The organism is Dictyobacter formicarum (genome assembly GCF_016587435.1).
The window spans coordinates 287312-344982 of sequence record NZ_BNJJ01000006.1 but is presented as its reverse complement, the minus strand read 5'-3'; the positions used below and the strand labels follow the sequence as shown (position 1 = coordinate 344982).

The window sequence follows — 57671 nt, the reverse complement described above, 5'->3', positions numbered from 1 at the left end:
TCTCTCCAATCCTCACTTCTGTTCGCTTTATCTCTACGGATATTGTATACGCATTTTTTGCCTCAATCAATATTGCCTCTGTGGGATGATGCCGCCAGGTGCATTTCTTCATTTTCCGCCTGCTGATCACTCTGTTCTGCTGGCACTGTCGGATACTTTCGCTCGTAGTAAACACTCCAGATGCCGAAAACCAGTATGCTGGCCGAGAGTAAATATAGCACACGATCAATGTGCAACGATGTGTCGGAAAGTACTCCAATAAGCAAGATCACAGGGATCGAGCATGCATTATACAGCACAAGCTGCAAAGCCAGCACGCGGCCTTTGATCCACTCCGGAGTCAGTTCCTGCATCGCGGTCTGGGCTGGAATATTCACGAAGTCAAGCGCGACACCGGCAATAAACATGCAGCCTCCCATGGCAACGAGTAGCCAGGGATCGGTATTCCAGTGCTGGGGCTCCAACCAGCGCGCAAAAACAGTTGAGAGTGGCAGAAGCACAGTGGCTATGGTCAGGCCAATATTCCCAATCAAGATCGTACGCAATTTGCCCAGGCGCCGTGCAATCCTGGGCATAAAGAGGGAGCCAAGTACCAATCCGACGCCAGCCGGTGCAAAAACCAGAGCCATCAAATTAGCGTTTAGATTAAGCAGATCGGTTACAATTGGCGTCGCGATCTGGCCAATTACCAGAATTAAAATACCCACAAACGAGAGTTGCACGACCGCCAGCAGCAGGGAGTTCCTTTTATGAATAAAGTTCCAGCCCTCCTTCATCTCGTTTTGAACGTTGTGCACAATGCTGATGGTCTGGGCGGCCAGGTCGGGAACAGGCTCAGCTTGCGTATTGCCCTTGTGCGAGAAGCTAGATTGTGGGATCGACACGATCAAGGCAGCGCAGATCAAATAGAGAATGGTAATAATAGCGTAGAGCTGGATGAACGCATCGATGGGAACGTTGAACAATTTGAATGTGGGCAGCAAAGCGATAGCAAGCGGGGCCAGCAATACATAGCCAATCGCCTGCGAGAGCATGAAGGTGATATTAAACAGCGAGAGCGCTGGCATTAATTCATCCTCATCCACAAGCATCGGAATGGCCGAACCTTCAGCCGGCGAAAAAAACTGGCCGATGGCCGATACGATGAAGGTTAACAGATAGATGGGAATGAGTACGCTGCTCCGATTGGCCAGGAGCACCAGGGCAAACACCAGCGTGACGATTGCCCGCAAGCAGTTACTGGCCCAGAGCACGCGCCGCTTATCCAGGCGGTCCACAAAGACGCCGGCCGGTGCCCCAAAGAGTACCGCGGGCACGCTAAAACAGATAATCGCCAGGCCGATCATAATGGTGGAATGAGGGACAATGCTGTTGATCAACATAATCAAAGCGTAGTTCGTCGCGTTGAAAATGGTCATGGAGATAAGCTGAGCCAGCCAGAGCCGCAGGAAGTTCCTCTTCTTGAGAAGAGTGAGAAAACCTTTGTTCGATTGGGCTATTGCCATTATGCCATATCCTTGTACATCATACGAAATAATTCCTTTTTATACCTATCGCTGAGTATACAGGGATCTGGCAAGAAGATGCAAGGGGCGTGATGGAGCATTGCGCTGTTTCTTTGCGCGTTATTCTTCATCAAAAGAATCAGTTTCAGCAGGCGCCAGGCGAGGGAGTACCTGTTTGACGCGGCGCTCTACCTCTGAACGCGGCAAGAGGATACGGCGGTTACATTTTTCGCAGCGCAGTCCGATATCTGCTCCCAGACGGACAACTTCCCAATCAAAGCAGCCGCAGGGATGTTTTTTGCGGAGACGTAAGCGATCTCCTATCTCAAATTGCATTGGTTGCATGAATATTTAGCTTTCTGTATGGTATCGATAGAGTTGGTGTTCCTGGATATATGCTTCGACCTCGGCTGGCGTCTGGTACTTTATGGGCCTGTTTTCCACGATACGTTGCCGCAGGTCGGTGGAAGAGATGTCCAGTTGTGGAACCGCCACCGGGCACATTTTTTGCAGCAGGCCGGGTAAGCGGGCCTCCAACTGCTGGTTATATTCCTCGTCCTCTTTATAGCCTGGACGATGTACCACCACCAGGCGCGTCAACTGCTCCAAAATCTCTGTCGGCTTATACCAGGTGGGGAAGTCTTCCAGGCTATCCCAGCCAATCACGAAGAACAGCTCGGTATCTTTTCCCCATTGCTTTTTGAGCAAGCGCAACGTATCCACCAGGTAGGAAGGGCCAGGACGATCGACCTCAACGCGCGAAACGCTGAAGTGAGGATTTGAAGCCACTGCAAGTTCAACCATGGCCACGCGATCCTGCACCGGTGCTGTGATACGGCCGACTTTATGGGGAGGCTCCCCGGCAGGAATAAAAACCATCTCGGTTAGATTAAGAGCATAGCGTACCTCTTCTGCCACAATCAAATGGGCGTGGTGAATCGGATCGAATGTCCCTCCCATTAAACCAATTGATCGCGTACTCACTCGTTGCTGCTCTCCCTTATGCTTATTACCATTTTTTTCTTTCCCGGATTTTACCATATAGGGGACATTTCGGATAGATCTTAGAGTGGCTCTCTGACGCTAATGTCGGCGTTAGCAAAGAGATTATGCAGTTCATAAACGACGTTTGAGATATCGATCACCTGGCCGGTAGCGACCCAGAAGCGTATCTGTAGCGAGACCTTACTATCCTCATAATTGTTGACCATCACGATCGGATCAGGCTTGGGCAGCACTTCCTGATATCCTTTGAGGAGCAGCAAGATTTTACTAGTGGTCTCATCGCGATCAAAGTCCTCCTGTGGCATCGTGAGTACCAGGAGTGAGCGTCTCTCGCCAAAGTGGGTGTTGTTAATGACCGCGTTACTGAAGATGAAGAGGTTGGGGACGCTTACCTCTTCGCCGCTGGTCAGGCGCAGCCGTGTGGCGCGCAACTGAATATCCTCTACTTTACCGACGTACGTGATCATACCTGAGGTAACATTGATCTGGTCCCCGATATAAAACGGTCGCTCTACCAGGATGTAGAAGCCGGCCACCAGGTTTTTCAAGATATCCTGGAACGCCACAGTGATCGTTACGGTGAAGGCACTCAACACCGCCACCGGGATACCAATAGGAACATTCCAGACTGTCAGGATGAAGAAGCCGGTAATAGAGAGGATTACAATATAGAGGATGCGCGCAAAGAAGGTGCGCATATTGATGTCAACCCGGCTGGCGCCCAGGCTGCGTGTCATCATTCCGCGTACAGTTCTGGCTACGCCATTGCCCAGCACCAGGATGAGTATGGTTTCGACCAGGCTCCAGGCGGTTCCGATGGCCAGGTGTGGATTAGGAAAGAAATTCTCGGTCAGGGTGGTGAGAACAAGCGATGCATTAAAAATAGCCAGTGCGCCTGTAACGCCAAGCAGCGTAGGAACGATAATAATCAGGATACCGAGCGTCTGGATGATCCAGTTGTCCAGTACGGTCTTATGCAAGCGGCGCACAAGCAGGCGCCTGAGCAAAAGACCTAAGCCGAAAGCAGCGAGAATAGTCGCAATGCCAATGCCAACCTGAAAGGCAAAACTCATTTGTTGTGCAACGTCAGTTGTTACTGCAAAACTATTTAATACAAGCATCATACACAACACGAAAACCAACCCTCTTAATAACTTCTGGAAAAATATGAGCTCAGCGATCTGTTCCTGGCCGCATTATATCATATCTATTTTCTTGCGGCCCGTCTGGGTGCGTTTAGTACTGAGTGCCAGAACTACCTGTGCTAACCTACCTCACCAGATAGTACTGTATAAGAACCTTCAACACATAGTTCCTCTTGATATGGAACAATTAGTTTTCCCTTAACATCTCTTTCTGTAGTAGATACGTAAATGTTTATGCTAGCTTATCATGCAAAGGAAGTACATATGAGGAATAATTTGAGCGGAAAGCACTCTATTCTTCCAACACTTTTTGTTGTTCTGCTGTTTTTTCCTGGACTGGTGAGTTGTGCGTTTCTCTCATCCCAATCTGTCTCTCCGGCCACTTCGAATGCCGTTATTGACTGGGTAAACTTCATCAAATTCGGCGGGATTACCTATGTCGCTGTTTCCTTAAAACCAGGACGGTCATTAACAACGCACGACCTCGGGCCAGTGTTCACGACCGTGCAATTCAAACTCGAAGGCAATGTGCAAGATCCTGGATATCACAGTAAAAATGGAGACGCAGCCTTCCTTAACTCTGGAACCAAAATATATGCGGTGAAAGGTTACAATCCCACTTTCCGGCTTGCTGCCCAGGAAAGCACAGGCATCACGCTCTACGAGGCCGATACCAATCCCTATGCCAGGAAAGGGAAGGATCTCCTCGACATTGGCGGAAAAGTGCAGTATATAGGAATTGTGAGTAACCAGGACGGTGTAACTGAATTGGGCGCTATCAAAGATCCGAAGCAAGTTGCAACGTTGATTAACCTCGTTTTGCAAGCTTCCGTCAATCAAAACAGTCAGGGAGGCAATCAGCGCTATTTCATTGCTTTTCATCTCGCCGATGGTACAGTGGTGACACGATCATTCTGGCTTGATGCTGGTGAGTTGGCTCGCGGCATTCTACTGCCCGATGCGTTTGGGCTTGCTGTTAAAGCGGCAGTATCTGTTAATCAATAGCCAAAAAAGAGTACTGTACCAAAAATAAGTCTCATATCTATATTTACACGCTATTCAATTTCCCTGCCCATGAGATATACTGTTTATAACTCATCCATAATATGGTGTTAGAGAGGTTTGGTAATGTCATTAAAAGATCCAGGAGCCCGTATTTTATACCTGGTTATGCTCTGTAGCCTTTTAGTGGTGATTGCAGCCTCAATCCTCCACCAGATTGGTCTGCTGTTTTTTCTGATGTTTATTGGCTACGGCATTCTGATGCTTTTATTGGGAGGCCCACTCATCTTTGAAGGCGTCAAAGAACTGCGTGCCGCTCGTAAAAATGGCGAAAAAGTTGCTTGGCAATCAAATAGACATTTTTTAAAAGGATTATCGCTTGTTTTCCCTTTTGCATTTCTATCTATAACTTCTGCATCCCGTCCTTCGGTATTTTTTCAGTGGAGTAATTTGGGCATTATTTTTGATATTATTGGATATGTTGTAGCGATCGTCTTTCTTTTTCCTGCGCTTGTGTTGCTTTTCGTATTCTATATTGGAACTATGCGCTATATACTAAATACTCCTCATCCCTATGCGCAATATATCCAGAATGCCTTCGCTGAGGAGCAGTCCTCTGATGAGTAACTCCGGCTGTGCTCATTTTATTTTATGCCTCAATCATCGAGGCGGGCTCGGCCTGTTCTTGCTGAATTTTGGTTCTGCTGGGCACGAAAAACATGGCTAGCATGGCCAGCAGTGCTATTACGGCGGCGACCAGGAAGCTCTGGTGCATGGCGAGCAGGGAGCTTTGCTGCTGCAATTGTGCGCCGCTGACACCCTGCGCAGCCAGGCTGGTCATATAGTATTGGCTGCGCGCCTGTACGATGCTGGAGAGTATTGCCACGCCCATTGGAGCCGCCACGGCACGCAGCACCGTGATCAAGGTTGACCCATTGGAGACCTCTTGATGCTCTTCTTTATCTATCCGCGACATCGCGGCCACCGGAGTCTGCTGGCCCAGGCCGAAGGAGCAGCCAAGCAAGATCAGGATGCCAATGATAATCCAGATCGGCGTTTGCAGGGCCAGCGTCATCATGAGCGCTGCTGCTCCGATCAGTATGATCAAGCCAGCAATAACCACTGAGCGTGGACCAAGCCTGTCCGAGAGTTTTCCGGCTATGGGCAGGATCGCGATCACTGCCAGCGCCTGTGCCATCTGGATCAGGCCAGCGTTAAGGGCAGTTTCATGGTGTAGGTTTTGTAGATAGATAGGAATGAGGAAGAGCAGGCCAAACATAATGAAGCTGCTGAAGATCAGTGTGAGTACGCTAAATGCAAATGTACGATCACGAAAGCGTCGTAAATTGAGCAGTGGTAGCTGTCCACGCTTCAACGTGCGTAGTTCGATCAAGATAAATATCAAGATGACGACTATGCCAACCAGGAACAGTAAGATATTTTTGAGGCTACCATCGCCGCTGGTAATGGCTGAGATAGCATAGAGCAGAGTCACGCTACCAATAACTGCCGTAAGAAAGCCAGGCAGATCGAAGTGCGTGCGCAGTTGCGAGGGCGTGTGGCGGAGCACTTTTTGCGCCACTGTGATGGCGATAATGCCCAATGGGATATTGATAAAGAAGGCCCATTGCCAGCCATAAGAGCTTACCAGGTAGCCGCCCAGTGCAGGCCCGATGACCGGGGCAAACTGCATCGGAATACCGATCACGCTGGCCGCCACTCCTCGTTCCTGGGGCGCAAAGGCCTGATATTGTAAGGTCATCACCAGTGGCAAGAGAGTTCCGCCGCCGATACCCTGTATCAGGCGAAAGAAAATCAAAGAGGGCAGGTTCCAGGCAAATCCACATAGCATGGAGCCGAGGAGAAAAGCCGTCAGCGTCCATACATAGGCGCGTTTACTGCCAAATTTAGCGGCCAGATACGGCGCGGTCGGGATGACCGCGGCCTGTGTGATCATATAAATTGTCACCACCCACTGCACATCATGGATGTTGGCTCCAAAATCGTGCTGCATTTTCGGAATCGCCACATTGACGATCGTTGCATCCATCAGGCTCATAAGCATTCCGAGAGAGACGGCAATGGCAACCAACCATTTATCTGCGAGATGTATTTTTGAACGAGCAATACCAGACATGCTTTTCCCTTCCCTGACTCTCTCAGGTTGCACTAAACTAAATTACCAGAGGCACTAAACTAAATTACCAGAGATTATATAACTTCATGCTGAAGCACGAGCGATAATAGAAAGTTGATCGGCAGGCATAGGTGTGAGTGCCTGTCCATGGATGGCGGCCAGAATGTTGTCAACCAGCACATCCATTGATTGGTTATTGTCAAAGCGAATAGTGGTCAGTGGTGGCTGACTGAATTGGGCCAGGGGAATGTCATCGCAACCAATGACAGCTACCGTCTCAGGAACTTTGACGCCCAGATCAGTTAAGGCCGCCAGTACAGCAAAGGCTACCTCGTCGTTATAGCAACAAATCCCTGCTGGTCCGGCAACCCTGGTCAATAATTCCTGTATGACGGTTTGCGCAACTGCGCGAGCCAGTGGTATAGCCTGCACAAGTGGCGGTTCCAGACCGTATTTCTCACATTCCAGGCGTACGCCTTCCTGCCGACCCTGCGCCAGCCATTGCACATCTTGCCGTTCAGGAGCAGCAAAAATGATGCGGCGTATACCCCTCTGGACAAGATGAGTTACCTGCGTCTTTCCGACAAGCTGTCGATTGATCTCGCTGGTCATGGTCGCAATCACTGGAACATTGAATTGCTGCAGAAATGTTGCTGCTGTGAGATCGTTCGCATCGACATACGAGATGATCGCAGCTGGCGTCAAATTAAAGGCCGGATGAGCCTTTCCTGTCATACTTTGCTCGCCCACATGCCAGATCAGTGTGAAACCGTGAACAGCTAGCTTTGTCCCTATCTCCTTTAATGTACGTGCCAGATTTGGATCAACCTGTTCAAAAGGGAGCACCGCTAATATCAGGTCGCTATGGCCTTTACTTAGTATGCGCGCCGGACTAAAAGGACTGTATCCCAGTTCTTCAACCGCTTTCAGTACGCGCTCGCGAGTTTCAGGAGGAATACTTTGACGTGGATCGTTATTGAGCACATAGCTGACCGTTGCCCGCGAGACGCCACTTGCCCGTGCCACATCGATACTCGTCACGCGCCGAGGTCCTTTTTCAGTCATTGTTCCTTCCACAACCAGTTCTTTTACCTAAACTATACTTGACTTACACGTGTAAGTCAAGCAACAGCAGATTCTTTTAGGAAGCATTTATGCTTGCCGTTTGTTACCTGCAACGATATATCCTGATAAGCTGTCAGGCCGGTTCAGTACAATAGAGAGCAAGAGTGATACTCTAATTCATGGATAGAGGATAAAGGCGATTGTGCGCGAGAAGGTCGATGAAATTATACTGCACCTAAATTCGATTCAGGACTTATTTATTCTACCCCAGCCAGATCCTTTTGTAGAAACGGTTCGTTTTGTGCCGGCCATTGAAATTGTTAAGAGCAGATGCCAGTTGTCCGGCCTCTGGAGGAAGATGCGTACGCGCGTGATCATCTTTTTACCGGCACAGCATATTGAAGCAGACCTGGAGCGCAAGACCCAGGCAGCCGTGCAGCGCTATTGTGCTTTCCAGATTTGGCGAAATAACAATTCTGTCAGTATGTTGAAGCAGGATGCTTTGCGGGCACTGATTATTGGTATTTTATTTCTGGCCGGTGGCCTGTTTTTGCTCAGTAATGTCAATGCGCTCCCAACCTTTCTCGGCACGTTTTTGAGCGATGGCTTCAATGTAGCCTTCTGGGTGATTTTGTGGCGACCGGTCGATTTTTTTCTGTTTGATTTATCCGCTTTCTGGCGTGAGGGCCGTGTCTACAAGCAAATCATGAGGGCCGAGTTCGTGATTCGGCCTGAGGAGCAGCATGGAGTGCATGCTGATACAGCCTTACCAGGAACGAGCTAGCGGTTATGTGCAGGACCCAGTGCGTAACTGATCACATAACAGCGTTACGGGTTGCTGGCGATAGTGATCGGCCAGTTGCGCCGCGGTGATTTCTGTTGGAGTATCGCGCAAGCCACAACTATGAGCGAGCAAGCCAACGACTTCCGCGGCTGTATAATTGCTTACCTGCAAAGGGACCAGACCTTCACTCTGTATGCGCTTGGAGAGTTTTTGTCCCTGGCTGTTATGGATGAGTGGGACATGGGCGAAGGTGGGAATGGGAAAGCCGAGCAGTTGATAGAGGACGATCTGGCGCGCAGTTGAAGAGAGGAGATCGGCTCCTCGCACGATCTGGTTGAGATGCATGAGGGCATCATCTACTACGACCGCCAGCTGATAGGCAAAGATCCCGTCCGCCCGGCGCAGGATAAAATCACCGACCGCCTGTTGTACCTGTTGTTGCTGTGAACCCAGCAGCAGATCAGTAAAGGTGATCGTTAGCTCATCGGCGACGCGCAGGCGTAGCGCAGGGTGGCGTCCCTGGCGTTCATACTGGCGGCGCTGTTTGTCGCTCAGCTGGCGACAGGTGCCTGGATAGCGCGCACCTCCATCGATTCCTGGAGGCAAGTGAGCGGCTGCCTGTTGAATCTCTGCCCGGCTGCAATAACAGGGGTAGACGAGCCCCGCGGCTTGTAGCTGTTGAAGATAGTTTTGATAAATTTCTAGTCGCTCACTCTGGATATACGGAGCATAGGGACCACCTTCAGGCCCTTCATCCCAGTCCAATCCTAGCCATTGCAGATCCTGGATCATCTGTTTCGTGGCATGTGGTTTCATGCGTGGCTGATCCAGGTCTTCAATACGCAGGATAAACTCTCCCGATACGCTACGGGCGAAGAGCCAGGCCAGTAGGGCGGTACGCAGGTTGCCCATATGCAGCGTACCGGTAGGACTGGGCGCGTAGCGGCCTCGTACAATCTCAGGCATTAGTGAATGTGACATTGCTCCGACCAGGGGCAGGCCGTGTTGGCACAGCCGGTATGGACAGGATGAACATCGAACGTTGCCAGCAGGCGTACCAGTGTGCACAGGGGCAGACCGACCACATTATAGTAGCAACCATCAATACGTTCGGTAGGCTGGAAGCTGGCATTTTGAATACCATATGCCCCGGCCTTATCCATCGGATCGCCAGTAGCAATATAGGCATCGATCTCCTCATCTGTATACGGGCGCATCAGCACCGGTGTACTGCAACTGTCGCCATGCATGCGCAGCCGACCATCAACCATTGCACTAACCACGATACCGGTGACAACGCGATGCCAGCGTCCGCGCAGCGAGCGCAGCAAACTGCGAGCATGGTCTGGATCGCGTGGTTTGCCCAGCTCCTGGTCATCCAGGATCACAGTGGTATCGGCCGTGATCACCAGATGATTGGCCGTTTCTGGTCGGGAAAACATCATCAACGCCTTGTAGGCGGCCGTCCATTCACCCAGCCCATCAACCGGTCCCTGGTAATGCGCCTGGGCGCCATCTTCATCGCCGGGAGCGACACTGACAGTATAAGGGAGTCCAAGGGTAGCCAGGATCTGCCGCCGCCTGGGCGAGGCAGAGGCCAGCAATAAAGGCAACTGAGTCGTCGTCATAACGTTATTCGCTCCAATACGGCTACATTTTCGATGTGGGCGGTTTGTGGGAACATATCTAGCGGCTGAACCGAGCGCAGGCGATAGGTCTGGCTCACATTGCACAGTATATTGAGGTCCCGGGCCAGGGTCGCTGGATCGCATGAGACATACACAATGCGTGCCACCGGATTCTGGATCAATGCATCTAACACAGTTGATTGGCAACCGGCGCGTGGCGGATCAATGACGAAGCCATCGATCTGCGCTGAGAGTCCCGGCAACATATCCTCTACTTTGCCCTTGATAATCTCTACATGTTCGACGTTACGCATATTCCATTGGGCGTCTTTAATGGCGCTGGCAGACTCCTCGATGGCGATGACTCTGCCCACGTGGGGGGCCAGCAGAGCGGCAAATGTCCCTACACCACAATAGGCGTCGACCACCGTCATCTGGCGAAATTTTTCCGCTGGTTGATCGGTCAGCAAACCATCCAATACCATGCGGGCCATCTTCTCGGCCTGGGCTGTATTGGTCTGGAAGAACGAGCTGGGGCGAATGCGAAATGTTTGTCCACCCAATACCTCTTCCATGGTTTCGTCCTGGATCGCAATGCCCTGTTCTGCCAGCTGCTGGCGGACTTCTTCATTCTGGGCTGGCTGGATGAGCATCTGGTTGTTAGCGGTAGCGCAACGAATCAATACCTGTGGGCGCGGATTGATGTGTTGATTGACCACGTTCAGGGCCCGATTGATCTGCTCATGGGCAATGGGACATGCGGCAAGTGGCAGCACACGATGTGAGCCGCGCGCCGTCAAGCCTGCCTGTCCTTCGCGATTTACGGAGAAACGCATATGATTGCGATAGTGCCAGGGATCATTACATGCCACGGTATCCAGTAGCGGAGGATTGGCGAACTGGCCTACCTCATGTAATAACTGGCGCACTACCTCACGCTTCCACTCTAGCTGAGCCGCATAGTGCATATGTTGGAGCTGGCAGCCACCGCAGGTTCCAAAGACCGGACAGGGTGTCTGGATACGCAAGGGAGACGTCTCATGGAGCTCGGTAATCCAGACCCGCGGGGGCCGCTGTTTCCAGTGGCGGCGTTTCCGACCGGCCCTTGGAGTTGGCGGCGCTTCGACAGCGATTGTCACACGTTCGCCGGGAAGACCCGCTGGTACTTGAAGCAGGCGAGTATGTACCTCGCCTGCTTCATTTTGTTCGCTAATTTCGGCTGTCGCATGCCCATCACGTGAGAGCGCGCCCAGCTCGACGGTATAATAGGTAATAATGCGTTCTTCTTGTATCTGTGTCATTTCTTCTTTGCTTTACGACTTTTGGATTTTTTCTGGCCTTGTTGGCCGTGATGCTGTTTGTATTCTGCATTGTAGCGCTGGCGGGCCTCTTGCAAAAACTCATCGTCGCTATCCAGGTTTTCACCTTTGGTGAGATACCTATCAGCACTGCGGAAGTCGCCGCTTTGCATATAAATCAGCGCCATTGTAGCATACATGTCAGCGGTATCGGGATTGTTCTCCAGACCCTCGCGGGCCACCTCAAGCGCCTTCTTCGCATTTCCCTGCATCAGGTAAATGCTAGCCAATTCGGTATATGCCTCGGTTAGCTCTGGTTCTAGCTGAATGCTTTGTTGCAACGCTTCGCGGGCCTCTTTGAAGTGCTCTAATTGATGTTGCAGATAACCAATCCGGTACCAGACCTGAGCATCGTCTGGCGTCAAACGAGAGAGATCCTGGAAGTGCTTCAGGGCCTGCTCGTTGTCTTCGTGCTGCATCGCTATTTCGGCCAGTCCCATCGCGATATCTATTGCATCATCTTGCGTCAGAGGACCCTTCTGGGCCTGGCGCAGATGGGACTCAGCTTCTTCCAGCTTCTCTTCATGTTGAATGAGAATCGTGGCCAGCAGAATATGGTTGGCCGGGGTATCTGACACCTGCAACGCTTCACGAATAGTTGGCTCAACCAATGCATCGAAGCGCTCCTCTTCCTCATGGTTATCATTGTTATGGAACAGGGCTGCCAATGAATGATAGCTATAGGCGAGGTTGCGAAGCGCTTCGCCACGCTCTTCTGGTGCGTGGGTGGCGAGCTGTTGCGCATAATAGGCAGCGCGCTCAATATCTGCGATACCGCCTGCCAGATCGAAGGCCTCTTTTAAGCTCTCCACATTTTCTTGTGGGTTTTTCGCAATGAGCGCATCATAATGATGAAGTAGCTGGACGACCAGGCGAATGAGAGAGCTCATATTGCCAAGCGTATGAGCCAGGAACTCCATATCCTCCTCCTCATCCATGTCCTCGTCTTCGTCTTCAAATTCCTCCTCATCCTCCTCCTCTACTTCCTCTTCCATCTCCTCTACTTCTTCATCAATCTCCTGGCTTTTCTCCTCAATCTCTCTGGTGAGCTCATCGATACCTTGCTGGATTTCCTCCACCGATAGCTCGTTTAATTTAGCAGCCTCGTTGGTCAGATCGTGTATGCGCCACTCCTCATCTTCAAAGACCACGGTATAGCGCATCCAGAACCAGCCTCGACCAGTATCTTTAAAAGAAATGGTAGGTTGTGCACATTCTGGTACAGCGAGCGTGCGTTGTGGGGTAAACCGGATGGACCAGCCCACATCTACCTGGGCGATATCGGGTCCCAGCTCATCCTCAACGGGATGGATAAAAGAAATCTGTAGATCATGGGGATGTACCGTCCTGGCCCAGGATTCGCGTCGCTCCACCCAATCCTTTGCAGAGAGTCCTTCGCGCAAGGGACTTTCTTCTGAGAGGTAGGTAAACACTTCCTCGTAGTTCTGGTTGCCCCATTCCTGCAGGAATTCGGTTACCGTATCCAGGTGTTCAGGCACTCCCATCAAACCCTCCGCCTGTCCAAAGAGAGATTGTAGTTCAGAAAGGATGGCATCTTCGGAGGGCTCATCGCTTTTGGTAAAGCTCTCAATGGTCCCGCTTAACGTCGGGCCAGCTGGTATGGTCCATTCGGCGTAAATGTCTTCATTTTCGAGTTGGATCAGGCGCCGCCGCGCCTCCTTACGTATCTCTTTATTATCACTCAAAGCGTTGATGGCCTGGATGATATCCGCGGCATCAGTGGATTTCATGGTGCCCAGCGTCTTAAGAAGGGAGATCTGGACGTTTTCTGGTTGGCTCGTAATAGGCTCCAGAATCGCTTTTGCTTCAGCCAGATCTTCGCTGGCATTTAATGCTTGCGCAATGTGTTGGAACTGCTGCAATAGTGCTGCTTCTCCCTCTGGCACTATCTTCTGGTTATCCTGGTCAGTCATAATGAATTATTGTCCTTTCCTTACTCTTGATCAGGCATGACGCTACACGCGTTTACGCGTATTGGCAATTTGTTGGCGCACAGCTGGAATGAAGTCTGATTCAGGGTCAATGCGTTCAGCTTCTTCGAGATGCCTTTGTGCCTGGCGCCGGTCGCCTTTTTCTGCCAATACAGAGGCCAGTAATGCATGCAGGTAAGCCGTTTCTGGATATTGACGTAGTGCCCCCTCTAACAACATCTGGGCTTTGTTGGAATCAGAGCGCTGTATATAGATCGCTGTGAGTTCACTATAGATGCGAATATCGGTCGAATCTTCTGCTAAGGCCCTTTGGTAATACGGTTCGGCCTCATCCAGTCGACCAAGCAAGCGATTGGCAAAGCCCAGGCTAAACCAGACGCCAGGATATTGCGGCTGTATTTCAGCTACTCGTTGATAGTGTGGTATTGCTTCTTCAGTCTGTTGTAACCGCATAGCTACATTGCCCAACCCGGCCTCAATCGAGGCTTCTAGATTTGGATCCTTGCTACCTTTAGACAGCAGTTCCAGACTTTTCCTGAATTCTTCCCGGGCATCCTCATTGCGCTTCAGGCTCATTAGCAACTCGCCCAGCAAGGAATGGCTGGTGGCGCTGTCATCTACAACCACCGATTCACGAAGATTTTCTTCTGCTCGTTGCAACAGGTGCTGGTGACGCTCCTTAAGCTCTGGGCGATCAAATTTAAAGGCCAGTTCAGCCAGAGTGGCCCCCAGGCGGCGTAGCGTATCGGCCTTCCTGTTTGGAAAGCGCTGTATTAGTCGTTCTAAATAAACCATCATACGCTCAGGATTGCCAGTGAGGACCGAGCAACCATAAGCGTCCTCATTAGCATTATAATCCAGTGGCAATTGGGCGATCAGCGCATCGTGAAAATGCAGCATCTGGCCCAGACGCCACGACATCTCCTCCATAAAGGCTTCAGGGTCCTTCTCTTGCTGCTTGATCCCCTGCTCGATGACATCCTCATACTCTTTAATGCGCTTTTGCAACTGGTCGACCGCCACACCCTGTAAGGCGACCCCTTCATCTTTGATCTGTTGGATGCGCCACGTGTTATTCTCTTTAGTTAACGTGTAGTTATTCCAGAACCAGTGGCGCCCGGTTTCTTTGTTGACGGCAGTGCCCATGGGCATTTCCTTGATGGTGCCGCTGAGAGGTGTCTCCACCAGTTCAAGGGACCAGCCCACTTCCAGTTGTTTGGTGGTGGTGGCCCGCTGACTGGCGGCAGCGTTTGGGAGCCAGATGGCATTCTGCTGTTGCTCACGTTCATGAACAAAGTTTAGCTCCATACGGGTTGGATGCGCCTCGTCGAACCAGGCGCGATGCTGCTGAATCCATTCATCACGCGTCAGGTTATCGCGTACCGGACTGTTCGTGGCGAGAAGATCATAGGCCAGCCCGTAATCGCCGAATGACCAGGCTCCAATAAAGTTGACCGCCACCTCTTGCGGTTCCATCTCAGGTGTAATCAGGGTTTGACCTGTGTCGGTTCCAGTCTCAGGTGCCTGGAAAATCAGCTTATTTAACAATGGCAGCTGTGCCCGATAATCGGGATGTGGCTGAGTTTGACGCCAGGCATTGATCTCCAGCGCTTCTTCGATCAGCTGCTTCGCCTCACCCAATGAGCAAGGGACCAGTTCCACCTCGGAAGCCAATTTTTGTATGCTCTTGATGTGCTCATCTACATGGCGCTTGGTGCCGGTCTCATAAAAGAAGTCTTTGACGCCATCATTCCAGAAATCCAGCAGAAAGCTTACGATACGAGCTTCGCCGTACTCATATCCCTCTTCCCAGCACAGTGTTACCTGTACCTCACCCTGTTCACGTGATTGTGTGGCAAAGCCTTTCCAGAAGCGAGGTGGATTGGAAACGCTCATTTGAACCGCTGGTGCCTGGACGACCGGGGCAGTCCAATGAGGGGTGACTTTTGACCCTTCCAGGCGCAGTAGTCCGCGGCGTGCCTCTTTGCGCACCTCTTTGTGGGTACTAACCGCATTGATGGCAACCAGGATATCAGCGGCATCAGCCCGATTCGTTTTTGCCAGGGATTTTATCAGAGCAAGCTGCGCAGCTTCCGATAGGGCAAAAATCTCCTTGAGCGCAGCCTCTACCTGGGCTTGATCTTGACTTTCATGTAGTTGTGTGGCGATGGTTGGATAATTTGTATGTATGCTTTCAACCTGGTCAGCCTCTTCAGGCGAAAGCTGAACATCGGCATTCTTTTTTGCGGTCATGGTTGCTCTTTACTCCTCACTACGACTCTCTATCCTGTCGATTGTACCACGAAGCAGGATAAGAGTCGAGAAGGGTGAACACTTAATAAAAGCGTAATCATAGAAGGAAGCTCCTGAGAGAGACCTATCAACATTGATCAAGCCTCTCTCAGGAGCTTCCAGCTAACGAATATCTTCTGTCCCGGCATATGCCAGTTTTATTCGTTTATATGCTCCAGAGCAAGCATATTGTGTTGTCGGCAGACTTCTATTCTCAAATTCTCAAATTCTCAAATTCTACACCTGCGCGGTTGAGTGCAGCTGGCTGGTTTGTTTACGTGCGCGCAGATAGTCAAAGGCGTATTGTGTTGCAGGTTTCATCTGCGCTGAGAACAGGATGAACATCGGAAAGGCAACACAGTAGAAGTACGATGATAGACTGCGCCAGGCCAGGAAAAGTGGTAACACAGCCAGTAGCATCGCCGCCTCGGGACGGCTACGGCAGATGCGCCAGTACCAGGCAATAGTCAAGAGCATGCCACCCAGCTCAAGGGCCGTATAGACCCAGGTAGAGAAGTAGGGCAGTAGATGAGAGGTGCTCAAGCTGATCAGGCCAACTCCCATCGGGAACATAGGATCAGCAATCGGAGCCATCACTCCCGCAAACCAGGACTGATAGTCCCACATGATAAATGGCAGGTTGATCGCCAGGCCAATGCCACCGGCGATCGCCAGGCGGGAACACGCATCTTTCCAACCATAATGTTGGAGCGCCATAATCAGATAGAATGGCACAAAGTACCAGGCAATTTGCTTGGTAGCCAGGGCCAGTCCAAAGAAGATGGCCGATATCCAGCGTTGGTCGCGCTTAAGCCAGGAAACAATCAGGAGCAACGTATAGAAAATGTCCAGATTGCCACCGATCGTAGAGGCCCACATGGGGACATTAGCAATGGCCAATAAGAGCACCCATGGCCGTAGTTCAGCTTTCACTGCCCGCCAGGCTAGAATGACAATTAGCAGGTAGGAGAGCATATAAAGCGGCAATACGTTGTAATTCTGAAATAGTGCGAAGGGCACCAGAGTCAGAAATGAGAGCGCTGGATAGCTTACTTTGGCCTCGAACTCGGGGACACTACCAGATTTCAGCGAGGTATTTAAAATGGATTGCAATTCTGACATGCTTGGATAATCCAGGCGATCCACGAATTGCCCTTGCCGTAAGGGTGTTGTCCAGTTCGCATTGATATCAAAGCGCCGAAAAAGCTCAGGGATATTGGAGTCACTGTAGGGATTGCGTCCCTGTACCAGTAAGATGGCGGCATTCGTATCCAGTGAAGTACCATCGTTTGAGAATTGGGGCGCTGAAAAGCAATCGACGAGACCGCGCCCAAATTGGAACATGCCAGCGATAGTCACCAGGAACGTTAGAATCAGCACTACCCGTTGCCAGGTACGTGCTTGCTTACATCCAGGTTTTCCCTCCTCTGACTGTTTGGGGGCAGGACGCAACGCCATCCACAGAGCCCAGAAACTGCCCAGTAGCAAGAAAAAGGGAATCAACGCACTGACATCTGCTACATGAGGAATTTCATTTGCGGCTTGAAACAGGATAGCGACAGCGATCCAGGTAGCTCGTCGTTGCAGTTCTACGATGGGACGCTGTGTATACGATGTGTCTTCAGAAAAAAAGTGTTGCATCCATCTGTATTGAAAAAGTTGTTTATTATTTTTTAAGTGAGTGGTCTGTTCTACTACAGATCGCTGTACCATATCCTCGCGCTTTGCCCCATGCGTAACACGTGCAAATTTAGAAACATTGGGGTATTTACTCATACAGTGCACGACTAAATGATGAGTTTGGGGCGCTGCACTTTTACCTCCCATCGAAGTACCGAGAAAAAGAGCATAACATCACGTCCAACTATTATCATATTTGTAGACGTGTTCTCTCGGTCCATATCTTAGAACGATGGTAAGCAGAAATCCGTCACAACTTGTAGTAGCCAGTTATAGATCTTGAGAAAATATTGAGCTTTCCTTGATCTTTATACCCGTTTACGTATCAATTTATAGTGATAAACGGTAATACAACTCCCGATGTTGTAGTTCGAATCCCAGATTTTCATAGAGACGGATCGCGGAAGTATTTTGATCCCAGACGTGTAGATCAATGGCATGCAACTTTTGCTCTGTTCGTCCATAAGCAATAATATGCTCGATGACGTTACGGGCGTAACCTTTGCCGCGGTGATCGGGATGAATGATAACTCGCTTCACATAGCCAATAGCTTGCACCGCGTCGTGGGGAGGGATCATTAATTCTGCTTTTCCCACTACCACACCTTCTACTTCCACCAGAAAAATGATGGTGTGCTCATGCGTCGAAGGGTCAACCGAGCCAAAGTACTTTTGCATCTCGCGATGAATGTTGCGCGTAGGAGATGCACTGAAGCTGTCGAGATGATCGATGTGGACGATATCTTCGGGTGTGGCGATGCGGATGACCAACGTCTTTGTTGGTAATTGATCTGTCATATATGTTTTATCCTGGTATCTAGCAGTTTACTGCTTATGAATGCCGTTTTCTTGGCAACCTCAAAATAGCGACAAGTGCTGCAAGGGAACAGCCAAGAATCATGATCGCATAAACGATACTTTCGCCATCTCTGGTTGATGCTGTAAGTGTATCCCGGAGCATAAAAGCGCCCCAGATAAAAAAACCAATAAAAACAGCAAACAATAAAATTGTGCTGGTATACTTTTTGCTCATGGATTTTGATCCCTTGATAAATTCGAGTCAGACAAACAGACGCCGTCTGCTATATGTTTCAAATTATAACATACATGTGTTATTTGTGCCGATAAACAGTACAGTTTGGCTGATGGTGGGCTATCATAGGTTCGGCCCTTGCGGCCGATTTGCCTCGCCACACGATGACGTGCCCTCGTAGGTTCGGCCTTTGCGGCCGATTTCTTGCTCGCCGCTTGCACCCTGCTTATTTGAGCGCTTGCCAGACGAGACGGTGAATGACTGCGCGGAAGCGTCCCCAGTAAATCCAACGTCCCTCTATCTCTTCGCTATACTGTGCACCGAGGTGTTCAAGATGTTCTGCTAATGGTTCTAGTTCCTCTGGTGAGATCTCGCGAAAATCGGCTACCTGTTCATCTTCATCTTCTACACTGAGGGTGCCCCCCAATTCGTCTAGCAAGAAAGCGAAAGTATAGAAAGCCGGGGCCCGGTGCGTATTGTCCAGGTGATAGGTGGCGACGGCCAGAAAGCGCCTGACCTCGACTTGCAGGCCGGTTTCTTCCTGCGTCTCGCGTAGCAGCGCATCAAAGATATATTCGCCGTGGTTGATGCCCCCGGTGGGTAATCGATAGGCCCCCTGGGGATAAAAAGATTTAATCATGGTGAGTAGCCGACCATTTTTGCGTCGGATGACCATGCAGACTTCGCCGTAGCGGTCCCTTTTACTTAAAGGATCGAAGCTCTCATGAATATGTAGTTCAGCAGATTGTACAATGGGTTGACCATAGCGTTGAACAAGCTGTGCCAGTTCGTCTTGAATGGCCTGGGGCAACGTAGGAAACATAGACGATCTCCACTATCTCTTTGGCGGTTATTGCTGGCTGATGAGCCGCTGAGCTATCATTATACCATGCTCTAGCGCCAAGTGTAGCCGTCCACCGACAAAGGCGTCGCCGCTAAAGGCTAGCCGCTGCGGTAGCGTCTGGGCATTCAACTGGTCGCCATCCACTTTTTGGGCCGGTAAGGCATAGCGCCAGCGCTGGATATCGGTGAAGATTGGCGTCGGCAGCTCTTCCTGGATTAATTGAGCCACTAGTTGTCCTACATGTTGGATGCACTCTTCCTCGGAAGTTTCCATATGGGTTGTGCTATAATCTGGTGCCATCTGCGCAATCAACATGCCTGATTGGGGTGGAACTCGTTCGGGCGCTTTCTCGTGTTCCCAGGCCAGCCAGGAAATAGGATGTTTTTTATCTGTATTGACCAGGGCATAATAAGGACGTGTCTGTGGCTGTGGCTGATAACCCAGCATAATTGAGAGCAGAGGATTATAGCTGGCTGGTGTGAGCTGCTGCACGATAGTTTGTTGCAGCGTCGTTTCGAGCTGGCTGGCCTGAATGAGCTTTGTCGCCTGAGGCGCGGGCAGCGTGATAAAGAGGAAATCAAAGCCCGCGTAGTTATAACCTGCGCTGTCATAGAGCCGCCAGCCAGACGTTTCCTGTTGTACGTTGATAATGCGTGTCTCAAACTGGATCGATAGCCCCTGCGCCATCTTTTTAGGTAACGTAGTCAGGCCACCGCGATAATTCAATTTTTGTTCGGCATTCTGCTTTTCGTCCCCTGGCTGGATTTGTCCCTGTCTATCAAACGTCCAGACAGGTTTCTCGATATCGATCAGGTCGGGCGTTCGAAATCGCTCAGTAACCCATTCCAGGCTGGTTGGTGTACCCTCTTTAATATACTGGGCACCATGATCATAAATAAAGCCCGCGCGCTTGCGGGTGGCTGCGCGTCCTCCGACACCACGACTTTTCTCAAACAGCGTTACTGTATATCCAGCATCCTGGAACGAGTGAGCTGCGGCCAGCCCGCTCATTCCAGCACCTAGAATGGCTACTGATGGCATAATAGATCCTTTAGCACTGCTCGCGCTTGACTAGCGTTCGATTGACTCTCTAGCTTTTTCTGGACTGGTTTGTTGTCGCCGCCAGTTGTCCTTCCACATGTCGGAACGTCCCAGCATCTCTTCGGCGCTCTTCATCGCTATATCGGTGACATTGCCACCCATGATATGCGCGATCTCACGTACCCGTTGTTCGGGGCGCAGCTCATTAACAATCGTCATGGTGCGGTTATCGAAGATTTGCTTATTCACATTGTAATGAGTGTCGGCAAACGCTGCAATTTGTGGCAGGTGGGTGACGCAGATGATCTGGTGATTGCTCGTCAACTGCCAGAGTTTTTCTCCTACCACCTGGCCGCTACGTCCACTGATACCGGCGTCAATTTCATCAAAAATCAGGGTTGGTGTCGCATCAGCGTCCGCCAGAATGGTTTTCAGTGCCAGCATTAAGCGCGAGGTCTCACCGCCAGAGGCGATTTTTGTGAGCGGCTTAAATGGCTCACCCGGATTCGGTGCGATCAGGAACTGGACCCGGTCAACGCCACTGATATCGCAGGCATAGTATTGTTCCTCCTGACCATTGAGGGTGATTGGGACGCCCTGTCTATCGGGCATCTGGACAATTTCGACCTGGAAACGGGCGCGGCGCATATTCAGATCATTGAGCTGCTCTTCCATGGCAAGGGAGAGTGATTGGGCGGCCGCTGAACGCTGCTCTGACAGTGTTTGGGCCAGGGCACCGATTTCCTTGCGGAACTGGTCATCCTGTCGTTTCAACTTTAATATCAACTCATCGCGATTATCGATGGTCTCAAGTTCAGCCTGGTCGTCGGCCATGCGCTGCAAGATTTCCTCGATGGTATCACCATATTTGCGTTTCAATTTGGTAATCAAATCCAGGCGTTCTTCAACCTCAGCCAGCCGATTGGGATCATCCTCGATATCTGCCTCATAGCTACTGATGGAAGTCGCCACGTCCTCAAGCTGATAGATGGCCCCTGCCAGCGCTTCCTCGTATTCCTCCATGGACTTATCCAGGCGCACCAGTTCGTTTAACGAGCGCTGGGCCTGGCGAATCTGGTCGAGGGCCGCCTGGAAGCCATCTCCTCCCAGATCTGAACCCTGGATGGAGCCATAAATATGTGAGCATAGTTCACGTAAGCGTTCGGCATTGTTGAGGATCTTGCGCTCCTCTTCCAATTCCTCTACTTCTCCAGCACGCAGGTTGGCCTTCTCGATTTCCTCAATTTCAAAGCGCAGAAATTCTGCCCGCCGTTCCTGCTCGCGGATATTCTGTTGCAGGGCTACAAGCTTCTTGCGCGCATTGCGCCATTCAGTGACTTTTTCGGCCAGTTGTTCACGGATTGGCAACGTCTCGGCATAGCGATCGAGGAAATTAATATGTTGATCTGGTCGCAGCAGGCTGATGTTTTCGCTTTGCCCATGGATATCTACCAGCCAGCTAGCGACTTGCTGCAAAATAGGAAGTGAAAGCGCACGCCCATTGATACGGGCAACAGTACGTCCGGAACGGAAAATATCACGGGTCAGGATCAGTTGACCATCTTCAGGGTAGAGGTCGTACTCGCGCAGGAGCGCGGCCAATGCCACAAGAGCATCAGCACTCTGAGCGGCCCCGTTGGTAGCAGCTCGCTGTTCGGCCTGCTCAATCAAGGTTAGCAGAGGCGAACCATCTGGCTCAGTGACCTCTGCGTCTTCTTCCAATGGAAGCCAATCGGTGGGAAGCTGTGGTAGTGCCTCGACTGAGAATACCCCCTCGACAGTCGCGCGTTCACAACCAGCGCGGACGAACTCGGCACCAATTTTCCCACCAAGTAATGCATTGACTGCATCAATGATGATTGACTTACCCGCGCCTGTCTCGCCAGTGAATACGTTAAAATTACGGTTCAGGCGAATCTGCAGGCGGTCAATAATGGCGAAATCTTTAATCGTTAACTCAATTAGCATGATTTAATCGTTAACTCAATTATCTTGATTGGTTTTGTTAGCAGTCAGGTTATCGTTTCTTAGCTTCGCGTTGATAATTTGGTAAAAGTAAGTTGGCGGTCGGCGCCTGAGAAACCTGGTTGTATACTGGCTCTTGCGGACCGTGATGATCGCGCCATCTTTGATCTCTCGGTTTAGTTGACCATCGGCCGAGAAAACACCATTTTGTGAGCCGGTAAAAATCTGTAGTTTAATGGTTGCTTCTGGCTGGATAATGAGCGATCGATCAGATGCGAGGTGGGCTGCAATCGGCGTCAGGACCATACTTTGCACCTGCGGATGGAGTAGAGGCCCTCCAACCGCCATATTATAAGCTGTGGAGCCTGTGGCGGTTGAAATAATGATGCCGTCTGCATAACTCGTATTATAGTAGTAATCATCTACCCAGACGCAGACCTGTACGACCCGTGGCCAGGTGCCACGAGCGATCACAATATCGTTCAGCGCCAGGAACTCCTCACGCTGACCATCTTGCTCAAGGACTGCTTGAAGCATTGCGCGTTCATCTACCCAGACGGAGCTATCGCCGTTGAGATAGTAGCCAAGATCGGTTGCTATATCGTCTGGTTCCATTTCTGTAAGAAAGCCAACCCGTCCAAAGTTTACACCGACAATCGGTGTGCCCGTACTTGCGCACATACGAGCTGCGTGTACGATCGTACCATCACCCCCCAGGACCAGTATCAGGTCAAAATCTTTGAATGAACGTTGATCATAGGCAGGATCTGACTCAAGACCTTCTTGATGGATATCAATAGCACGGACAGTATGACCTTGCTTCTGCAGGGTCTGTACAAGTTTGGCTGCGAATTTGGACGAAGCTTGCTTACGTCCCTGGTAGAAAATCGCAATCGTCTTCACTAACATCTCTCCAATTGGCAAGCGAGGGCGAACACGATGTGCCGCCCTTACATGTTTAGCCTCAGTAATGGTACGCCATAGGGCGTGTATTGTCAACTATGTTTGTAGTATGAATGTTCTTATTTCTCACTGTTAGCCCGTATTTGTTGGAGCTTTTCCTCCGTGAACCAGAGCACTTCTTCTTTAGAATGAACCTCGCCTTCTGCTTGAGCTTCTGCAATGGCTTCCAGGATCTGGCCTATCAATGGACCTGGTTGCAGCTGGAAGCGCCGTATGAGCTCTTCAGACTGGATCAGTCGTGGTGGTAAGACCTGCTCTCGCTCACGAATATAGCGTGTCAGGAGAGTGCGTACCGTGGCCAGATGGCGTTGCCAATGGATAGTCAAGGGATCGGGCCCTCTCATGGCCAGGTGATCGGCCAGCGAGACCAGGGCTACGTAGATACCATTGGGTCCCATGTCGACGAAATAGCGTCGAATAGCTCTGGGGGTTATGGTTGTATTGCTTAACTGCCCCGGCCGCATATGGTGCGCAACCACTTGCTGAATGAGCCTTTTGTCATGGGTACTAACGCCCAGGCGCTGCGTAATCTGCTGTGCCACTGGCACGCCTGCCTGGGGATGGTGGTAGAATGTAATATTGCCTTCTTTATCCACCGCCCGGGTGATTGGCTTGCCTATATCATGTAATAGCGCCGCTAACTTCAGTGGTGGCGACAGTAATTGGGCAAACGAGAAAACATGCTGCTGCTCGGCTTCTTGTAACAGTTTTTGCAGCTCCAGCAGATCGTTTTGTTCTCCCATATTGAGCTCTGAACGCTGCACCTCTTCCGGCGATTGCTGTAAAAGCGAACCCAGTTTCTCCAGCATTGCTACCGCGGCTAGCGAATGCCCAAAGACGTCCCAGTGGTGCAGGCTGGGCTGGGCCATGCCACGTGCCGGTTCTAACTCTGGTATCAGCGTTGTGAGCAGGTGATGGGTATCTAGAAAGAGCAGGTGTTCATATGTACCTGCAGGTCGCAGCAATGTGTATAGCTCTTCATGAATGCGTTCATGGGCTACCTGAGGCAATAGATAGGCATCGCGCGCTATGTAGCGCGCCGTATCAGGCTCTATGGTCAACTGGTATTGTTGTGAAAAGCGCATCGCGCGCAACAGACGCAGCGGATCCTTCTGAAAGCTCGTCTCAGTGGTTACACGCAGCGTACGCGTAGCGAGATCTTGTAATCCCTGATGGGGATCTATTATCACCTCAGACAGGGCGGCATGTGTCCTGGCTGGTGATGCAGATTGTGAAATGATTGCGAGTACCTCTGCAAAGGGAGCTGCCAGCGCATTGATGGTAAAGTCACGTCTTGAAAGATCTTCCTGAATATCGGCACCTTGAAGCGGTGAAATATCCAGCATCAAATCTTGCTGTCCATGTTTGACAATGACGCGGCTGGCCTTTTCATGCATATGCGCATAGAAGCCGCCCAGACGATCCGCCAGGCGGCGAGCCAGGTCAGGAGTATTACCAGATGTCGCAATATCCCAATCCACACAGGGTTTTTGCAGGAGGAGATTGCGGATTGAGCCTCCTACCAGATAGACCGGCTGATTATATTCTTTAAATAGCTGGCAGCTTTGTTGCAATGCCTGCAAGACCCACATTTCCTGGGTCAGTTCCTGTTTTGTCATACCTGCTCACCGAATACACATCCCTGCTCATGAATAATAGAATATATTATAGGTACAGATAAATAGCTTTCCATCTGCGATCTCTGCCTTATAGTATCACCTCTGTCTACCTATGCATCCAACCTCAGCTTCTCCTATCTCCCCGGTGTCCGAGAAAGCACTGGAAAGACACGCAGCGTAATGTAGAGATAACTTGTCATTCCCTATTGTCCCATGTATAGTAAGGATATGCTCAGTTAGCAGAGATCTGGCTCAAGGTAATCATTAAAGGTAAGTAGACGGGATGGGGTGGTAAATTTAATTAGAACCGATAGATGATTCATCTATAACCATAACCAGGGAAACTACGAGAAAGAGGGTAACAACAAGCGGCTGGTTGGCCCTTGTTCGTTGGGTACGTTCCATGAGTGGAAGTCAAAACTATGGTGTGCTGCGTGTGGTGCGCGTGCTTTTGCCTGCGGATCCTACCAGGCACCCGGATATACATCCCCGGGCTTGTTTCCTGAAGAGCGTCTGGTATATGTGTTGACGTCTCGCGAGACAACTATCGGGAGATCATTGAGCAATGATTTGATTTTGATGGACCCCAGCGTATCCCGTGAACATGCGCGCCTGATTTTTAACGGGGGCAGCTGGTCTATTCACAATGTGACGGAACAAAATATTTTGTATGTCAATGGCCATACGGTTGCCGCAGGGGCGCAGCATCTACTCCAATCCCAGGACTTTCTGGTGTTGGGAAATACCATGCTGCAACTGATTGCGCCTAAAGGTGATCAAGATATGCCTATTCCAATGGGTGATGAAGACGAGGTTGGCGTGCCACTGCTTCCTGCATCTCCTCAGGACGCCGCTGATACTGCGGAGGTCCCTGTCGTACCTCATCCTGATATTTTCTCGCGTCTGCCGCTGTTACCACCCGTGAAAAAGCCACCTGCGACAAATGGAAAAATGCACACGGCGCGTACTCTCTCCCCGGAAACCTCTACCTGGGAAGAGGATCGACAGACTGCCATGGAAATGGATGCGAGTGCCTGGGCCGAGGAAGGCAAGTTGCTAGGAAGCAGCATTACACTCCAATTTGCCTTGCCCAGGACCATAAAAAAAACGTTGCGCTGGACCATTGGTGGTCTTATCTTGCTTGTCCTGTTGCTGAGCGCGCTGACCGCCATTATTTTAAACAATTTATTAGGGATCGTCTCGCTGGTGCAGGAAAGTCCCGTCAATATCTTATCGGTGCTGACCATTCCTATTGTGGCCGCACTAGGCATTAACCTGCTGGTCAATTTCATTGATCGCTATGAGCGCGAGCCATGGTTTTTGCGCCTGGCCGCCTTTCTCTGGGGGGCTATTATCGCTATTCCTCCGACTACCTTTATCGAAGGTAGTATCGATGGTTGGCGTGGCGCGATTCTGGGACCGCAGGCTGGCAAGGCCTTGCATGCGCTGTTCTCAGCCCTCAATGCTGGCATCACCGAAGAAACTGTCAAAGGACTTGGCCTCCTGCTGCTCTTTTTCGTCCTGCGTGACGAATTTGATAATGTCACCGATGGTATTGTCTATGGGGCCCTGATCGGCGCTGGCTTTGCTATGGTTGAAAATATTTTTTATTTCGCCGGCAATCCTAAAGCTTTTCTCTTCTTATTGATCGGGCGCATCGTGCTGGGATGGCTGAGCCACTCAACCTTTACGATCTGCCTGGGCATCGCCCTGGGCTATATGCGTCATACACGTATACGCTGGAAGCATATTGTGATCCCGTTCATCGGCTATTTTATTGCCGTTGGCTTACATACCGCGTTTGACTTCATCAACTTTTTCGCCAACTCGCTGGTGCTGTCCTCGCCGGATAATTCAAATATTGTTATGTTTTCGCTTTTTGCCAGTATCGGCGATTACATATTGCCGTTTATTGCTCAGATGGTGATTATCTATTGCCTGATTAAATCATTAGCCCATGAAGCCGCGATCATTCGCGAGTTCCTGGCCTCTGAAGTAAGCAGTGGTATCGTGACAGTAGATGAATATGCCATGTTGCAGCACTCATTTTTGCGCACCCGCATTGAGCGCAACATCTTATGGCGGCAGGGCTTTAAACAGTGGATGCGCGTGAAAGCTTTATACCAGACGGAAATCGGTCTGGCCTTTCGCAAGTGGCATGTCAGTATGGGTGATAAGCCCAAACTTGGCTATGTTCAACCTGAAGATGCCTATCGACAACGCATTCAGCGCTTGCGCCAGGATATTCTCCTGGCAGAAGCCTCAAGTTATAAAGAATCGAACCGATTATAGTACATAATATATAAACGACCCTCATCATGTGGTAGAGTATACAATGTGATTAACAAATGAGTTCAAGGTGTGACTGCATCGAAGAAGAGCAGCCTTGACACCTCTTCTTAGCGCATGTTAGCATGAGCGCAAGCGCACCTTAATACAGAAAAGGATGGGTGATTATGGAACTGGAGCGGGCCAACCTGCTACAGATCTATCGTTTTATGCGCCTCACCCGTGCTATGGAAGACCGCATTCGTACGTTGTTTTTACAGGGACGTATCGTAGGCGGCGTTTACACGGCACAAGGGCACGAGGCCACAACCGTCGGGGCAGCAATGACGCTTCACGATGGGGACTGCATTGTTCCGCAGCATAGAGATCTAGGTATGCACATTGTGCGGGGAGTTTCTCCTCGCAGTATCATGTGCCAGTGGCTAGCTCGCGGCAACTCCCCCACCTTAGGTCGTGATGGTCAAATGCATATTGGTGATATGCACCAGGGCATCGTCCCCATGATTAGCATGCTCGGAGAATCTCTTCCCGTGGCATGTGGTGTTGCATTGACTATGAAGATGCGAAAACGTTCAACGGTAGTATTAGCCTCTTGTGGAGATGGAGCAACCAATACAGGATCATTTCACGAGGCTCTGAACTTTGCCGCGGTGCAAAAGTTGCCAGTGGTCTTTGTGGTTGAGAATAATGGTTATGCCTATTCGACACCTACCTTCAAACAGTTTGCTATTCAAAATCTTTCCGACCGTGCTCTCGCCTATGGTATGCCCGGTCAAAGCGTCGATGGCAACGATATTTTGGCCGTTATAGAGGCCGTTGGGCAAGCCGTTGCCCATGCCCGTAGCGGTCGGGGTCCGGTACTGGTAGAGTGTAAAACTTTCAGGGTGCGTGGGCACTCAGAGGCGGATAAAGCCGATTACGTCCCCGACGATCTACGTGCCGAGTGGTTAAAGAAAGATCCTATTCAGCGCTTCGAGCACTATTTATTCCAGGAAGAAATCTTAACGGAAGCCGCGCGTAGCGAAATGGATGCGCAGATCAAAGCTGTGGTAGATGATGCGGTGCAATTTGCCGAGCAGAGTCCCGCGCCAGATGAAACAACGGTCGCGCAATATGTATATGCCCCGGATGGACCGATAGCAATGGTTGGTGAGCCAGGTGCGCAGGATATTCAGTATATCAACGCGCACGACAGCCGTACAGGTCAGCCGTTTCACATCGTGCACAAGGCAGAGGAGGCCGCTGGACGACGATGAGTGATAGAAAAGTAACCTACTTAGAGGCCATTAGCCAGGCCATCCGAGAAGAGATGTTGCGTGATGAAGCCGTATTCCTCTTGGGAGAGGATGTGGGTTCATACGGTGGGGCTTTCAAAGTCAGTGCCGGGCTGCTTGCAGAGTTCGGCGCCGACCGCGTGATTGATACCCCTATGTCCGAGGCTGCTATTATTGGATCTGCCGTTGGTTCTGCATTGATGGGCATGCGTCCCATTGCTGAAATGCAGTTCATCGATTTTATTACGTGTGGCTTTGACCAGATTATCAATATGGCTTCGAAAATGTATTGGCGTGTGGGTATGCCGGTTCCGATGGTGGTGCGTGGACCCGCCGGTGGTGGAACAAAAGGCGGTCCTTTCCATTCCTCTAGTCCCGAAGCCTGGTTTTTTCATGCGCCGGGTATCAAAGTTGTTGTCCCCTCAACAACCTATGATGCGAAAGGAATGCTGAAATCCGCCATTCGTGACAATAATCCCGTTCTCTATTTAGAGCATAAATTGCTCTATCGTCTACCCGAACTGCGCGAAGAATTGCCGACCGAGGATTACGTTGTGCCGTTGGGGAAAGCGATTGTGCGCCGCGAAGGTGAGGACATGACGATACTTACCTATGGCGCGATGGTTCATCAGTGTTTGAAAGCCGCTCAAACGCTGGAAGAGGATGATGATCTGGAAGTTGAGGTCCTGGATTTACGTAGCCTGGCACCATTGGACCGTGAAGCGATTATGGCATCGGTGAAGCGCACCAATAAGGTCCTTATTGTTCATGAAGATACCCTCACAGGGGGGATCGGTGCTGAGCTCTCGGCTATCCTGGCGCAGGAACTGTTTGAGTATCTGGATGGTCCCATTACGCGGGTAGCAGCCCCGGATGCTCCTTTCCCGTATGCGCCGGCATTAGAGGCTGCTTACTTGCCCAATGCTGAAAAGATACTTTCGGCTGCCAGAGAACTGGCCGCTTACTAATTAGAGGTCGTATTTATGATCGGCTATTTCATTGAGATACCAAATATTTCTTGTAATAGAGGGGATGAAAGGGTGTACTTATGCCAACACCAGTAAAAATGCCACGCCTGGGTGAATCGGTGGCGGAGGGGACCATTGGCTCCTGGTTAAAACAAGTCGGCGATATGATCGAGCGTGATGAAGCGATCGCCGAGGTGATTACCGATAAAATTAATGCTGAACTGCCCTCACCAGTGGCTGGTCGCCTGGTAAAGATCCTGGTTCAGGTCGATGAGACTGTGCCTGTAGGGACCGATATTGCCGTGATTGAAGAGAGCGCTGATGTGGCTGCTGGCAGCAGCAGTAGTACTGCGGGCCCTGATGCCGCTCCGGTGAAGAGTGTCAGCGAGGCCGCTACTCCACTGCCAGATTCACAACCTGCTGCAGCCCACGGTAATGATGTTCAGGAGAAGGTGCAGCGAGAAGACGAGGAGCGTCAGCGTATTTCTCCGCTGGCTCGCCGCCTGGCTCAGGAACATGGCATCAATCTGAATGATATTGCCGGGACCGGTGCCGGTGGTCGTGTGCGCAAAGAGGATATTCTGGCTTTTGTGGCCCAGAGGCAAAAGGTGGCGACTCCTGCCACTTCCTATACGCCGGCTGCCTCGGCTGTGTCTGCGCCCGTTGCTCAGCAGCCTGTCCGTATGGAGGCGCCTCAGCCCACGGCGGCGGAATTAACCGAGGCTGGCGACGAGGTGATTTCACCCAGCCGTATGCGTCTGGCGATCGCCGAGCATATGGTACGCAGCAAACGGACCTCGCCGCACGCTACTACCGTAGTTGAAGTTGATATGACCAATATTGCCAAATGGCTGGCCAAAAACAAAGAAGAGTTCAAGCGCCGTGAAGGTTATGGTATCAGCTTTGTGCCCTTCGTGATGAAGGCCGTCTGTGAGGGCATTCGCAAGTTCCCGATCATCAACTCTACCTGGACGCCCGATGACAAAATTATTATCAAGCGTCACATCAACCTCGGTATGGCCGTCTCGACCGATACCGGACTGGTCGTTCCGACGATTTATGACGCCGACCAGTACACGCTGGCTGCGCTTGCCAGGCAGGTGAACGCTCTGGCCCAGCGTGCCCGTGCCAACAAACTAACCGTTCAGGATATGCAGAACAGCACCTTTGTAGTGAATAATCCTGGCGTATTTGGTACAATTATATCTATGCCCATTATTAATCAACCACATGCGGCAATTCTTAGTATGGATGCTGTCGTGAAACGGCCAGTGGTAATTGAAGATGACGCAATCGCTGTGCGTTCGATGATGTTTATATCGATGTCATTTGACCATCGCATTCTGGATGGAGCGGGAGCAGGTGGTTTCTTGCAAGCAGTACGCACCAAGCTGCAAAGCTATGGACGCGACATCGATGTATATTAGTACGCCCGGCTGGACGTACCTACAATAGAGTAAATGGCATCTTGCCTGCGGTTTGTTTATGAGCAGACAAGATGCCGACCAGTTGCAGAACTAGAGCAAGGGAAATTTCCATGACGACCATTATCCCAGAGCGCCGCCCTGAATGGCTACGCGTACGAGCTCCCAAGGGAGAAAACTACCAACAACTAAAGCAACTGATGCGTGGTCAGTCGCTGCATACTGTCTGTGAAGAGGCTCGCTGCCCAAATATCGGCGAGTGTTGGGGACATAAAACCGCGACCTTTATGATTCTGGGGCGTGTCTGTACCCGTAGCTGTGGTTTTTGCGCAGTTGAGACGGGGCGTCCATTGGGATTGGACTGGGAAGAGCCAAAGCGTGTAGCTGAGGCGGCGAAGGAGATGGGATTACGCCATGCGGTTGTGACCTCGGTTAATCGCGATGAGTTGAAAGATGGCGGGGCCGCAGTCTTTGCCTCGACGATCCGCTGGATCCGCCGCTTGAATCCCGACTGTAAAGTTGAGGTGTTGACCCCTGATTTTAAGGGTTCGGCCGACGCGCTACGCGTTGTAATGGATGCGAAACCTGATATTTTTAATCACAACGTTGAGACTATTCCCCGGCTATATAAGCGTGTACGTCCCCAGGCTGTCTATTTGCGCTCATTGCAGGTGCTGAAAATGGCGAAAGAAATGTATCCTGGGACGCGCACCAAGTCTGGCTTTATGCTTGGCCTGGGTGAAACCTGGGATGAGATCATTGAAGTTATGTGTGATATGCGTGAATATGATATAGACATTCTCACCATTGGTCAGTATCTGCGCCCATCGTTCCAGCACCTGCCTATTCAGCGTTATGTGCCACTGGAAGAGTTTGCTGAATTGAAGGCCGAAGGCAAAAAGATGGGCTTCCGCCACGTAGAATCAGGACCCTTTGTGCGTAGCTCGTATCATGCTCACGAACAGGCTGATGGTGCAACGAAGGAGTAGCCATGGCATCGAAAGCAAGCATCAACTCCGTTGAGTTGGCGTATGAAGATCATGGCATTGGGATTCCGCTTATCTTCCTGCATGCATTTCCGCTTAACCGGCACATGTGGGACAAACAGATTACTGTCCTGCTGGCCGAACAACGCTATCGCCTGGTTGCACCAGACTGGCGTGGCTTCGGCGAAAGTAGCCTGTATGGTAACCTCTCGACCATGGAAATGTTCGCCGATGATCTGGCTGGCCTGATGGATCACCTGGGGATGCAGCAGGCGGTGCTCTGCGGCCTCTCGATGGGTGGTTATGTTGCTTTCGCTTTCTTGCGTAAATATCCACAACGGGTGGGTGGCTTGATTCTGGCCGACACCCGCCCCGGTGCGGATACAGAGGAGGCGCGCGCCAACCGCGAAAAGCTGGCTCAGCTGGCTGAACAGCAGGGAACAGACGCCGTTGCTGATTTGCAGTTGCCTCGCCTCATTTCAGATTATACACGTGCACATCATCCCGAAGTGGAAACACATGTGCGACAGATGATCACGGCCGCCAATCCACTGGGCATTGCCGCCGCTTCGCGTGGAATGGCCCTGCGTAGCGATGCCACTGATTTACTAAGCACGATCAACTGTCCCACACTGGTGCTGGTTGGCGAGTATGATGCCCTGACACCGCCCTCGGAGGCGCGCGAATATGCCGGTCAGATTGCGGGAGCCCGCTTTGGGGTCATTCCCCATGCGGGTCATCTCTCAAATCTAGAACAACCCGAGGCATTTCAAATGGTGCTGCAAGACTTTCTGCGTAGCGCCTTATAAGTTCTTTAAAACACAATATGAATCAGCTCGAATTGGTGACTCCTTTGTTCTAATAGAGAGGGTAGCATGTTACAGCCATCGCTTCAGCATGAGCAGCGCCTACCTGTGGTACTGGTAGTGGATGATAACCCTGCTATTCGCGACATGGTCTCCTGGGCCCTGGAATTAGATGGTTATGAGCCTGCCGAGGCTGCCGAAGGCCAGGAGGCCCTGGATTGGATGCATAATGCGGCCCGTGAAGGCCGCTATCCCTCCGTGATTTTGTTAGACCTGGCTATGCCCGGTATGGATGGCGCTACGTTCCTGGCTCGCTTACAGGAATATCGAGAGCTCTATTCTTCTTCTTTTCCCCGCCCTTCTGTGGTAGTGATTACCGCTAACATTGATGCTTCCGATGTCGTGAAACTGGGAGTAGAACAGGTCATCATCAAGCCATTTCACGTGCGTGATCTGCTGGATGTGGTGCGCCTGCTCACCTGCTAAACGGCCGTTGTTAGCTGCTTAGCGCCGCTGGGACATGCTGCTCGATGATCATCTGCTGATATTGAGCCTGAAAGCTTTCTCCCTGCATACTCAGTGTCGCGTTATTCGTAACCAGAGGTACCGCTGTGTTGGTGCAGGAATATTGCATGGCCGCGAAGATGCGATTGGCCGCCAATGTCTGCAGTGCCAGCTTTGTCCAGTTTTGTATAAAATCTGGATTATTATTTTTTCCATCGTTGGCAGTAGCATCTGCAGCATAGTTCCATTCAGTGATCATGATGGGTAGGGCGTGCCCACTCACCTGCTGCATCATGGTGCGCGCTCTGGTGATATGGCTAGTCCAGTGTGCAATGTTTGCTATGCAGGTGGCCGGCGCTTGTCCAACGTTACAGGTATATTCGTGCCAGCTAACCTCATCAGGCGTGGGCCGGGCATGCTGTAGAAACGCCTTGAGATAGGACTCATTGTATTGAAAGTTGGCGGGGCCAATAAAATGGGCCTGCGGGGCCAGGCGTTTCAACTGTGGAATAATCTGATTCCAGGAGGCTGTATACTTTTCAGCCGTCACTCCCTGCAGGTCCTCTTCATTGCCGTATTCATAATACACGTTACTACCTTTAAAAACCTGTTGCATATCTTGAACGATGCGTGTATCATCAGCCAGCACAAATGTGTCAACCGCGCCGCGCAGATTGATCAGCGGTACTGCTCTTAGCTCTCTTATTGTTCGTGCCGCTCGCATTTCGATCTCTTCGCTCAGGCTGGACCGAACCGGCATACGAATAATCCCTGGATGCAAGCTCTGCACGCGTATGCGCGCATTCTCTGAACTCAATAAGAGATCATTGCTATCGAACAAGGCCATATTGGTACCAAAGAGCAGCGGAGATATTGTTGTATTTGAATGTGATAATGGTGAAATGCTAATGGCTGTCGGTTGGCTGTTCAAGCGCCTGGCCAGCGGACCATACTGGAAAGTCCAGACGCCAAGCGAAACTACAATAATGACGACAGCGATACTGATGAGACAAAAAGCTATAAAAGTCGTTTTTTTGCGCTCTGGTGCGAGCTGTGGCATAATTCACCCCTCCTCTATCCACATGATGTTGCTCTATATGCAACATCTCCTATTTTGTAAAACTCACTACGCGCTTAAAAGTATCAATGAATATCGGAGTCCCATATTCATCGTCAGTTTTTATATTGGTGCAAAAAGTGCGCACAGCGCACTTTTTGCACCAATATAAAAAAAGAGATTGGGGACGCCTGCGTTCCCCAGGCCCAGGGGTGCTCTGATTCTCAGTCTGTTGGGAGTCTGACACTCTCTCAGCGAAAAATGAGAAGCCAAAAAAAAGAGCAATTTATTAGTTTCTCTTGAGATTTCCTTGAACTCTTTCTGTTACAATTTTCGCAGATGGTACAAATTTATACAGCTATATATATTTCTAGAATAGAAGTATCTATGATTCTAGTCATAACGAATCGCTTACAAACGTATAGAGGAGGCGTTAAACATGGACGTGCACGAACAGCCCACTGAACCGTGGAAGGGGGCTGATCCAGGCCTGAATGAGAACTTGCCAGGGCCACCACCAGCATCCACGGCCTCTGTGCCAGGAATCATGGCGGCCTCGCCTGCACCGAAGCGTCTCTCTCGTCGTGCGCTCTTTTCGGGTCTGGCTGGAGCAGGCGCTGCTGTCGCTATTGGCGGTGTTGCGCTGGCCGAGTGGCAGCAATCGCAACAGAATACAACCGCCAATTCGCAGCCTGCTGGTTCCGCTGGCGCAAATGCGCAGATAGGCCATCTTTTACGCCGCACAGGTTTTGGCGTGACCCTGGCCGACCTGGCTTTATACACTCCCTTGGGATATCAAGGGGCAGTGGAGCGCCTGCTGAATTATCAGCAGATCTCTGACCAGCCTTTGGAGCAGCAGCTGGCAGACGCGCAGTTAGATTTGATGAAGCCACAGAATCAGCAGCGCTGGTGGCTGTTGCGTATGGCTGGTACCCAGCGACCGTTACAGGAGAAGATGACCCTCTTCTGGCATGGGGTCCTGACCAGCAACTATCAGAAGATTGGCGGGCCAAAGGCTTATATGCGCATGATTGTGCAGAACAATTTTTTGCGCGACCATGCTTTTGACACCTTCGACAACCTGCTACTGGGCATTACCAGCGATCCGGCCATGCTTTTCTACCTGGACCTGACCAAAAGTCGCAAGAATGCGCCCAACGAAAATTTTGCACGCGAATTAATGGAATTGTTTACGCTTGGACTGGGTCATTATTCGCAGCAAGATGTGTTTGAAGGGGCAGCTGCGCTGACTGGTTGGCATGTGCGCGGCGCGGCATTGAAGGCACAGTACTATCCGGCTGACCATACAACGCGTGAACTGGTTTTTCTGGGTCAAAAAGGGAACTTCGATTATAAGGATATTATTCGGATTCTGACCAATCACCCGGCCACTCCCTGGTTCCTGTGTCGGAAACTCTTTACCTTTTTTGCTTACGAGAATCCGAGTAACGATGATCTGAAGCCCCTGGTGGATACCTATGTCAAGAGCAATCATAGCATTCAGGCGGTCATGAAGACGCTCCTGCTCTCGCCACAATTTAACTCGCCCAAAGCCTATCGAGCGCGGGTCAAGTCGCCCACCGAGTTTCTGATCGGCTCGTACCGGGCGCTCGAAGCTAAGACCAACGGGGCGGAACTGCCCAACCTGCTGTATTTGTTGGGGCAGACCCTGTTTGGGCCTCCCAATGTAGCGGGCTGGCCGGGCGATAAAGTTAGTTCTCTCTGGCTGAATGGTGGAACCTGGATGTCGCGCCTCAACTATATCAACTTGCTGATCGCCGGTGGTCGCACTCGCACCACTGTCTACAAGCCTCTTGATTTTCAATCTATCGTAGATACCCATCATATCGATACACCTGAGAAGTTTGTTGACCATTTTGCCAGTTTCTTGCTGGATGGCACGCTGGAGAATGAACGCAAGACCCAGCTGGTTGAATACTTCAATACCCCTGATCCACGCTCACGTAAAGGACATATCACATTGAGTGGGGGGAAAAGCTATCCGGTCAGTAAGGTGCGGGGAACACTATATCTGATGCTGGCATCCCCCGAATACCAGCTAAATTAGCGTGCATAGACAGGCACACATGTAGAAATGCAACCTGACGGCAAGCTATCTGCCCGGGTCAGGAAGGAAGAAGGATATGAAACTTTCGCGTCGAGCTATGCTCAAGGATGGGATGCTGGTTGTCTCTGCTGGTATGGTGATGCCGGCGATTTTTAGTCGTGGAGTTGCCTCTGCCAGAGCGCTCCAGCTGGATCATGCCCGTACTGCTATGGCCGGCAATGACCATACATTGATTGTGGTCCAGATGGCTGGTGGCAACGATGGTTTGAATACCGTTGTGCCCTATACTGATGCAACATATCATAAGATGCGCCCCACATTAGGACTTGCCGAAGACAAGGTTTTACATCTGGATGATCGTTTGGGCCTGCATCCCAATCTGGCCCCACTCAAAAATCTCTGGGATCAAGGCCATCTCGCCATTGTTGAGGGTGTAGGCTATCCCAATCAGAGTCTATCTCACTTTCAAGCAATGGATATCTGGCAGACGCTGGACCTGAGTGGTAATGGCCGCGAGGGCTGGTTGGGAAAACTGGTGGCCGGCCTGGTGGATAAAGATGGCCACCCATTTCAGGCGATGGATATTGGCACACAGACGGCGCAGGCGCTCTCTTCAATTACCACACCGGTACCGACGCTGACCAGTTCCCAGACCTACCGTCTCAATGCGGACCCGACCGAGCCCGATGGAGGAAATGCGCGCCTGCAGGCGCTTTTAAAGCTCTATAATACCTATCCGCGCTCATCACCTTATGCCGCGCTCTTAGATACCACCGCGCTCAATGCCCACGAGGGAGGACGCCAGTTGCTACAGGCTGCAGCTACCTATCAGCCGACTGTTACCTATCCCCAGGGTCCTTTTGCGACCGGCCTGAAAACGCTGGCCGAAGCCATCGTGCAGGGGCTCGGCTTGCGGGTAGGATATGTGACGCTGGGTGGATTTGATACCCACGCCAATCAGACTGCGACCCATGAGACTCTGTTAAAGACGTTAGCCGAGGGGCTTGCCGCATTCTATACCGACCTGGAAAAACATGGTAAAGCAGACAACGTAGTGGTCATGACCTGGTCAGAGTTTGGGCGGCGGGTAGAAGAGAATGGCAGCCAGGGTACCGACCATGGCACGGCGGCACCTCTTTTCGTGCTGGGCAATGCGATTCACAAAGGCATCTATGGCGAACCTCCTGACCTCAAAAATCTGGACCAGGTTGGCAACTTGAAGTATACAGTGGATTTCCGTTCCGTCTATGCTACCGTTCTGGATCGCTGGATGGGGGCCTCCTCCAAAGATGTACTGGGCGGTTCTTATAACTCACAGAACTTTTTACCACAACTTTAAAATAAAAGCGCCATATATTGCAGGGAGGTGGCGCGACAACGCCACCTCCCGCTATCATTATTTTTCCTAGGCATGGATGAGCAGACACAATCGCATATCTTTGAACCTTTTTTCACCACCAAAGAGATTGGCAAAGGAACTGGTCTGGGTTTATCCATGGTGCATGGTATTATTGGTCAGCATCATGGATATATCGGAGTCGAGAGCGAGGAGGGACAAGGCACACTCTTCTCCATCTATCTGCCAACTATCGAGCTTCCTGCGGCCGAGCTCGGATTAAAGATGGATATGCGCGCAATCAGGCGCCGGTGCGCGGCGACGACGAGACAATTCTGGTGGTGGAGGATGATCCCGATCTACGTTGCCTGATGGAAGAGGCGCTAACAGAATATGGCTATACCGTTGTCAGTGCTGCCGATGGCGCTGAAGGACTCAAGCTTTTTGAAACCCATAACGCAATCTTTTCCCTGGTCGTTTCAGATCTCGTCACGCCCAAAATGAAGGGCAAAGAGCTTTATGACAACATCCATTTGTTGAGCGAGCACACGAAATTCCTCTTTATCAGCGGCTACCAGGCGAACCAGATTAGCCAGAACTTCGTGCTGGATAAAAGTTTTGCATTCCTCCAAAAGCCGTTTGATCTGGATGAACTGGCTGCCAGGGTGCGTGAGATTCTAGGCTGACACTTTCTCAGTCTTCTTCATAGGTGGCACCGACGCGCTCAATGCGACTCTGGACCTCGAAGAGCGCATCGATGCGCGGCGTTTGTTCCCGATTGCTTTCTTGCAGACTGGTCTGTATCAGGTTATCAATTTCCAGATAGTATTCTACCAGGAGCCGTTCACCAACGGTTGTATGATTGACACACTCCTCCAGCATGCTTTCCGCCTCTTCGTACGTTGCCAGGGACTCCTGTGCCTTCTGAAAGGCGTTCTGAGCGCTTTGTAGCCGTTCCATCTGTTCCTGGTAAGCTCGGCGCCGCAGAGGCGTTGTCCCGGCGTTTGATTGTAATTCCTGCAGTGCCAGTGCCGCATTGCCCATATCGATATGGGTTTCGCCCTCTCGGCGCTTCAGCCAGGCGCGTACAGCATGCAAACGCACTAATGGGTTGGCGTCTTCAGGTAGACGTAAATTATCGTCAGAGAGCAAATCGTCGCTCCCAATCTCTTCTGGCTGCTGAGAAAGCTCTTCGTCAAAATCCATCCTGTTGCATTTTCCTTTTTCGCTATAACAGTTGTTTCCTGTTATGGTAGCATATTGTGCAAGCCAAAAAAACAGGGATACCTTACGTGTGCGAAGATATCCCCGTAACTGCAAAAGTATAAGCTAGCTCAGTGCCTCCTGTCCGAGCTCTTGTGCTTCTGTTGGTGCAGCCTCTTCCTCATAGTCAGATGGTTGCGTACGATCATTGCCATTTCTTAACCCAACAGCGTCGAAGACTGGCGTTAGAATGAGCGCCAGCAACAGATTGAGTATGAGTACTGCGACCGCGATATAGATGGGAATACCAAAGACGGCCATGGTGGGTTTGTTGCCCGCCATGATAAACATTGTGGTACCCGCAATCATAGCCGCGGCCCAGCCGATCAGCAGGGCCCAGCGATTAAACCAATGGGTGTAGAGTCCCAGGAAGACTGAGGGCAATGTTTGCAAGATCCAGATGCCACCCAATAATTGGAAGTAGACAACCTGGGCCGGATTGATGGCAACAATAAAGATCAATGCACCAAATTTCAGCACAAATGAAGCAATTTTAGCCGCTTGCGACTCTTCTCGATCGGAGGCCGCTGGCCGGAAATATTCTTTGTAAATGTTACGCGTAAACAGGTTGGCGGCTGCAATGGACATGACAGCTGCTGGCACCAGGGCACCAATCGAGAGGGCAGCAAACGTGAAGCCCGCAAACCAGGAAGGAAAGATCGCATTAATCAAGGCTGGCACGGCGCTATTATTGCCGAAGCCACCAAATGGTTTGATCTTTGCCGCGATTGCCATATATCCCAGGATGGCCAGGAAGCCCAGCATCAACGAATAAATGGGCAGCAAAGCAGCATTGCGTTTGACAACTTTGGTGCTATTACTGCTGAGTACACCGGTTAGCGAATGGGGATAGAGGAAAAGCGCCAGTGCTGAGCCGAGCGCCAGCGTGGAATAGGCTATGGCCTGATTGGCAGGGATAATATCCGAGAATGTTTTTGGATTAGCCAGAGCCTTCTGGTGCGCGGCATCGAAAATGGGACCAAAGCCGTGGAAGTGCGTTGGGACAATGATAATTACAGCAAAGAGGACGACAAATATCATCATGTCTTTGACCAGTGCGATCATCGCTGGTGCGCGCAGTCCGCTGGTGTAGGTGTAGGCAGCCAGAATCACAAAGGCGATCAATAACGGAATATCCACCTGGAAACCCAGGATCGGTAGAGTGATGGGGATGCCCATCGCGGCCAGGGAGATCTGGATACCATACATTTGCAAAGCAATATATGGCATGGTGGCCAGGATGCCTGTAAAGGCAATGGCCAGTGCCAGCCCTCGGCTGTCGAAGCGGTCCCTTACAAAATCAGATGCGGTGACATAGCCGCGCTGCTTACAGACCGCCCAGAACCTGGGCATAAGAATAAAAACGAGCGGATAAACAAGTACGGTGTAGGGAACGGCAAAAAAGCCTGAAACGGCGCCAGCGCCGTACATGGCGGCCGGGATGGCGATAAATGTATATGCGGTATACAGGTCTCCACCCAGCAAAAACCAGGTAATAACTGTGCCGAAACGCCGACCTGCTAGTCCCCATTCGTGCAAGAGATCCAGGTCTCCGCGCCGCCAGCGCGCAGCGACAAAACCCAGGACCGTCACGACAATGAAAAAGAAAATAAAAACGGCGACGGCGGTTGCGTCAAATTTCATAAACGCATGCTCCCTTCCTTGCAGGTGCTACATGTGATCTATCCTTCAGCGGTCGATTGATTTTACGCGCCGATGAAATAGACAAAGGCGGTAATGATAGACGTGATGATGATCCAGAGCATCTGATACCAGTAGAAAAAAGGCATGCCTAGCAGTGGTGGCTGCAGCGAGTTGTAGAAGGCCGGTATAAGCAAGAAAATAAAGGGGATGATTAAGAGAAGCAATGGCCAGCGACGTTTCTTGCCGACAGGGCGAGTTACCATATGTATGCTCCTTTGCGGTGTTCATGGAAAACTAGCCAGTACAGTATATTTCCGTGGAGTCTTTGAGTGAAACGGGAGCGTATGCAGTGAAAGAGCGGCAGAACATGCCTTTCTCTACTTATTTCCATACATGCGAAGATATCGTCTTAGCTCAACGACACCATCGGCCTCGAATGGCGCCTCAAATAACTCTACGGTTTATGTTAATCCTACGGTATTTAGTTCCAATTGTCAATTGAGTTTTTGTGCATGAACATGCGAAGCATCACATACCAGGCCATGATTTGTTTTTATTAGTTGCTGCATAGCAGGCCAAGGCCATGTTGAGCAGCCTTATGCGTGATAGCCAACAAACTATCGGCGTGCTCGGGAAGGACCTCATCGATCATGTGAAATGTTCGTGCAGCTTCAGTGGAAGGCTGGAAAAAGAGCTCATAGTTGGCTTGCGCTTCGTCTGCGCCCGGCGCCTGAACGTGGCGCAAGCAGCGCGAGAACTGCCAGACTTCATCTGGAGTAAGATACCCTACAAAATCTTCATAGGGTTCACCTGCTCGATAGCCAAAAGGCAAACGGCGTCGACCGCATGCCAGCAATTCAAAGAGGGCCATCGCTCGTACTGAAAAGGTGGCCAACCACCCACGTAGATGCAAAGTAGCCGGATGACGTCCAATCTCTGTACCATGAATTTCAGGCGCATCATCCTCTTCATCATCCTCTTCAGATAACACGTCAATGTCCTCACCCTTTTCAGTCAGCGATTGATAGTGTATTTGCTGCGCCAGTTCATGGAAGCCCGCTGATTGTAACAGCGAAAAGATATCGCCATGGCTTAAGTCTGTCTCTTGGGGTTTATGTAGCTCGGGTACAGCTTGAGTTTGAGCTTGAAGGTGAGGAAAAAGAAAGCAGGATAGACAATATTCTGCTACCGTGGCTCCCCAGACCGCGCGCAGGGCATCGGTATTCTGGTACAACTGAGGTGGATGCTTATGCACATAGCTATCGCTGAGCTCAGTAAATGTTTCCGCGCTACAGAGCACCTCATATTCTCGTCGCGTATGTGATCCCTGTGGCAATTGTTGGACAAAGGCTCGTGCTCGTGACCAGGTACGTAGTGCCTGCATAGCTGGTGGAAGAAATTGTTCTTCACGGAAACAGCGTGTCCGTATATAGAGTGGATATATCAGGGACTCATCTCCTTGCGTTAGCCAGAGCTTAAAAGCAGGCATCACACGTTGAGCATATGTTTCCCAGTTGAAACCATAGATGCGCACTGTCATAACACCCTCTTCCACTTAATCACCGGGCATAATTTCTTTTTTTCTTATTCTTATCGTACTCACATTTGTCGGAAAATCCAAATGTGATAGTCATGGAGTACTTTTTTTATCTAAAGTGAGTAGGTGGCTCCCATCATGGGGAGCATGCTGTTCCCTTGCGGACGGGCATATGCTCGCCCGAGCCCTTTTATTCATTGGTGCAGCATGAGCGCAAGGCGCTCATGCTGCACCAATGAATAAAAGACATATTGAGCGCTGAAGGCACGAAGCGCATGCTTTTCAAATATCCTTTTTATCTGTTGTTTCTGGATTGGGAAGTGCATATAAACCCATCTGGGCCTGGCGCATAATTGTTTCCAGAACTGGATCATCCTGGATATTAGGCGCGATGAGCGGCGAAAACGCCAGAGGCGAGTGCGCTCGTGCGGGAGCTGACCAGTTGCTGTCAATGCTTTCCTTATCCTGGGGCAAGATTTGCGATAGATCAAAGTTATCCATCGGTAAAGGACTCATATCGCTTGTGCTGATGGGGTTTTCCTGGGTTGATCCCGGAATCTGTCTGGGGAGCGAGGTCGTAATTGGTTTTAAGTTACTGGGTGTATATGTCTTGTTCTCGCCTGCTGACAGTTGTGCGATCGTCTGTTGCGGTCCATTGATAAATGCAGGTGGTGTAGTGGGTAATAGAGCCTGCTGTGGGCCGGTGGGCATCTCAATTGTCTGTTGTTGCGGTCCACTGGCAAACGATGGTGGTGGTGTGAGCATCACAGCTCTATTTGAACTCGCAGGCACCTGGATAGTTGGACTGGCGGGTTGTACTGGTAAAACGTCAGGCATCGATGCAGCAAACGCTGCCTGTTGCTCAACATGCGGAATGGCAAACGCTGCATTTGGACCTTTCTGGTTAAGCCGGGAAGGTTGCGCGTTTGCTCGTAGAGATGCTCTGGCGTATGCGAGTTGCTTTGAACTTGGTTTGCGTAAGAATAGAAAGCATGTCAGGCCACCAATCAGCAACAGCAAAACGGAACCGATGGCAACTGGAATAATAGCTGTGCCAATACCACTACCCTCTTGTTTGCCTTGATCACTGACATTGGCCGTATTGGCTACAGTAGTTGCTGTAGGTGTGACCACTGCCGACATGGTAGGAGTGGCGGTTGCTTTGGCGGTTGCTTTGGGCGTTGGAGTAGGGGTTGTAGCTGGAAAAATGCCGCCACCATTTGCTGGTGGTAGATTTTGTATTGGCACAGTTGGAATGGCTGTCGAGACGGGCTTCTGGGTTGGTTGCACTGTAGGCGCCGGCGCGGGTGTATCAGTAGGCGCCGGCACGGGTGTATCAGTGGGCGTTGGCACGGGTGTATCGGTGGGCGTTGGCACGGGTGTGTCGGTGGGCATCGGGGTAAGGGTGTTTCCAACGGTAGTGAGAGTCGATGTCGGTGTAGATAGCATATCGGTTGGGGCTGCATGCGCATGGGCTGTCACAATGATTATGTTCATGCCTATAAAAAGGCTGAAAATCCCATAAATTATTGCCGCTTTACATCTTGTCAGGACTTTTTTCTTCATATTTGGTTCACCCCGGCAGATTTGTTCCTGATCTATTGAGCTTGCCTCTCCTCTCTGGTGTCCTTATGAAGGAGTAGAGTGATAAGGAGCTTTTTTGTTGATAAATCATAGATCGAGTCAAGTGTAGATGGACTCGATCTATGTCGTCAAGCGGTCAGAAAAATGTACTATTATATGTCAATTCTTGATAGATAGATCTGTAACCTCTACACATGCTTAGCTTTGAAAAATGGTTCGATCTCTATGTGCTCCATACTGGTCTTTTACCTACTTTGCTGTCCTTCTCCGTATCAAAGTGTTTTATTGTGTAACAAGAGCGTATTTTTGACATAATATTAGTAATAGGTTACTGCACGTTTAGCCGCTCACCTGGAGAAGGAGTAATATTATGCTCATCAATGGCACGGCTACTTTGCGCTGTAAGGACTTTCTGCGTCAGGCACTTGCTCATACGCTGGAACGGTATGGACATATGCCCACTCCCAGAATTTTTGAAGCTACTTCAATGGAGAATCGAGCTTACCGACTGTACGCTATTGAGGCTGCTATTGCTGATACGCTTTCATTATGGTGTGATCAAGAGACCTGTATGCATACCCGGCGCCTGGTGCACCCGGCGGAAGCGGTAGGAAGGCAGTTACAACTGCCCGATAATGTTCTGATTATTTTGCGGTTCTCGGCGCTTCTACACGATATTGGTAAGGTGGCGATTCCACCTGAGGTATTGCAAAAGCGAGGCCCACTGAATGAAGATGAGTGGACCCTGGTACGGCTGCATCCCCAGATAGGGTGGGCGATATTAGAAGGAATTGGTGAGCTCTTTGAGCATGTTGCTCCGATTATTGTCGCGCATCATGAAGCATGGGATGGCAGCGGCTATCCGTTTGGTTTGAGCGGTAATGCTATCCCTTATTTAGCTCGTATCCTCACTGTAGTTGATTCCTACGATGCTATGGTTTCATACAGAGTATACGGAGAGCCGCTGCCTATATTGAGTGCATGTCAGGAATTAGTAAATTGTGTTGGTCATCAATATGATCCTCAAATTGTAGGTGCTTTTCTTGAAATGTTGATTAGTGAAAGAAGTATACAACTGCTTTCGTGTTTTTCTCCTAGGCGAAATCTCGCAATAAATGAACTTGAACAGGTTGGCGAAGAGCACGCAAAGCTTTTACTTCAATCTGGCGGATACGTTCGCGGGTCAGCTTGAAGTAAGTGCTAAGCTCTTCTAGCGTATGGCAGTAGCCATCCTGCAATCCATAGCGCAATTCTATAACCTGTCTTTCTCGCTGGCTCAGTGTTTCCAGCGCATGTGAAATGTGATCGCGTAATACCTGGTGCGTGACGATATCTGCGGGGGCAGCCGCATGTGGATCCTCGATGATATCGGCCAGGTGGTACTGTTCATCATCGCTTAGAGGCGCATCTAATGAGATCGGGGCTTCAGCCATGCTCTGAAGCTCAACCACTTTTTCTTTAGAGAGATGGATAGCGTGTGCAATTTCTTCTGGAAAAGGATCACGTCCGAGATCCTGGTAGAGTTGACGTGTAATTCTTTTCATCTTATAAATGAGCTCAACTACGTGTACAGGAATATGAATAGTACGCGTATGTTCCGCCACGGCACGACTGATGGCCTGCCGGATCCACCAGGTTGCGTATGTGCTAAAGCGAAAACCACGTACCGGATCAAACTTTTGTGCGGCTCTTATCAGGCCCAGATTTCCCTCTTGTATTAAATCAAGCAATGAAACTCCATGATTATTGTAACGTTTAGCAATACTGACAACGAGGCGGAGATTCGCTTCCACCAGTTGCTGTTGGGCTTTTATATCACCAGTAATAACACGCCGTGCCAGGTGCATTTCTTGATCGGCTGACAGTAGTGGATAGCGACCGATCTCAGCAAGGTATTGCCTGATAGCGTTCTCTGCTTCCAGATCTGCGCCATCTGTCTCCTCTTCCTCTTCATCCTCCTCTTCCAGGTAATCCTCTGTTTCCTCATAGCGTAATTCTACATAGGTAGAAGATTTTTTTCCTTTTCTATTTGTGCTTTCTCTTTTGCTAACTGTTGCAGGCGATTGGCGCTCTTCATTTAGTATAGTTGTATAATATGCCGGGTCCTCATCATGTGTATGTGTGGCTCTGCGCCCTTTTTTTTGAGTGATAGTTTTTGAATGAGTTGCAGTCCCCCTTTCTATGTGATGTGTTGAGATTTCCGCTCTTCCGGCGTTGATATATTGCTGGAATTCTACCGCATCTATCTCAAATGCTTGCATTGGATTGGTTATGGCTACCATATACCTACTCCTCCTTATACCTCAAATCCCATCCCACAATTTGGTAACCGGAGATTTGTGATGACTGGATCGTCATCTACCACAAGCGGCCCTTTCTGGCAGCCCCGTATTTTGAAACCGGGGAGGAAAGAAAGACGCCTTCTCCTCTTGTGCTCGTCTCGCGTGTGTGATCCCTTGCGGGAGACCATCTTTGGTGGGAACGGTCAGACCCCACCGGTTGCCCGGGCCTGGTCACAGCCGGGCAGACATTACCCCTGTTGACAAGCCCCCGCCTTCTAGAGTGGGAGTATCTGACAGATCCGTATATTTTTAAGAAAACTTTAGACTCTTAAAATCCCCAAAAATTTTATGGATTTATTCCCCCTATATATTACTTGTGCAAGATATGTGCCAATATAGAGGTGTAGGGATGTATGTGCTCACCATAAGGCTTCTGGGGCTAAATCAAAGCCAACGCCTCGCTGGTAGCAGCGTTTTTCCGTCCGGAGAACTGGAAATTTTTTCCAGTTGCTGCGTATTTTTCCTCACTCTATAGATGGCTAGCCTGGCGTGCGTGAATCGTTGTGGCCGATCTTCGTTATAGTGCAAAACGAGCGAAAAAAGTTGGGCGGGCCGTTTATTTGCATGATGGGGTGGATAGTATGGGAAAGAAGAGCAAATTCTATCTGAAGTCTGTTTTTCCTCTAACCTTAATAGGAAGCAATGGATATGGTGAAGTCTGTCTATCCGGCAAATAAAGAAATGCATGCATATGGTGGTCATTTTTTAGTAGGAGAATATAGTCCGGCTCGCCGATCCCCGTCGTTGCCTGCTATTCCGGCTCGTGCCTCCGCGTATCCTGCCTCGATAGTTAAAGTTCGTCCACGCTATCCGCGCTGGTCGGCTGCGCTGGAGCAAGAAGATATTACACGTATTCCAACGGTACCGCAGTCTGAGACCATCTGGCAATTTGAGACACCGCATTATGCTGCTGAGAGCAGCCTCACCTCGTTGACGCTAGCCGTTACCGATACAAATCTGATTGCCAGGCCTGCTATTTCTAGAACCGCAACAATTCAGCAGCGAAAAGGCGCCCAGCAAACTCGGAAGCGTGATTACTCTATTGTGGCTCGCTTGCACGAGCATCATGTTGCTGATATCGATACCGTTCCACCTTTGCTTTCATCGCCTCTGGAGCAACGCCGACCAAAAGCGCCTTTTTTGCATCCCATTGAGAGCATACGCTGGTGGTTGATCCAGCCGGGACGCTTAGAATTCCTCATCTGGCTGTTTGGGACCATCTTATTGATCGGGTTGACCGTGCTGTTCATCTTGTTTGTCCTCTCAAGTCTGGGCTATCTGGCGATTCATTAAAGTTTGCGGTAGATGCAAAAAGAGTCGGGCGTAGTGTGAAAAACATGTGCCGACTCTTTTTTTATGCTTTGGTATCACTGCATTGATACGATTGGACCTTGGCGTGTGAGATTGCTGTCATTGATAATTAAGTACAGTTATGTGACATACAAATGTATCGCTACGCTTGCTTTCCTGTTATGCCGCATTAGCAGGAGTAATGGACCCTTATGCTTAAATAGAAACTTATACATACATGTGGGTAGAGAGGTGATAAATGGGAAGCCGAAAGACATGGATATATGGAACTGTGTCGATCATGGTAGCATTGATTAGTGTAGTGCTGATGAGTATTTCATATATTCTTCCTGCGCAAGCAGCTGCTCCGGCTGTGACAGATTTTTCTGTGCAGGTAGGTACGAATCCCTGGGGAACCGCATTTGACCAGGCCGGGCATGTATGGGTAGCATTGCCAGGTTGTGATCCTACTCCAACCTGTAGTACGACAGTACCGCCAGGAAAGATCAATGTATACGATGCAAAGACGCAGGCGTTATTGCGCTCATATACGCTGCCTGTTAATTATGCTCAAGCCTTCTTTCTGGCCGTAGATGCTCAGGGAAATGTCTGGTTTGCTATGCCAATGGCCAATGCTCTTGGTGTATTGCATCCACAGACCGGTTTGTATCAACAGTGGCAGGTGCCCACCGCTGGCGCTGGTCCGTGGGACCTTGCCGTAGACGCTCAGGGAAAAATCTGGTTTACTGAACACTATAGTAATAAAATCGGATCATTTGATCCACAGACCCAGAAATTTGTTGAGATTGCTACGCCAGCTATAAATAGCGTCCCCTATGGTATCGCGGTGGATGCGGCAGATAACGTCTGGTTTACGGAAAATAATGATGCGGTCGGTTTGATTGGGGAATATACAGCACATGGTCAATTGCAGGAGTATAAGGTTCGGGTAGCACCTGCCAGTGGTCTGACACCGCATTTGATCGCGGTCGATCCAACAGGGAATATCTGGTGGTCCGAAGGTTTCGCCGGTGCCATTGGACGTTTACAGGTCAGTGCTGCTCGGCCTGGAACAAATAACGGTGTGTCTGAATATGTGTATCCACGCCCTTGCCAGGTATGCGGTGTACATACTTCGGGTATCAGCGTCGATCGTAACGGTTTGGTCTGGTTTGCCGATTCGCTCCAAAACATGGTTGGCTCATTTCCGAGTACTGGTAGCGGTGCTTTTACCATCTACAATTCGCCAACCGCCAATAGCCATATTCATGATGGGGTAAATGTCGATGCGCAAAACACCGTCTGGTTCACAGAAGAGTTTGGCAATAATCTGGGGCGTATCGTGCCGGCATCATCACAACCGCCTGTGCCTATCAATGATCCTTTGCCAACGGTATCTCCTCCTGTGCTAGAGCCGGGTCACACTCCAACAAGCACTCCGCCGGTAAATCAGACTGGCACACCCACAAGTTCGCCTGCAGGCAATGGAGGTGTACCTCCCGTACATGTGCCACCGACCGGGACTGATGGATCGGGTTCTGGCGATCATCTTCCACCAATGCCGACGCGTTTGATTGCACAGGATACTTTCCAACATCATGATCATCCGTTCTGGGGTCGGGCTTCTGATGGACATGCCTGGGGTGGTGACGCTAATATGATACACACATTTTCTATTAATGAGCAGCACGGTATCGTTTCACATGGAGGTACCAACTATTCTGCTGTTCTGGGGCCGGCCGTTGCGGATGCCGAGGTTGTTTTTTCGGGCAGTATCAGTGCCTTTAAAGATACGAACATCGGTGCCGTGTTGCGCTGGTCGGATGGCAATAACTGGTACAAAGCTTATATTGATGGCGAGCAGCTGGTTGTGCAGAAGAAGCTCTATGGTCGCACAACTATCTTAGGCCATTATATGTTTCCTGCCCGTGCCCACCATATGTATAATCTGCGCTTCCAGGTGGATGGCAATGTACTGCGCGCCCGTGCCTGGTCCACTGGTAGCCCTGAACCTTCTCACTGGCTCGTAACGGCTACTGATAATACGTTTAAGCGTGGTTTCTGTGGCTTGCGCATGCTGGTCCAGAATAGTGCGGTAGCCAGTATCGCTTCATTTAAGGCCTTTGCAAAATAGTAGTATTGTTTGTTATCTGCTAGCAAAGAAGCAGGCTTTCTTCTATACATGCTTATCATGACTTACCCGGGCATGGTTTCCGGCCTGAAGTACTCCTGATAAGCATGTATAGAGTTGTTTTTACTGTGTGCTTAATTATAAGCGATAAGATCGGATATTTTTTATATGGTGGGCCGTTGTCAGTAAGATTTACTAGATCATACACGTTCTTTTTATGCATGAGTGGTGCCAGGCTTCCTGAAGCAAGTAGGATGGTCAGAGCGTTTTTGTCATAGGGCATAGCGAGACCTGAATAAAATTATTGTCTGGTAATCACATTCGTTCCATGATCTCTATACATATGTGGGGAGTAATCTCGACGCCTTGGGGCCAACGTGATACAATTTCTTGCATTAGTGCTCGCCCAGGAAGGGTGGCTTATTACTCCCACAAAAGGAGAGCGAACGCTTATGCCAAGAGGACGCAAGGGGTCTCCTCAAGAGAGTGTGGACAGTATTTTACTGGCAATAAGTCGGCGTGAAGATATTGATCCTGATACAATGTCCCATTACCTCGATCGCCTGGATGAAGAATGGGCTGAGGGGGCGCGGGAAAAAGTGTTGCATCTGCTGAGAAGTAATGATGCCCTGGCTCAGGCTGCGGCGTTGCGTATTCTATCAGAGTTAGCGACAGATTTTGATCTGGAGGGACTTGAGGATTTTGTAACTGATCCTACCGTAAGTGATCTGGCAAAGCTTTCTCTTTCTCCTATCCTAAAGGAATTAGGATCAGAGCTGGCCGATGATGGTATCATTGAATACCTGAATGATCCAGCGGGGGCGATTCGTCAGATGCAGATGAGGCTGCTTGAACTAGTAGGCCAAAACGAAATGGGGGTCGAGACCATCCTTGAGGATGTGGTTTCGATGCCAGTTGAGCGCCGTTTTGCGTTTATCAACTGGCTGGGGAATAGCAACGATCCTCGGGCAGCTAATCTACTGGTACCTTTGCTGGAGAATCAGACGGGTAAGGTTGTGATGGCTGTGATTGATGCTTTGGAGCAACTCGGCCCCATTGCCATTAATCAGACGATACCCGCTTTAAATTATGTAATAGCTACCAGTTCTAATCGGCAACTTAAACAGCAGGCCCGAACCGTGCTCGGGCGCCTGACTATGCAGTCTATGCTTGGTTCAGAAGATGCCGCCATGATGGAGGCCCGTCAGCAACAATATCCTCCTTATCAGGCGCGCGTCAGCTCGATTGATGGTTCTGGTACACAATTGATCATGCTTTCATGGCGGCGCCCGGATGGTTTGATCAAGGGCGTCAATGTTTTGTACCAGGATCAAAAAGGCATCAAGGATTGCTATGGGTTGGATGAAATGGATGCCGAGCAGTGGGACAACCTGGTTGAGGATCTGGATGAACAGGGTTTCAGCAGCTTTACGGTTTCATTTGAATATGCGCGCGCCGTGATTATGGAAGCGAGGGCTCTGAACAAGCGCACCCGTACAAAGTTGCCAATCGCTTACTCCATCTGGCGTCCGTTAACTGAAGCGGGCTTACGGGACAAAAAAGCCCTGGTTAATCTTCCGGCTACGTGCTTAGAGCCGCTGGAGTTGAATTCCGAGACCATTGCCCTGGCCCGTCGTGCCAATGATCTCTATCGCTTAAAAGAATTTGCTTCCTGGTTATATGAGCCTATTGAGCGTATTGAACCTTTCATTAGCCGCTACTGGACTGCCCAGAATGTCTTTTCGTCCTCTACCAATGGGCGGCGCAAAAGTAAATTGAAGGTGCAAGAAGAACGGAGTTTGCTCGAAGAGTTAGTGAGCAGTGCTCTTGATGAATTGATCGATGATAAATGGCGTGCCACCTATGCTACACGTTTACTTCGACAGGCGGCTTTGTTGCAGCAAGTCGGGCAGGCAGAGTCTGTGCCTGTTTTGCGAGCAACCGCTGCCCTGCTGGCTCCAGATTCACATGTTGCCTTGCACGAGCAGGTCTTCCCAAATACGCTGTTGCATGTATCTATCGAACAGGGGCCGCTGCGTTTGATGGTTGAGTCGCTGCGCAGTGGTAGCCTTAGCTCCTTCCCGGTTGAGTTTTTTCAACAGGACTAAAAAGGGCTCAAACTTTCTGCTAAAGGAGAAGTTTGAGCCCGCTAGGGCTGGTATTTGTGCTTGCTTGCTGGATCAGGCCTGGCTCGGTACTAACTGCTGAGTTTTTAATAGCGCTTTGGCCGTCAGTTCACCGCTATGCATTGCTCCTTGAATGCTGCTCGATTGTGTATATTCTCCCGCAAGATAGAGTCCCCTGACATCGGTTTGATTGTCTGGTAGAGTATCATAGATACCCGGCGCCTGTAGAAATTGGGCGAAGGGCAGGCGATACACTGCCAGTAGTTGCCAGTGGCTGAGATCATGGTTGGGAAACCAACCAGCAATTTCGGCTCTACTACGCTCAGCCATACTCTCGTCATCCTCAGCTGGATTTCCCAGGATCGTTACAGAGAGGAGATGTTTGCGCGGTGGTGCATAGGTTGGAGCGATATTGCTGAGCAGCACAGCGTTATTTACATAAGCGTGTGGATCTGCGTTCAACAAAATCTTACGCTGATGGTACAGACGCTCGTCACCCGCGAAATAAAGACAGACAGCACTGACAGGTTGATCGGGCAACGTTTTCCGGGTAAATTTTTCCGCAACCGGACTCGAGGTTGCCACAACAACAGTGTCGGCCTTGATCTCTTCCCCATTGACTAGGCGTACACCCTGGGTCTGGCCGTCTCTAAGCAAGATCTCTTCCACGCGCGCATTGCAACGTACTGATCCTCTGGGCAAAGTGGCTGCGAGCTGTTCAGGAATGCGCTGGATGCCTTCGGCTGGAATGATGATATCGCCAGTAGCCAGCATTTTAAACGTGAACTGAAACATGCGGGCGCTGGTCTGTAGCGATCGATCCAGAAAAATTCCACCATAGAAAGGCCGGAAAAAGTTATCGATGATCTTATCCGAAAATCCTTGCTGGCGCAAATAGGCCTCGGTTGACTGGTCCTGTCCGTCTTTCTGTTGTGTTCCCGCGAAGATATCCTCGGTTGACGTTCTCTGCAATTGCAGGCGCAGCTTGAGCGTACGCAATTTATCTGCGGCCGAAATGAGAGGATTGATCATGCTTGAGAACGTATGGGTTGGCTCTCGTAACGGATCAGTAATCTCATATTGTTTTCCATTTTTTACCAGAATGGCACCGGGATTGAACTTTCGCTGCTTCAAAGTAGTGTAATTGAGATGACGTGTAGCAGCATCATACGCGGTGAATAAGACCTGGAAACCACGATCCAGGCGATAGCCGTCTTCATGGTAATCGGTTCTTATACGTCCTCCAACCTGGTCCGCAGCCTCCAAAACGAGTACTTCTTGCCCGGCCTCCGCTAGCACTTTGGCGCACGTTAAGCCTGCTAGACCGGCGCCGACGATGATAATCATGTTGTATCTGCTCCTTACCATAAAGGATTTATCACCAGTCCGGTGATGAGCTTTGGATAGAGGTACGTAGATTTCTGTGGCATACGATCATCTGCCAGCGCCACGTCTCGTACCTGGCGAAAAGGAATACCATTGAGTAAAATGATGGCCTGTGCATCCTTATTGCTTAACGCTTGCAGGGCGTGCTGTGTATCATGCATATAGCGAATGTGCTTGCCCGCAGCCACATCTTCTGCTGTGATATGGAGTAGCGTTTCCAGTATCACATGCTGCACCATGGCTACATCCAGGGAATTCCAGGCTTCAGAGTGGCCACTCTCCTTCATCAATTGCTGACCTTGCTCATTGATGGTGAGCAGCAGTGCCTGTTCTGCGGTCTTAATTATCAATGCTGGTTGCTGACTTCCCGCCCGCGCTAGTTCCGCCAGCAGCGCTTCGTCGCTAGCTGCCGCTACTTTTTGTACGGAGAAATAGCGCGTAAGTTGCTCTTCTGTGAGTTTGTGTAATTGCTCTGCTGTAAGATCGAATAACACACGATGAGTAGGTAATACCAGCATACCCGGATCATCAACATTGATCAGCGCCATCAACATGAAGTTCGCTCCATCCTGCGGATGCAGGCCACCTCTCTGCTGGTATAATTCATCCCGGTAATTCAACGCCGTTGTGTAGCGGTGGTGACCATCCGCAATATAGAGCTGGCGTGGGGCAAAGAAATCTTGCAGCAATCTCATATGCTCGGGATCAGAAATAGGCTGCAAAAGGTGTTCTTCCCCATTCTCATCGATGAATTGAACCTCTGGGTGTTCGGTATACGTTGCAAGCAGCCGACGTATCCGGCCCTGCGGATCATCGTACATGCACATGATGGGACTGAAGTTGGTTGAGCAAGCGCGTAACAGTTGCAGACGATCTTCTTTATCTTTGTTGCGTGTGTATTCGTGCGGCAGGATCACCTGTGCATCCCATGGTTCCAGGCGTACCCGTGCCAGCAGGCTGGTGCGAGTATAGTTTTGCCCACCATAGGTAAAGCGCTGTTGATAGAGATAATAGCAAGCCTGCGCTTCTTGTTGCAGGACCTCATCCAGGCGCCACTCAGCCAGCGTCCTGGCAGCTCGTGTGTAGACGTTGTTCAGTCCGCTATCAGTTGGATAGGTTTGTCCCAGTTCCAGACGAATGATGTTATATGGATTGTTCTGGTAGTAACGTGCCTGGGCCTCTGGAGTGATTACATCGAATGGCGGTGTAACGGTTTGTACCAGATCACCAACTTTTTCTTGTACATATCGAAATCCACGTAGTGGTTGAACATCTGCCATAGAATAGTTCTCCAATCCCTTTTCTTCCCCATCTTAATGGTCATAAACTGCCAAAGTTGGTGGAATATATTCTATTAAAAAGCCTGACACAAAACAGGCTTTTAGTTTTCTTTCCTTGATTGCTGGTAAAGGTTAATCTGTGCTCATTGTATCATTTTTGAACAGGGCGAGTTAGGATGGTGGGACTACCCGGGCCGGTTAAGATAACTGAAACCTTTTGTATCCACAAGTCCTAGTTTACGCTCATCAAATTGACTCACTTTGATACAACGTGTAAATTCATCTGTGTGGATGAGAAAAAAATCGATTTTATCTCATCATCGGTTCTGGTTCTTCGGCTAGCTATTCTGATATAGGAGAGCTGTAATTATATAGAGGAGTCGGTTACGATGGTGTAACGCATAAATTTCCTGTGCCAGCTTTATTTGTAACTGAGCGCTGATGTGAAATGTATGTCGTTTGCTGTGCGTAGCTTGTATTTGGAGAGAGTTGAATGCAAACACTATCAGAGGATCAACTGGTTGGCCATGTTCTAGGGCGGTATCGGATAGAACGACTGGTCGGTAAAGGACGTTTAAATATCGTGTATTTAGCACGGCATCAAGGAGCGCAACGCGTTGATGCGTTGGCACTCTACCCTCTGCCTACCCATTTTTCGAACGAGGCGCGAGCTTTTTTTCTGCAGCGCTTTCATAAGGAAGCGGCCTTAATCACCTCGTTGCATCATCCACATATTTTGCCTGTCTACGAGCATGGTGAGATACTGGGCTATCCGTACCTGATTACGCCGTATACCACCAATGGTTCTCTGGCAGATATTATCAGGCATCAGGGACGTTGTGAGCATACATTTTTAACCACTATTCTTGATCAGATTGTGGATGGCCTGGAGTACGCCCATGGAAAAGGTTTTATCCATGGAACTTTAAAGCCTTCAAATATCGTTATTTACGATGATGAAAATATTCAAGTGGCTGGCTTTGGGTTGATGCATATTTTGCAGCGCGCCGGCGTTGATCCGGCTCCAATGCAGTATGGCCATCTCTTTAGTATCGCCGAAACATTTCTGGCGGCCCCTGAATACGTGGCGCCAGAAATTGTCCAGGGACAATCGGTGGATCAGCGTTCAGATATTTATGCGCTGGGTTGTATTTTGTATGAGTTGCTGAGTGGCAAGCCTCCATTTACCGGCAACAATCCACTTGAAGTGGCTCAAATGCATACGAAACAGACATTAACAGCGTTACGCAAACTCTGCCCCGAGGTGCCAGTTGCCCTGGCGTCTGTGGTCAGTCAAGCCCTGGCTCGTGATCCAGATGCCCGCTTCCAGAGCGTACGCGAGTTAGGTGAGGCTTTTACTCAGGCTTCTATTGGTGCGACCCAGACGTTGCCTGCCGTGCATATGAAGCAGGTCGCTAGCGCGTCGGTCAGCGCCCTACAACGCCCTTTAGGCAATGGTTCTGCAACTGGTAGCTGGCAATTAGTGCCGCCCATTGTCACCAACCGTATGCCCGCGGTGCAGCCAGCTAAAACAGGATTGCTCTCTTCGTCCGATCGGCATAATACGTTCCCTCAGAGAACCGCAAAGAGCAAGAAGGCAGTTGATATGGGACCGGCGAATGCTCTAGTGCAACCAACGCTGCCGCCAATCGCGCCTCAGGAGAAAACTCCGCTCGCAGATGTGAAACGCCAGCAGGTCGCTGAAGATATTGTGCAGTTGCCCAATCAAGATGATATTGTACAGTTGCCTGGCCATAGTGTGACGTTATCGGGCACCCATGCATCAGATGCTGAATTGATGAAGGCTTATGAATGGTGGTCTCCAGCGGGCCCACTGCAAGCAGCCCCGCAAACATTCTCAAATCAGGCTATGGACAGGACACCAGCTCCAGCGGAGCCTACTGCTGCTGGTATGGCTGATAGCTTAGATTGGGGCCTGGATGCACCAGCGCCTTTGCAAGGCCAGAAGAAGAAGCGTAATTCGACTGGGTCTCTGGCTCAGCCCGCGCGCAAGGTCAAGCGCCGCCGTGTGATTGCTATGCTGGCCGGGGGTGGTGTCGCTGCCGCTGGCATTGGAGTGGTTTTCAACCTTGGTAAACTGGGGGCAGCCCCGATTCCGCTGCAGACGACAACCACCAAAACGACGCAGTCGTCACGGTCAACCACTCAGAAGCTTGCTAGCACCGGCCAGAAGCCGAACAATCCGCCTGCTAATAATCAGAAAACGACTCCTCAAAAGCCGGCTATGCCCGGGCATACAGGCACTGTTGTTGGGTCACAAAATCAGCCCGTCAACAGCGCGATCAGTTTTACTAATCCAGCTGACAACCAGGCAAGCTTGCTGGTGCATCTGGTCGGTGGCACGTTTGCGGCCTATGAGAAGGCCTGTACCCATGAAGGGGTTAAGGTCAACTATGATCCAGTCACCAAGATGCTAGTGTGCCCCGCGCATGGAGCCATCTTTGATCCCGCCAAAAATGGACAGGTTGTGCAAGGGCCGGCTGATACCCCATTGCCAGCCGTCAAGATCAATGTCAATGGTGATGGCACGATAACCACTGTATAACAAATGATGCGGCAATGGATCGTTGAAAGAGAGCCCGTGGTTGGCGCAAAGTCGTCTGACGAACCACGAGCTCTCCTGTAATTTTGCTTATGGGGGAAAGGAAAATGTGGACTGACTCTATTCTTGAGGCCTGCTTAAGAGACGTGCAACTTCTTCAAGCACTTCGTTCACATCCAGTTCAGGTTCTTCTATCGGCAGCGTTTCATCGCTAGATATTGCCTCGGTTACTTGCGTCTGTATAGCTGGTAAGGTCACTTCAATATTGTCAGGCGCCTGTGCAAAGAACTCATTTTCACAGTCTTGCAGCGCTTCCTGAGCGGATTGGCGCCTGTAGATAATGCGAGGAAGTAAATTATGATAGATTGAGACAGTTTGCATCAGAGCACTAAATGCCAGGCGAAACTGCTCAAACGGAATGCCCTTATCCGCCAGAGGGATACTTTCTTCCAGGCGTACCTCTCCATCCGCAAGATCAATACCAAATTTTCCCAGCGCGATGCGATAGTTGACAGCAAGTAATGCCTCGAGACACTCCAGACGTTTCTGCTCGGTGACGATACCAATCTGCGGCACAATGAGCATCAGCTTACTGGCATTTCCACTATGGTGAATACCTACAATCATCTGCCACTGGCCATGTTCGTCATGGAATGCCAGCTCGATTGTATTCTGAGAACGATCGACCTGTGAAATTTTTAGTCCCAATCGTTTCAGGTATTCAGCCACCTGGAGGATGCTAAAGCTATTTGTCATGAAGCTCTCCTTGCTAGTGAAGGTGATTAAGGCTTACTG

At 50.3% G+C, this 57671-nt stretch carries 48 protein-coding genes; 19 read left to right on the top strand and 29 right to left on the bottom strand.

Annotated elements, in window-relative coordinates; genetic code table 11:
- Positions 1-62: 62 nt before the first annotated feature.
- From JMI88_RS13000 to JMI88_RS12985, 4 genes are all read right to left on the bottom strand, one after another.
- Positions 63-1505: an MFS transporter gene (locus tag JMI88_RS13000; protein WP_201362262.1), complete on the bottom strand. Its 1443-nt coding sequence runs from the start codon at positions 1503-1505 to the stop codon at positions 63-65.
- A 120-nt stretch (positions 1506-1625) separates the two neighbouring features.
- Positions 1626-1850 carry a DUF951 domain-containing protein gene (locus JMI88_RS12995; RefSeq protein WP_201362261.1) on the bottom strand — a complete coding sequence of 75 codons (225 nt, stop codon included), beginning with the start codon at positions 1848-1850 and terminating at the stop codon, positions 1626-1628.
- 6 nt (positions 1851-1856) lie between these two features.
- Positions 1857-2489 carry a nicotinate-nucleotide adenylyltransferase gene (gene nadD / locus JMI88_RS12990; RefSeq protein ID WP_201362260.1) on the bottom strand — a complete coding sequence of 211 codons (633 nt, stop codon included), beginning with the start codon at positions 2487-2489 and terminating at the stop codon, positions 1857-1859.
- 80 nt (positions 2490-2569) lie between these two features.
- Positions 2570-3634 (bottom strand): mechanosensitive ion channel family protein, encoded by a 1065-nt coding sequence (locus JMI88_RS12985; protein WP_201362259.1) that lies wholly within the window; start codon positions 3632-3634, stop codon positions 2570-2572.
- 285 nt (positions 3635-3919) lie between these two features.
- On the opposite strand from JMI88_RS12985, the gene JMI88_RS12980 reads away from it, so the two are divergent.
- Both JMI88_RS12980 and JMI88_RS12975 read left to right on the top strand, forming a co-directional pair.
- On the top strand, positions 3920-4660 hold the full coding sequence (locus JMI88_RS12980; RefSeq protein ID WP_201362258.1) for a hypothetical protein: 741 nt from the start codon (positions 3920-3922) through the stop codon (positions 4658-4660).
- 123 nt (positions 4661-4783) lie between these two features.
- On the top strand, positions 4784-5284 hold the full coding sequence (locus tag JMI88_RS12975; RefSeq protein ID WP_201362257.1) for a hypothetical protein: 501 nt from the start codon (positions 4784-4786) through the stop codon (positions 5282-5284).
- 22 nt (positions 5285-5306) lie between these two features.
- Here JMI88_RS12975 and JMI88_RS12970 read toward each other — a convergent pair whose 3' ends face one another.
- Both JMI88_RS12970 and JMI88_RS12965 read right to left on the bottom strand, forming a co-directional pair.
- Positions 5307-6794: an MDR family MFS transporter gene (locus JMI88_RS12970; protein WP_201362256.1), complete on the bottom strand. Its 1488-nt coding sequence runs from the start codon at positions 6792-6794 to the stop codon at positions 5307-5309.
- Between the two features lie 84 nt (positions 6795-6878).
- Complete coding sequence (locus JMI88_RS12965; protein ID WP_201362255.1) at positions 6879-7859, bottom strand: LacI family DNA-binding transcriptional regulator; 981 nt, start codon at positions 7857-7859, stop codon at positions 6879-6881.
- Positions 7860-8061: 202 nt separating this feature from the next.
- On the opposite strand from JMI88_RS12965, the gene JMI88_RS12960 reads away from it, so the two are divergent.
- Positions 8062-8643, top strand: a complete 582-nt coding sequence (locus JMI88_RS12960) for a hypothetical protein (protein WP_201362254.1) — start codon at positions 8062-8064, stop codon at positions 8641-8643.
- A 3-nt stretch (positions 8644-8646) separates the two neighbouring features.
- On the opposite strand, the gene gluQRS is transcribed toward JMI88_RS12960, so the two are convergent.
- From gluQRS to JMI88_RS12895, 13 genes are all read right to left on the bottom strand, one after another.
- Positions 8647-9624, bottom strand: a complete 978-nt coding sequence (gluQRS, locus tag JMI88_RS12955; RefSeq protein WP_201362253.1) for a tRNA glutamyl-Q(34) synthetase GluQRS — start codon at positions 9622-9624, stop codon at positions 8647-8649.
- Positions 9609-10271, bottom strand: a complete 663-nt coding sequence (locus JMI88_RS12950; protein WP_201362252.1) for a Maf family protein — start codon at positions 10269-10271, stop codon at positions 9609-9611. Before JMI88_RS12950 ends, gluQRS begins: the two co-directional genes overlap by 16 nt.
- Positions 10268-11572, bottom strand: coding sequence for a class I SAM-dependent RNA methyltransferase (locus JMI88_RS12945; protein ID WP_201362251.1), 1305 nt, complete (start codon positions 11570-11572; stop codon positions 10268-10270). Before JMI88_RS12945 ends, JMI88_RS12950 begins: the two co-directional genes overlap by 4 nt.
- Positions 11569-13563 carry a tetratricopeptide repeat protein gene (locus JMI88_RS12940; RefSeq protein WP_201362250.1) on the bottom strand — a complete coding sequence of 665 codons (1995 nt, stop codon included), beginning with the start codon at positions 13561-13563 and terminating at the stop codon, positions 11569-11571. The genes JMI88_RS12945 and JMI88_RS12940 overlap by 4 nt, the downstream gene beginning before the upstream one ends.
- Positions 13564-13605: 42 nt before the next feature.
- Positions 13606-15834, bottom strand: a complete 2229-nt coding sequence (locus tag JMI88_RS12935; RefSeq protein ID WP_201362249.1) for a tetratricopeptide repeat protein — start codon at positions 15832-15834, stop codon at positions 13606-13608.
- Between the two features lie 276 nt (positions 15835-16110).
- On the bottom strand, positions 16111-17586 hold the full coding sequence (locus JMI88_RS12930; protein WP_201362248.1) for a glycosyltransferase family 87 protein: 1476 nt from the start codon (positions 17584-17586) through the stop codon (positions 16111-16113).
- Positions 17587-17883: 297 nt separating this feature from the next.
- On the bottom strand, positions 17884-18351 hold the full coding sequence (locus JMI88_RS12925) for a GNAT family N-acetyltransferase (RefSeq protein ID WP_201362247.1): 468 nt from the start codon (positions 18349-18351) through the stop codon (positions 17884-17886).
- A gap of 34 nt (positions 18352-18385) precedes the next feature.
- On the bottom strand, positions 18386-18586 hold the full coding sequence (locus tag JMI88_RS12920) for a hypothetical protein (RefSeq protein WP_201362246.1): 201 nt from the start codon (positions 18584-18586) through the stop codon (positions 18386-18388).
- A gap of 226 nt (positions 18587-18812) precedes the next feature.
- Complete coding sequence (locus JMI88_RS12915) at positions 18813-19409, bottom strand: NUDIX hydrolase (RefSeq protein ID WP_201362245.1); 597 nt, start codon at positions 19407-19409, stop codon at positions 18813-18815.
- A gap of 27 nt (positions 19410-19436) precedes the next feature.
- Positions 19437-20471: an NAD(P)/FAD-dependent oxidoreductase gene (locus JMI88_RS12910; protein ID WP_201362244.1), complete on the bottom strand. Its 1035-nt coding sequence runs from the start codon at positions 20469-20471 to the stop codon at positions 19437-19439.
- 30 nt (positions 20472-20501) lie between these two features.
- On the bottom strand, positions 20502-22439 hold the full coding sequence (gene recN / locus JMI88_RS12905) for a DNA repair protein RecN (RefSeq protein ID WP_201362243.1): 1938 nt from the start codon (positions 22437-22439) through the stop codon (positions 20502-20504).
- Positions 22440-22454: 15 nt separating this feature from the next.
- Positions 22455-23339: an NAD(+)/NADH kinase gene (locus tag JMI88_RS12900; protein ID WP_201362242.1), complete on the bottom strand. Its 885-nt coding sequence runs from the start codon at positions 23337-23339 to the stop codon at positions 22455-22457.
- A gap of 119 nt (positions 23340-23458) precedes the next feature.
- Positions 23459-25018 (bottom strand): HD domain-containing protein, encoded by a 1560-nt coding sequence (locus JMI88_RS12895; protein WP_201362241.1) that lies wholly within the window; start codon positions 25016-25018, stop codon positions 23459-23461.
- Positions 25019-25540: 522 nt separating this feature from the next.
- Between JMI88_RS12895 and JMI88_RS12890 the strand changes: the two genes are divergently transcribed.
- The 7 genes from JMI88_RS12890 (at position 25541) to JMI88_RS12860 (ending at position 33251) form a co-directional block, all read left to right on the top strand.
- A complete protein-coding gene (locus JMI88_RS12890; protein ID WP_201362240.1) occupies positions 25541-27310 on the top strand; it encodes a PrsW family glutamic-type intramembrane protease in 1770 nt (589 codons plus the stop codon).
- A gap of 164 nt (positions 27311-27474) precedes the next feature.
- Positions 27475-28563, top strand: a complete 1089-nt coding sequence (locus tag JMI88_RS12885; RefSeq protein ID WP_201362239.1) for a thiamine pyrophosphate-dependent dehydrogenase E1 component subunit alpha — start codon at positions 27475-27477, stop codon at positions 28561-28563.
- Complete coding sequence (locus tag JMI88_RS12880; protein WP_201362238.1) at positions 28560-29549, top strand: alpha-ketoacid dehydrogenase subunit beta; 990 nt, start codon at positions 28560-28562, stop codon at positions 29547-29549. Before JMI88_RS12885 ends, JMI88_RS12880 begins: the two co-directional genes overlap by 4 nt.
- Before the next feature lie 80 nt (positions 29550-29629).
- Positions 29630-30976 carry a dihydrolipoamide acetyltransferase family protein gene (locus JMI88_RS12875; protein ID WP_201362237.1) on the top strand — a complete coding sequence of 449 codons (1347 nt, stop codon included), beginning with the start codon at positions 29630-29632 and terminating at the stop codon, positions 30974-30976.
- 110 nt (positions 30977-31086) lie between these two features.
- Positions 31087-31962, top strand: a complete 876-nt coding sequence (gene lipA, locus JMI88_RS12870) for a lipoyl synthase (RefSeq protein WP_201362236.1) — start codon at positions 31087-31089, stop codon at positions 31960-31962.
- A 2-nt stretch (positions 31963-31964) separates the two neighbouring features.
- Positions 31965-32768: an alpha/beta fold hydrolase gene (locus tag JMI88_RS12865; RefSeq protein ID WP_201362235.1), complete on the top strand. Its 804-nt coding sequence runs from the start codon at positions 31965-31967 to the stop codon at positions 32766-32768.
- Between the two features lie 66 nt (positions 32769-32834).
- Complete coding sequence (locus JMI88_RS12860) at positions 32835-33251, top strand: response regulator (RefSeq protein WP_201362234.1); 417 nt, start codon at positions 32835-32837, stop codon at positions 33249-33251.
- A 10-nt stretch (positions 33252-33261) separates the two neighbouring features.
- On the opposite strand, the gene JMI88_RS12855 is transcribed toward JMI88_RS12860, so the two are convergent.
- Complete coding sequence (locus JMI88_RS12855; RefSeq protein WP_201362233.1) at positions 33262-34329, bottom strand: hypothetical protein; 1068 nt, start codon at positions 34327-34329, stop codon at positions 33262-33264.
- A 436-nt stretch (positions 34330-34765) separates the two neighbouring features.
- Between JMI88_RS12855 and JMI88_RS12850 the strand changes: the two genes are divergently transcribed.
- The 4 genes from JMI88_RS12850 (at position 34766) to JMI88_RS12835 (ending at position 38416) form a co-directional block, all read left to right on the top strand.
- Positions 34766-36394, top strand: coding sequence for a DUF1800 domain-containing protein (locus JMI88_RS12850; RefSeq protein ID WP_201362232.1), 1629 nt, complete (start codon positions 34766-34768; stop codon positions 36392-36394).
- A 76-nt stretch (positions 36395-36470) separates the two neighbouring features.
- Positions 36471-37733 (top strand): DUF1501 domain-containing protein, encoded by a 1263-nt coding sequence (locus JMI88_RS12845; RefSeq protein ID WP_201362231.1) that lies wholly within the window; start codon positions 36471-36473, stop codon positions 37731-37733.
- Positions 37734-37760: 27 nt separating this feature from the next.
- Positions 37761-38102, top strand: a complete 342-nt coding sequence (locus tag JMI88_RS40370) for a sensor histidine kinase (RefSeq protein ID WP_308438816.1) — start codon at positions 37761-37763, stop codon at positions 38100-38102.
- Positions 38069-38416: a response regulator gene (locus JMI88_RS12835; RefSeq protein ID WP_201362230.1), complete on the top strand. Its 348-nt coding sequence runs from the start codon at positions 38069-38071 to the stop codon at positions 38414-38416. Before JMI88_RS40370 ends, JMI88_RS12835 begins: the two co-directional genes overlap by 34 nt.
- A gap of 7 nt (positions 38417-38423) precedes the next feature.
- Here JMI88_RS12835 and JMI88_RS12830 read toward each other — a convergent pair whose 3' ends face one another.
- The 5 genes from JMI88_RS12830 to JMI88_RS12810 all read right to left on the bottom strand — a co-directional run bounded on the left by JMI88_RS12830 (position 38424) and on the right by JMI88_RS12810 (position 43671).
- On the bottom strand, positions 38424-38936 hold the full coding sequence (locus tag JMI88_RS12830) for a hypothetical protein (RefSeq protein ID WP_201362229.1): 513 nt from the start codon (positions 38934-38936) through the stop codon (positions 38424-38426).
- Between the two features lie 123 nt (positions 38937-39059).
- Positions 39060-40637: a monocarboxylate uptake permease MctP gene (mctP, locus tag JMI88_RS12825; protein WP_201362228.1), complete on the bottom strand. Its 1578-nt coding sequence runs from the start codon at positions 40635-40637 to the stop codon at positions 39060-39062.
- A 62-nt stretch (positions 40638-40699) separates the two neighbouring features.
- Positions 40700-40900 (bottom strand): DUF3311 domain-containing protein, encoded by a 201-nt coding sequence (locus tag JMI88_RS12820; protein ID WP_201362227.1) that lies wholly within the window; start codon positions 40898-40900, stop codon positions 40700-40702.
- Between the two features lie 293 nt (positions 40901-41193).
- Positions 41194-42177, bottom strand: a complete 984-nt coding sequence (locus JMI88_RS12815; protein ID WP_201362226.1) for a hypothetical protein — start codon at positions 42175-42177, stop codon at positions 41194-41196.
- 279 nt (positions 42178-42456) lie between these two features.
- Positions 42457-43671 carry a hypothetical protein gene (locus tag JMI88_RS12810; RefSeq protein ID WP_201362225.1) on the bottom strand — a complete coding sequence of 405 codons (1215 nt, stop codon included), beginning with the start codon at positions 43669-43671 and terminating at the stop codon, positions 42457-42459.
- A gap of 457 nt (positions 43672-44128) precedes the next feature.
- On the opposite strand from JMI88_RS12810, the gene JMI88_RS12805 reads away from it, so the two are divergent.
- Positions 44129-44950 carry an HD-GYP domain-containing protein gene (locus JMI88_RS12805; RefSeq protein ID WP_201362224.1) on the top strand — a complete coding sequence of 274 codons (822 nt, stop codon included), beginning with the start codon at positions 44129-44131 and terminating at the stop codon, positions 44948-44950.
- Here JMI88_RS12805 and JMI88_RS12800 read toward each other — a convergent pair.
- A complete protein-coding gene (locus JMI88_RS12800) occupies positions 44853-46040 on the bottom strand; it encodes a sigma-70 family RNA polymerase sigma factor (RefSeq protein WP_201362223.1) in 1188 nt (395 codons plus the stop codon). The genes JMI88_RS12805 and JMI88_RS12800 overlap by 98 nt on opposite strands.
- 708 nt (positions 46041-46748) lie before the next feature.
- Here JMI88_RS12800 and JMI88_RS12795 point away from each other — a divergent pair.
- The 3 genes from JMI88_RS12795 to JMI88_RS12785 all read left to right on the top strand — a co-directional run bounded on the left by JMI88_RS12795 (position 46749) and on the right by JMI88_RS12785 (position 51629).
- Positions 46749-47393 carry a hypothetical protein gene (locus tag JMI88_RS12795; RefSeq protein ID WP_201362222.1) on the top strand — a complete coding sequence of 215 codons (645 nt, stop codon included), beginning with the start codon at positions 46749-46751 and terminating at the stop codon, positions 47391-47393.
- Positions 47394-47691: 298 nt separating this feature from the next.
- Positions 47692-49524, top strand: coding sequence for a Vgb family protein (locus JMI88_RS12790; RefSeq protein ID WP_201362221.1), 1833 nt, complete (start codon positions 47692-47694; stop codon positions 49522-49524).
- 449 nt (positions 49525-49973) lie between these two features.
- Positions 49974-51629, top strand: a complete 1656-nt coding sequence (locus JMI88_RS12785; protein ID WP_201362220.1) for a HEAT repeat domain-containing protein — start codon at positions 49974-49976, stop codon at positions 51627-51629.
- Positions 51630-51701: 72 nt separating this feature from the next.
- Here the strand turns inward: JMI88_RS12785 and JMI88_RS12780 are convergent, their stop codons facing one another.
- Positions 51702-52994 (bottom strand): NAD(P)/FAD-dependent oxidoreductase, encoded by a 1293-nt coding sequence (locus JMI88_RS12780; protein ID WP_201362219.1) that lies wholly within the window; start codon positions 52992-52994, stop codon positions 51702-51704.
- Between the two features lie 14 nt (positions 52995-53008).
- Positions 53009-54313, bottom strand: a complete 1305-nt coding sequence (locus JMI88_RS12775; protein WP_201362218.1) for a DUF1015 domain-containing protein — start codon at positions 54311-54313, stop codon at positions 53009-53011.
- A 493-nt stretch (positions 54314-54806) separates the two neighbouring features.
- On the opposite strand from JMI88_RS12775, the gene JMI88_RS12770 reads away from it, so the two are divergent.
- The gene (locus JMI88_RS12770) at positions 54807-56879 is read left to right on the top strand and encodes a protein kinase domain-containing protein (protein WP_201362217.1); all 2073 of its coding nucleotides are present in this window, start codon (positions 54807-54809) and stop codon (positions 56877-56879) included.
- A 117-nt stretch (positions 56880-56996) separates the two neighbouring features.
- Here the strand turns inward: JMI88_RS12770 and JMI88_RS12765 are convergent, their stop codons facing one another.
- Positions 56997-57632, bottom strand: a complete 636-nt coding sequence (locus tag JMI88_RS12765; protein ID WP_201362216.1) for a YbjN domain-containing protein — start codon at positions 57630-57632, stop codon at positions 56997-56999.
- Positions 57633-57671: the final 39 nt, after the last annotated feature.

Bases quoted from the DNA above. Each gene is read 5' to 3' on its own strand.
- JMI88_RS12940 (WP_201362250.1), bottom strand. From the start codon at position 13,563: ATGACTGACCAGGATAACCAGAAGATAGTGCCAGAGGGAGAAGCAGCA.
- JMI88_RS12970 (WP_201362256.1), bottom strand. From the start codon at position 6,794: ATGTCTGGTATTGCTCGTTCAAAAATACATCTCGCAGATAAATGGTTG.
- JMI88_RS12855 (WP_201362233.1), bottom strand. From the start codon at position 34,329: ATGCCACAGCTCGCACCAGAGCGCAAAAAAACGACTTTTATAGCTTTT.
- JMI88_RS12935 (WP_201362249.1), bottom strand. From the start codon at position 15,834: ATGACCGCAAAAAAGAATGCCGATGTTCAGCTTTCGCCTGAAGAGGCT.
- JMI88_RS12930 (WP_201362248.1), bottom strand. From the start codon at position 17,586: ATGGTACAGCGATCTGTAGTAGAACAGACCACTCACTTAAAAAATAAT.
- JMI88_RS12975 (WP_201362257.1), top strand. From the start codon at position 4,784: ATGTCATTAAAAGATCCAGGAGCCCGTATTTTATACCTGGTTATGCTC.
- JMI88_RS12860 (WP_201362234.1), top strand. From the start codon at position 32,835: ATGTTACAGCCATCGCTTCAGCATGAGCAGCGCCTACCTGTGGTACTG.
- JMI88_RS12910 (WP_201362244.1), bottom strand. From the start codon at position 20,471: ATGCCATCAGTAGCCATTCTAGGTGCTGGAATGAGCGGGCTGGCCGCA.
- recN (WP_201362243.1), bottom strand. From the start codon at position 22,439: ATGCTAATTGAGTTAACGATTAAAGATTTCGCCATTATTGACCGCCTG.
- lipA (WP_201362236.1), top strand. From the start codon at position 31,087: ATGACGACCATTATCCCAGAGCGCCGCCCTGAATGGCTACGCGTACGA.
- JMI88_RS12885 (WP_201362239.1), top strand. From the start codon at position 27,475: ATGGAACTGGAGCGGGCCAACCTGCTACAGATCTATCGTTTTATGCGC.
- JMI88_RS12925 (WP_201362247.1), bottom strand. From the start codon at position 18,351: ATGACAGATCAATTACCAACAAAGACGTTGGTCATCCGCATCGCCACA.
- JMI88_RS12915 (WP_201362245.1), bottom strand. From the start codon at position 19,409: ATGTTTCCTACGTTGCCCCAGGCCATTCAAGACGAACTGGCACAGCTT.
- JMI88_RS12895 (WP_201362241.1), bottom strand. From the start codon at position 25,018: ATGACAAAACAGGAACTGACCCAGGAAATGTGGGTCTTGCAGGCATTG.
- JMI88_RS12945 (WP_201362251.1), bottom strand. From the start codon at position 11,572: ATGACACAGATACAAGAAGAACGCATTATTACCTATTATACCGTCGAG.
- JMI88_RS12795 (WP_201362222.1), top strand. From the start codon at position 46,749: ATGGTGAAGTCTGTCTATCCGGCAAATAAAGAAATGCATGCATATGGT.
- JMI88_RS12810 (WP_201362225.1), bottom strand. From the start codon at position 43,671: ATGAACATAATCATTGTGACAGCCCATGCGCATGCAGCCCCAACCGAT.
- gluQRS (WP_201362253.1), bottom strand. From the start codon at position 9,624: ATGTCACATTCACTAATGCCTGAGATTGTACGAGGCCGCTACGCGCCC.
- JMI88_RS12950 (WP_201362252.1), bottom strand. From the start codon at position 10,271: ATGACGACGACTCAGTTGCCTTTATTGCTGGCCTCTGCCTCGCCCAGG.
- JMI88_RS12815 (WP_201362226.1), bottom strand. From the start codon at position 42,177: ATGACAGTGCGCATCTATGGTTTCAACTGGGAAACATATGCTCAACGT.
- JMI88_RS12980 (WP_201362258.1), top strand. From the start codon at position 3,920: ATGAGGAATAATTTGAGCGGAAAGCACTCTATTCTTCCAACACTTTTT.
- JMI88_RS12790 (WP_201362221.1), top strand. From the start codon at position 47,692: ATGGTAGCATTGATTAGTGTAGTGCTGATGAGTATTTCATATATTCTT.
- JMI88_RS12920 (WP_201362246.1), bottom strand. From the start codon at position 18,586: ATGAGCAAAAAGTATACCAGCACAATTTTATTGTTTGCTGTTTTTATT.
- JMI88_RS12780 (WP_201362219.1), bottom strand. From the start codon at position 52,994: ATGATTATCATCGTCGGCGCCGGTCTAGCAGGCTTAACGTGCGCCAAA.
- JMI88_RS12775 (WP_201362218.1), bottom strand. From the start codon at position 54,313: ATGGCAGATGTTCAACCACTACGTGGATTTCGATATGTACAAGAAAAA.
- JMI88_RS12820 (WP_201362227.1), bottom strand. From the start codon at position 40,900: ATGGTAACTCGCCCTGTCGGCAAGAAACGTCGCTGGCCATTGCTTCTC.
- JMI88_RS12800 (WP_201362223.1), bottom strand. From the start codon at position 46,040: ATGGTAGCCATAACCAATCCAATGCAAGCATTTGAGATAGATGCGGTA.
- JMI88_RS12850 (WP_201362232.1), top strand. From the start codon at position 34,766: ATGGACGTGCACGAACAGCCCACTGAACCGTGGAAGGGGGCTGATCCA.
- mctP (WP_201362228.1), bottom strand. From the start codon at position 40,637: ATGAAATTTGACGCAACCGCCGTCGCCGTTTTTATTTTCTTTTTCATT.
- JMI88_RS12765 (WP_201362216.1), bottom strand. From the start codon at position 57,632: ATGACAAATAGCTTTAGCATCCTCCAGGTGGCTGAATACCTGAAACGA.
- JMI88_RS12845 (WP_201362231.1), top strand. From the start codon at position 36,471: ATGAAACTTTCGCGTCGAGCTATGCTCAAGGATGGGATGCTGGTTGTC.
- JMI88_RS12965 (WP_201362255.1), bottom strand. From the start codon at position 7,859: ATGACTGAAAAAGGACCTCGGCGCGTGACGAGTATCGATGTGGCACGG.
- JMI88_RS12830 (WP_201362229.1), bottom strand. From the start codon at position 38,936: ATGGATTTTGACGAAGAGCTTTCTCAGCAGCCAGAAGAGATTGGGAGC.
- JMI88_RS13000 (WP_201362262.1), bottom strand. From the start codon at position 1,505: ATGGCAATAGCCCAATCGAACAAAGGTTTTCTCACTCTTCTCAAGAAG.
- JMI88_RS12785 (WP_201362220.1), top strand. From the start codon at position 49,974: ATGCCAAGAGGACGCAAGGGGTCTCCTCAAGAGAGTGTGGACAGTATT.
- JMI88_RS12770 (WP_201362217.1), top strand. From the start codon at position 54,807: ATGCAAACACTATCAGAGGATCAACTGGTTGGCCATGTTCTAGGGCGG.
- JMI88_RS12865 (WP_201362235.1), top strand. From the start codon at position 31,965: ATGGCATCGAAAGCAAGCATCAACTCCGTTGAGTTGGCGTATGAAGAT.
- JMI88_RS12880 (WP_201362238.1), top strand. From the start codon at position 28,560: ATGAGTGATAGAAAAGTAACCTACTTAGAGGCCATTAGCCAGGCCATC.
- JMI88_RS12985 (WP_201362259.1), bottom strand. From the start codon at position 3,634: ATGATGCTTGTATTAAATAGTTTTGCAGTAACAACTGACGTTGCACAA.
- JMI88_RS12805 (WP_201362224.1), top strand. From the start codon at position 44,129: ATGCTCATCAATGGCACGGCTACTTTGCGCTGTAAGGACTTTCTGCGT.
- JMI88_RS12875 (WP_201362237.1), top strand. From the start codon at position 29,630: ATGCCAACACCAGTAAAAATGCCACGCCTGGGTGAATCGGTGGCGGAG.
- JMI88_RS12995 (WP_201362261.1), bottom strand. From the start codon at position 1,850: ATGCAACCAATGCAATTTGAGATAGGAGATCGCTTACGTCTCCGCAAA.